Annotated in this window: 33 protein-coding genes (1 of these 33 running past the window's edge); 8 read left to right on the top strand and 25 right to left on the bottom strand. The window is 54.0% G+C overall.

Annotated elements, in window-relative coordinates:
• The 3 genes in view from H1D41_RS15705 to H1D41_RS15695 are tightly spaced (at most 13 nt apart) and all read left to right on the top strand, a layout consistent with a single transcriptional unit that may run on beyond the window.
• Positions 1-154 carry the 3' portion of a TRAP transporter permease gene (locus H1D41_RS15705; protein ID WP_107496229.1) on the top strand. It extends 2,066 nt beyond the left edge of the window, so only the last 154 of its 2,220 coding nucleotides appear in the window; its start codon lies off the left edge, out of view; its stop codon occupies positions 152-154.
• On the top strand, positions 151-1,401 hold the full coding sequence (locus H1D41_RS15700) for an NAD(P)/FAD-dependent oxidoreductase (RefSeq protein WP_228849812.1): 1,251 nt from the start codon (positions 151-153) through the stop codon (positions 1,399-1,401). Before H1D41_RS15705 ends, H1D41_RS15700 begins: the two co-directional genes overlap by 4 nt.
• Positions 1,402-1,414: 13 nt before the next feature.
• Complete coding sequence (locus tag H1D41_RS15695) at positions 1,415-2,143, top strand: aspartate/glutamate racemase family protein (protein WP_228849811.1); 729 nt, start codon at positions 1,415-1,417, stop codon at positions 2,141-2,143.
• An 11-nt stretch (positions 2,144-2,154) separates the two neighbouring features.
• Here H1D41_RS15695 and H1D41_RS15690 read toward each other — a convergent pair whose 3' ends face one another.
• The 6 genes from H1D41_RS15690 to H1D41_RS15665 all read right to left on the bottom strand — a co-directional run bounded on the left by H1D41_RS15690 (position 2,155) and on the right by H1D41_RS15665 (position 13,277).
• Entirely contained in the window at positions 2,155-3,336 is a 1,182-nt protein-coding gene (locus H1D41_RS15690; RefSeq protein WP_228849810.1) for a hypothetical protein, read from the bottom strand.
• Between the two features lie 126 nt (positions 3,337-3,462).
• The gene (locus tag H1D41_RS15685; RefSeq protein WP_228849809.1) at positions 3,463-5,166 is read right to left on the bottom strand and encodes a glycosyltransferase; all 1,704 of its coding nucleotides are present in this window, start codon (positions 5,164-5,166) and stop codon (positions 3,463-3,465) included.
• Positions 5,163-8,723, bottom strand: coding sequence for a glycoside hydrolase family 99-like domain-containing protein (locus H1D41_RS15680; RefSeq protein WP_228849808.1), 3,561 nt, complete (start codon positions 8,721-8,723; stop codon positions 5,163-5,165). The genes H1D41_RS15685 and H1D41_RS15680 overlap by 4 nt, the downstream gene beginning before the upstream one ends.
• Positions 8,716-10,539, bottom strand: a complete 1,824-nt coding sequence (locus tag H1D41_RS15675; protein ID WP_228849807.1) for a glycosyltransferase WbsX family protein — start codon at positions 10,537-10,539, stop codon at positions 8,716-8,718. The genes H1D41_RS15680 and H1D41_RS15675 overlap by 8 nt, the downstream gene beginning before the upstream one ends.
• Before the next feature lie 99 nt (positions 10,540-10,638).
• Positions 10,639-12,318 carry a hypothetical protein gene (locus H1D41_RS15670; protein WP_228849806.1) on the bottom strand — a complete coding sequence of 560 codons (1,680 nt, stop codon included), beginning with the start codon at positions 12,316-12,318 and terminating at the stop codon, positions 10,639-10,641.
• Between the two features lie 2 nt (positions 12,319-12,320).
• Positions 12,321-13,277, bottom strand: a complete 957-nt coding sequence (locus H1D41_RS15665; RefSeq protein ID WP_228849805.1) for a hypothetical protein — start codon at positions 13,275-13,277, stop codon at positions 12,321-12,323.
• 79 nt (positions 13,278-13,356) lie between these two features.
• Between H1D41_RS15665 and H1D41_RS15660 the strand changes: the two genes are divergently transcribed.
• Positions 13,357-15,681: a tetratricopeptide repeat protein gene (locus H1D41_RS15660; protein ID WP_228849804.1), complete on the top strand. Its 2,325-nt coding sequence runs from the start codon at positions 13,357-13,359 to the stop codon at positions 15,679-15,681.
• 248 nt (positions 15,682-15,929) lie between these two features.
• Positions 15,930-17,294: a hypothetical protein gene (locus H1D41_RS15655; RefSeq protein ID WP_228849803.1), complete on the top strand. Its 1,365-nt coding sequence runs from the start codon at positions 15,930-15,932 to the stop codon at positions 17,292-17,294.
• On the opposite strand, the gene H1D41_RS15650 is transcribed toward H1D41_RS15655, so the two are convergent.
• The 5 genes from H1D41_RS15650 to H1D41_RS15630 form a co-directional block, all read right to left on the bottom strand.
• Complete coding sequence (locus tag H1D41_RS15650; RefSeq protein ID WP_228849802.1) at positions 17,275-19,059, bottom strand: hypothetical protein; 1,785 nt, start codon at positions 19,057-19,059, stop codon at positions 17,275-17,277. The genes H1D41_RS15655 and H1D41_RS15650 overlap by 20 nt on opposite strands.
• Positions 19,056-20,474, bottom strand: a complete 1,419-nt coding sequence (locus H1D41_RS15645; RefSeq protein ID WP_228849801.1) for a hypothetical protein — start codon at positions 20,472-20,474, stop codon at positions 19,056-19,058. The genes H1D41_RS15650 and H1D41_RS15645 overlap by 4 nt, the downstream gene beginning before the upstream one ends.
• Positions 20,475-20,497: 23 nt before the next feature.
• Positions 20,498-21,481, bottom strand: coding sequence for a WcbI family polysaccharide biosynthesis putative acetyltransferase (locus tag H1D41_RS15640; protein ID WP_228849800.1), 984 nt, complete (start codon positions 21,479-21,481; stop codon positions 20,498-20,500).
• Positions 21,478-22,413 (bottom strand): GSCFA domain-containing protein, encoded by a 936-nt coding sequence (locus tag H1D41_RS15635; RefSeq protein ID WP_228849799.1) that lies wholly within the window; start codon positions 22,411-22,413, stop codon positions 21,478-21,480. Before H1D41_RS15635 ends, H1D41_RS15640 begins: the two co-directional genes overlap by 4 nt.
• 97 nt (positions 22,414-22,510) lie before the next feature.
• A complete protein-coding gene (locus H1D41_RS15630) occupies positions 22,511-24,772 on the bottom strand; it encodes a rhamnan synthesis F family protein (protein WP_228849798.1) in 2,262 nt (753 codons plus the stop codon).
• 934 nt (positions 24,773-25,706) lie between these two features.
• On the opposite strand from H1D41_RS15630, the gene H1D41_RS15625 reads away from it, so the two are divergent.
• The 3 genes from H1D41_RS15625 to rfbD all read left to right on the top strand — a co-directional run bounded on the left by H1D41_RS15625 (position 25,707) and on the right by rfbD (position 27,924).
• Positions 25,707-26,381: a hypothetical protein gene (locus H1D41_RS15625; RefSeq protein ID WP_228849797.1), complete on the top strand. Its 675-nt coding sequence runs from the start codon at positions 25,707-25,709 to the stop codon at positions 26,379-26,381.
• A gap of 93 nt (positions 26,382-26,474) precedes the next feature.
• Positions 26,475-27,029 (top strand): dTDP-4-dehydrorhamnose 3,5-epimerase, encoded by a 555-nt coding sequence (gene rfbC / locus H1D41_RS15620; RefSeq protein ID WP_228849796.1) that lies wholly within the window; start codon positions 26,475-26,477, stop codon positions 27,027-27,029.
• A 7-nt stretch (positions 27,030-27,036) separates the two neighbouring features.
• Complete coding sequence (gene rfbD, locus H1D41_RS15615; protein ID WP_228849795.1) at positions 27,037-27,924, top strand: dTDP-4-dehydrorhamnose reductase; 888 nt, start codon at positions 27,037-27,039, stop codon at positions 27,922-27,924.
• Between the two features lie 51 nt (positions 27,925-27,975).
• On the opposite strand, the gene H1D41_RS15610 is transcribed toward rfbD, so the two are convergent.
• The 14 genes from H1D41_RS15610 to H1D41_RS15545 form a co-directional block, all read right to left on the bottom strand.
• Positions 27,976-28,200: a hypothetical protein gene (locus H1D41_RS15610; RefSeq protein ID WP_228849794.1), complete on the bottom strand. Its 225-nt coding sequence runs from the start codon at positions 28,198-28,200 to the stop codon at positions 27,976-27,978.
• Between the two features lie 187 nt (positions 28,201-28,387).
• Positions 28,388-28,783: a hypothetical protein gene (locus H1D41_RS15605; protein WP_228849793.1), complete on the bottom strand. Its 396-nt coding sequence runs from the start codon at positions 28,781-28,783 to the stop codon at positions 28,388-28,390.
• Positions 28,784-29,260: 477 nt separating this feature from the next.
• Positions 29,261-32,689 (bottom strand): hypothetical protein, encoded by a 3,429-nt coding sequence (locus H1D41_RS15600; protein ID WP_228849792.1) that lies wholly within the window; start codon positions 32,687-32,689, stop codon positions 29,261-29,263.
• A gap of 11 nt (positions 32,690-32,700) precedes the next feature.
• A complete protein-coding gene (locus H1D41_RS15595; protein WP_228849791.1) occupies positions 32,701-44,778 on the bottom strand; it encodes a beta strand repeat-containing protein in 12,078 nt (4,025 codons plus the stop codon).
• A 257-nt stretch (positions 44,779-45,035) separates the two neighbouring features.
• Positions 45,036-46,286 carry a glycerate kinase type-2 family protein gene (locus H1D41_RS15590; RefSeq protein ID WP_228849790.1) on the bottom strand — a complete coding sequence of 417 codons (1,251 nt, stop codon included), beginning with the start codon at positions 46,284-46,286 and terminating at the stop codon, positions 45,036-45,038.
• 86 nt (positions 46,287-46,372) lie between these two features.
• A complete protein-coding gene (locus H1D41_RS15585) occupies positions 46,373-47,290 on the bottom strand; it encodes a LysR substrate-binding domain-containing protein (protein ID WP_228849789.1) in 918 nt (305 codons plus the stop codon).
• A 12-nt stretch (positions 47,291-47,302) separates the two neighbouring features.
• A complete protein-coding gene (locus H1D41_RS15580) occupies positions 47,303-48,505 on the bottom strand; it encodes an NAD(P)/FAD-dependent oxidoreductase (RefSeq protein ID WP_228849788.1) in 1,203 nt (400 codons plus the stop codon).
• The gene (locus H1D41_RS15575) at positions 48,505-49,317 is read right to left on the bottom strand and encodes an NAD-dependent epimerase/dehydratase family protein (RefSeq protein WP_228849787.1); all 813 of its coding nucleotides are present in this window, start codon (positions 49,315-49,317) and stop codon (positions 48,505-48,507) included. Before H1D41_RS15575 ends, H1D41_RS15580 begins: the two co-directional genes overlap by 1 nt.
• A 9-nt stretch (positions 49,318-49,326) precedes the next feature.
• A complete protein-coding gene (locus tag H1D41_RS15570; RefSeq protein WP_228849786.1) occupies positions 49,327-50,943 on the bottom strand; it encodes a hydantoinase B/oxoprolinase family protein in 1,617 nt (538 codons plus the stop codon).
• A gap of 3 nt (positions 50,944-50,946) precedes the next feature.
• Positions 50,947-53,034 (bottom strand): hydantoinase/oxoprolinase family protein, encoded by a 2,088-nt coding sequence (locus tag H1D41_RS15565; RefSeq protein WP_228849785.1) that lies wholly within the window; start codon positions 53,032-53,034, stop codon positions 50,947-50,949.
• Positions 53,031-54,716: a thiamine pyrophosphate-binding protein gene (locus H1D41_RS15560; RefSeq protein ID WP_228849784.1), complete on the bottom strand. Its 1,686-nt coding sequence runs from the start codon at positions 54,714-54,716 to the stop codon at positions 53,031-53,033. Before H1D41_RS15560 ends, H1D41_RS15565 begins: the two co-directional genes overlap by 4 nt.
• Positions 54,709-55,458 carry an SDR family NAD(P)-dependent oxidoreductase gene (locus H1D41_RS15555; RefSeq protein WP_228849783.1) on the bottom strand — a complete coding sequence of 250 codons (750 nt, stop codon included), beginning with the start codon at positions 55,456-55,458 and terminating at the stop codon, positions 54,709-54,711. The genes H1D41_RS15560 and H1D41_RS15555 overlap by 8 nt, the downstream gene beginning before the upstream one ends.
• 1 nt (position 55,459) lies before the next feature.
• Positions 55,460-56,197, bottom strand: a complete 738-nt coding sequence (locus tag H1D41_RS15550; protein WP_228849782.1) for an SDR family oxidoreductase — start codon at positions 56,195-56,197, stop codon at positions 55,460-55,462.
• 77 nt (positions 56,198-56,274) lie between these two features.
• The coding region (locus tag H1D41_RS15545) for an FAD-binding oxidoreductase (RefSeq protein WP_228849781.1) at positions 56,275-57,671 on the bottom strand (1,397 nt) is incomplete at its 5' end.

The raw sequence follows: 57,671 nt of genomic DNA, 5'->3' as shown, positions 1-57,671 counted from the left end.
ACCCCTGCACGGCATCTGGCGTGTGCTGATGGCACTGGGCGGGCTGATGCTTGTGGCACCTTCCGGCAGTTCTGATCTGCTGGCAGTGGCCCTGATTGCACCGGTTTTGATCCAGCAGAAAATGGGTCAGTCCAAAGCACAGGCGGCCGCATGACACAGAAGATGACCCCGGATGTGGTTGTACTTGGGGCAGGAATTGTCGGCATATGTTCGGCCCTGTCCCTTGCAGAAAAAGGCCTGCATGTCCGGTTGATTGACCGGGGTGCACCTGGGCAGGCCACGTCTTTTGGCAATGCGGGGATCATTTCCCCCTGGTCTGTTGTGCCGCAAAGCATGCCGGGCCTCTGGAAGAAAGTTCCGGGCTGGCTGCTTGATCCGCTTGGCCCGGTCACGGTGAAACCATCATATCTGCCGCGGGTGGCGCTTTGGGGGATGCGGTTTCTGTCTGAAGGACGCATGTCGCGTGTTCACGAAGTCGCCCGTGCGATGGATGTGCTGAACCGCGATAATGTGGATCTGTTCCGGCAACATCTGGCGGGTACAGGCCATGAAGACCTGTTGCAGGACAGCTGGTATGTGCATGCCTTCCGGAACGGGGATGATGCGAATGACGACAGTGTTGATTATCGCATTCGCAAGGAATTTGGCGCACCGATTGAGAAAATCGGGCAGGCTGATCTGCGTGCGCTGGAACCGGATCTGACGCCGGATTTCAAAGCTGCAATCCTGATCAAAGGACAGGCCCGCGCCACATCCCCCGGGCGTATTGGCGAAGTGCTGGCAGATAAATTCCGCGCCATGGGCGGCGAAACTCTGCAACACTCTGTGCAGGCCATTTTGCCCCGTGAAGATGGCAGCTGGGATTATACCACAGAGGCAGGGACTGAAAACGTGTCTAAACTGGTGCTTTCCGCAGGTATCTGGTCACGGGAACTTCTGAAACCGCTTGGCATTCACATCCCGATGGAATCTGAACGCGGCTATCACGTCAGCTTTGCCAGCCCCGGCGTATCGCTGACCCATTCCGTGATGGATATGGATATGAAATTTGTCGCGTCTTCCATGGAAGAAGGCCTGCGTGTCGCCGGGACAGCTGAATTTGCCGGTCTTGATAAACCCCTGAACCAGAAACGCCTGGACGGGTTGGTGACACTTGCGCGCAATTTACTGCCAGGTCTGAATGATACGGATATCAGCACCTGGTCCGGTCAGCGCCCCAGCCTGCCCGACAGCTTGCCCTGCATTGGCGAAGTTGACGGTTTCCCCGGTCTGATCGCAGCCTTCGGGCACAGTCACTATGGGTTGATGATGGCCCCGAAAACCGGGCGCATCGTGGCGGATATTGCCACAGACACCACCGTAAATATTGATCTGACGCCCTATCGCGTGCGGCGTTACTAAGAAGGATAATACCATGACAATCCATCCCGGCGGACAGAATATATGCGGCGTTTCCATTGGCGTTCTGGCCCTTGAAAGCTATTTTCCCAAACCTCCTGGTCATATCAAAAACCCATCCAGCCTGAATTTCACCACGCTTTATGAAATGCTGGACGGGATCACCGTACCGGGCCTGCTGGCCAATCCGGATGGTGAAATGAAGACCCGTCTTATTGATGCGGCAAAACGGCTTGAGGCCAAAGGGGTGCGCGCCATCACCGGTTCCTGCGGATTTCTCGCGATCTTTCAGAAGGAAATCGCAGCGGCGGTGAATGTGCCTGTCTTTGTGTCATCCCTGATCCAGGTGCCTCTGGCCCACCAGATGACCGGGCGCACCGTGGGTGTGATCACCGCATCCGCCAGCAGCCTGACAGATCGCCATATGCAGGGGGTTGGTGCGGAAAACACACCGGTTGTGGTCCAGGGCCTTGATCATACAGATGAATTTGCAACTGTGATCCTGCGCAATGAACGCACGGAAATGGATCTGGCAAAGATCGAGGCTGAACTGCTGGCTGCGTCCGAGGATATGATCGCGCGCCATCCGGAAATTGGGCCGATTGTTCTGGAATGCACCGATTTGCCGCCTTATGCCCACGCCCTTCAGGCCCGTCTGAAACGCCCGGTTTTTGATATTGTCACCCTGTCTGAAATGGTAAGCCGCGCGGTCGGCCAAACGCCATATGGTGGTTTTATTACCTGAAACGCGGAAGGCTATGGGTGTTTCTGCGGAAAGCCGGTTTCCAGAAGCTGGGCTATTTCCTTCATTTTTCTTTTCACAAGGGGGCCGGCGATACCCGCATCATCAATCAGTTCCAGAAGCCCCAGCGCTTCTTCCGGGGTTACAGGGGCCCCGGTTTCGTATTTCAGCGCGACATCCCGTATCAGAATTTTGGCTTTGCGCGTTGGTGAGGGGAATTCCTGAAGGTCAACCATCCCGGTGTTTGGCTGAAGGCCGGCAGAGAGCGACTGGACCAGGACCGACAGCTGATCTGCGGTGAATGTATAGGTTTTGTCTTCGGCTTCCGGCGCAATTTTCAGGCGTTCTTCGTCAAAGGAAATCTGTGCATCAGAAGGCAGCAAAGCGTTTGCCTTTTTGATGCGCGGACAGGCAATCAGGCGCAGATGTTCCAGCGCATCGCGCGAAATATCCGGGCTTTCTGAAGGAATATCAGGCAAGTAATTTACCAGTGGATCAGACACAAACCGGGCCGGTATCTTATCCTTGCAATATGTGTTGAACTGACGTTGAATCTCATATTCTGCGATGGTCAGGGAACGATTTACCGGCCGGTTGTGTGTTGCCGCCTGTGAAAGAAAATCTGTCGGGGTCCCGTTCAGAATAATCCCACAGAAATCAGGTATCAGATGTTCACGCTGACGGCTGTAATTTCTGAAAACAAGCTGAAGCTCCAGGCCCTGGTATTTTTCAATAAATGCGCTGACGGGTTGCGGATAATCGAAATTCTTCTGAACGAATTCACTCAGGTTTTGGGTGTTTCCCTCACGTTTGATGCTTTGGCCCCAGATCGACACCAGATAGTCCACGGCATCACGTACATAAGTAATGATGGTGACATCAAATTCGGCAGATATCTGGCGCATCTCATCCTGGGACAGATCAAGCAACAAGTGGCGAAACAAATATTCAGACGACAACAGCAAGGTCTTACTTTCCCCAGCGGCATGCTGTTTCAGGATGGTCTGAAGATTGCTTTTCGCATCAAAGTTACCAGAACTGGTCCAGCCGTTGCGGGCGATTTTAAAAGACCGGTGTTGCGGGTAACTGATACCGTAATCCAGAAGAAGCCTGGCATTCATCGCAAGAAAGGTCTGGATCGCGGATGTGCCGGTTTTTCCATGACCAATATGTAGGATTAGTTTTTTACGGTCCATGGTCCTGCGCTTACGTCTTGTGAACTCATTCTACTCTTGTACCGGCCCTGCGGTTCACATGTTATCGGGCTTTTCGTTCAAAAGTCACGGGGTTTGTTGCTGACCGGCGGCGATACCCCTGAAAGGTCAGTTCAAGCCATTAAGCTTTTCCGGGATTAGACCCTGGCTGATCTGTATCTGGTTAAGTGTGGCTTTTACTGTCTTCTGGATTTCATCCAGGATGCGCGCGGGTTGTTCTGTATCCTTGTCAGGCAATTCGGTCAGGACATGCCCATTTACCGCACTTCGCATTGTGTCCGCCTGCGCGCCATAATCGAAACTGAAAACAGGAAGATCTGTTTGCAGAGCTTCGTGGGCGGTAAAGCAAAAGGTTTCAGGCCAGATGGATGGAATAAGCCAGCAATTGATCCCGTAATGGGTTGCCAGAAGGGAAATGTCCTGCGGCATATACCGGCCATGGATCTGGCATTGCGCGGGCACTGTGTATTCCGGATCGAGATCACCTAAGACAGTCAGGGTTGCATCCGCGGGCAGCACAGATGCAAGTGCCTGCACAATTCCTGCACCCTTATGCGGTACCATATTGCCCAATATGCCAATATTCAGACGACCCGCCAGTGGGGGAAGAACGGGCAGGATATAGGGCAGGGCTTCCTGCGGATGCATGACCAGCTTTTCGGAAAAACCCGACCAGACAGATGTAAGCGTACGGGACACAGACGCGGATTCGATGACGATCTTATTGGCCCTTTCCATCAGCTTTTTCCAATTCTCACGCCACGCCGAAAGTGGCACGGCTGTCCCCCCTTTTGACATATAGGTATGGGCTGAATCACTTGTGTCTGACGCGGGTATCCCCCTGAACACCCCGTCGCTGTCCTGTAGCGTGTAAGAGGGGCTGAGAGGGAAGTAATCGTGAATACGGACTTCCAGGGGGTCATTGTCACGTGCGGCACAGCGTAAAATGAAACCGGGGGTTTCATGGGCGTTGTCATTGGCCACAGCTGAGGCATAGACAAAATAACGGTTTTGGATGTGATCAAGAAGATCAGGTAGTTCTTCCTGGGCAACGTCCGGAAGCGGAAGCGGGTTTTCATCTGCCCAAAGTTCCAATGCAACCCGTCCATTCCGAATAGAACGAATTGCCAATGATACGATATTTTGGGTGAGCCTGCGTTTCACAGAGTCCCGGAACCTTGTATCAATCCCGCCACCCCAGTCATGCAGGAACGTAATATCCACACCAATGTCGTGGCTGTTCAGGGCTTGAATACGATCCGCAATTGATCCGGCTGGCGGCACAAATGCGCGCAAAGACGGCCATATACCCGCCTTTGCAGAGAGGGGAGAGATTGCAGGGGTTGCTTTCCGGTGCTCACCGGCAGGGGCCCGCAAGAAATGCAGCAACGGATTTATCCGCGCCTGTGCCACATCAGGATAGTTGTGCAAATAGCCCCAGGTCGAAAAACTGCGGGATGGATCGTGAAAACGTTTCCAGCCATGTTGAATAAACCAGGCGGTTGGTTCGCCTGCAATGTCATCTGCATACCGTCCGGCGTACCATTGAGGATCAAACCAGGGATTGGGTGACAAACCTTCGTAGATGCCAGTTTTTGCGTAATGCTCATCCGGGGACAAAGGGGTGGTAACCTGCGTGCTGTACCAGGCGGCGTCTATAAACCCTGTTTTACGCAACAGCTTTCGAAGCGGGGCAACTTCTATTTTCCCAAGCTCCCGAATATAGTCAGCGCCCTTCGGACGGATGTAATGGTCCAGCTGCTGCTGTTCCTGCAGGCGCATGATATCAAAAGCGCTGTTTGCGGTGCTCATGATGTACTTTCCATCTGAAACTGTTGCCTGAGTTCACGGATATAGCCCGCCTGGGCTGCTTTGAAATTCTGCGGTGTGATAAGTGTATTCACATATTGATGCATCCGTTCAATAGCATCCAGATGCGATTGCGGATTCAGGCTTTGGGTCACCCCACTGTCATGGCGGCGATGCATATTCAGCGGATCAGCCACATAGCCAATATGGTGTCCGGCAGAACAGGCTGTGGCATAAAGGGCCCAATCGGTGACCAGCGGATGCGGGCGCAGGTCATCTGGCAGCGTATCCCATGCCTGAAGAAACGCCGAGCGCCGCCAGATCACAGCGCTGCCGTTCACAATCAGGTTTTTAACCGTTAAGGCCCGGCGCAAAAATTCAGGGCCAGGCATGGTGAAGCTTTGTCGCAGAAACCCCGGCTCGACGGTGTCCGCATAGCTGGCATAGCGTTGCCCCACATGCTGCCCTGTGCCATCGATGACGTTGCTGTCCGTGAATGCAAACCCAACCGACGGATCGTCGAACAATGGCAAAGTCTTTTCTAACAACCCGTCGTCTGCGCTGTCATCGGCTTCGGCGATCCAGATGAAGTCACCCCGGGCCTGAACAGCCCCCGCGTGCCATTGCAGATATCCACTGCCGGAATTTGTTGGGTTCACCCTGATATGATACGGACAGGTGGCACTGGCCTGCGCGCTGGCAAGCAAAGTGACGCTGTCATCTGATGATGCATCATCAATTGCCAGGACATCGCGGGGCAACAGCGTTTGCTGAAACAGACTGCTGAGACGTTGTTCGAGATAAGGCGCGTAATTGTAATTCGGAACAACAACGGAAACCCCGTCTTCCCGGGCGATAAGATTATGGGCGTAGTTGAAAAAATTGAACTCTTCTTCAATCAACCTGCGTGCCGTGTGCATATTTTCTGGCGGAGAGAGCACAAGCTTTGTTGCCCGTCGGGCAAATTTTCCAAATTTCCCGGCTTCGATCACTTCACCAAACTGGCGGATGAGATGCAGGTTCCCAATGCGGGTATCGAAGGCGAGAATGGGCAATTCAGCATAAAGCGCTTCGAGGACGACCGATGGAAAGGGATCCTCGCGCGATACCAGAAATAAAACATCTGCGGCATGCATATAATCGTATGAATTTTCAACCCAACCCGGTGTTCGCAGTGTCAGGCCAGGGTGGGCTTCACGGAAACGATCAAGCTGAGGAAGAACATCGCCAGAGATCCCACCGATCCAAAACAGCACAGCTTTGGGATCAGACTGTGCCAGCTTGCCCGCGATTTTGAGGAATTCCAGAAACCCTTTGCGTTTGTCCCCATAGCCAACACTGAGGAAAACATGGGCGTCTTGCGATATGCCCAGGGTTTCCCGGGCCGCATGTTTATTGCTTAAGGCGTCGGGCAGCTGATAAAGCCCCTGAGGCGCGATGTGGGTTTTCGCGCGGCATTGGTCGGGGTCATCACTGAAGGTTGCAAATTCCCCGGCCACCAGTTGGGCAGGAAAGATCAGCTGATCAGCATGTTCCACAAGTGCGTTGGTTTCAGCCTGCAGATTGTTTTGTTCCAGGATGCCAGACAGTTCATGTATAAGCACACGGATCTCGGCCCCATGCTGAGAAAGTGTTTGCACAGCGCTGCCGCAAATTGTTGTATTCAGAACAATAGTCTTCAGGGTCCGGAACATGTCCTGCCGGATCAAAGCTGCAAGGTCAGCCTGATTATGGACAACCCAGGTGGGTACACTTGCCTCATACTCTGCCAGCAAAGGTCCATCCCCAAGCAGAACGACTGCCACGGAATGACGCCCGGTCCCTGAAAGGCTGCGGGCTATGTTGAGCAACAGGCGCTGCGCACCGGATGGAAATGCATCATGGCCGACAAGCAATGTACTGAAATGGGCAGGGGGGGGGGCGTCATGCTGCAAGGCACGCTGTAACGCGTTCATATAGGCGAACCCGTGATGTTGATCCGCTTCCAGATAGGCGCAACTGTCCCAGGAATTCCAGCCATTTATTGCGATGACAGGACTGCCGTAAACCGGGTGAGCTTGCGCGCGTGCAGTTAATGTACTGATCCAATCCTGAAAGGCCGCGGGACTGGCATTCAGAATGGTGCCTGAATGTAACTGATGCTGAGAATGGCTGTCCCAATCCGGAAACGCGCCTTGAATCAAGGGGTAAGACACATCTGAAAACCGGTTCGATTTCAAAGCGAATTCGGCATAATCCCAGGTTTTTTGAATGTTCGCAGGGTCGAATACTCTGGCATCTAACGCGTGGTCAGGCATTTCACGCGTAAATTTGTCTGGGCTGAGTTCAATAGCCCCGTCAAACCCACGCGTCAGAGGATTGTCTGACTCTGACGCCTGTACAGTGAAAAACAGGGGTGAATGGCCTGTCATACGCTGAATGGTATCCCGCAGACCTGCAGGCGGTTTGCTGTGCCCCTCAAAGGTAAATAAAGGACGATTATTCAGTTGCAGATAGCGGGGATCTGTCAGGTGATCCGAAAGGTCTTCGGGGGTGACCGGATCCGTCTTCAGCAGAAGGCAAAATGACATCTCAAGCTGGCTGTCGTTGCGCAGTTGAGAGAGAGAAACATTGGCGTTGCCCGGCCTGTGATGAAAAATGAAAGCACTGACACCGCAATGTTGCGCCTGATGGACCTGATCCCGCAATACGTTTGGATCGCTTTGGGCGTATGACCCTAAAGCGCCGGGAATTCGGGGTTGTTGATGATCCCCGAAACAGGGCTGGCCAATTGTAACGCGTTCCCAGCTGGCATCTGCCTGATCATTGAAAAGCGCAAGCATGACAGCTTTGGGTTTGGAAACAGCTTTGTCCAGGGGCGCGGCTTCGAAATTGGGTCCAGGGCTGGTGTTGCGTTCAATTGCAGCCGTTATGGCATTTTTCGGAGTAATTTGCGCACAAAATTCCACATGCAGGGCTAAGGCAGGGGTATGGGGCAGGGCGGCCACAAAGTCGGTGTTTTGTGGCGGATCCTTTTCAATCTGCATGCGGAACGCAAGAGGATGAAACCACGGGTTGGGTTGCCGGTGTTCGGCTTCGCCATTGCGCAGATAGTGTCGCAGAGGCGGTATATTCGCGGCTTGCACATCAGGGTAATTGCGCAGGTAGTACCCGGGGTCAAAGCCAGGCCCGATCCGCAGCAGGAAATTGTGAATGCCATGTTTCAGGTAATGGGACAGGGTGGTGGGATGGGCAATGCTTTGGCTTGTATGCCAATCCGGTACGCTGTTGCGATATAGCGCAACGTCAAACAATGCAGATGGATTACACCCGGCCTTATCACCCTGTAAAATGTAGTGTTCTAATGGCATCATCCCCTGCAGAAGATGTCCGTAATGACGACGGTAGTAGGCCGGATCAAAAAGGAAGTTTGGCCAAAGTGTATCGGCAAACCTCAGATATGAACGAATTCCATTGATCGTGATGTCGGGGAAATATTGGGCTGCAATTGCGCGAGCGTCTTCGGGATGAAACAGTCCGGAGGCCTGAACAAGAGCCTTCCGGGGGGCGAAGTCATCCATCAGAATGCCCACCCCGCAATACGCGGCCTGTCGCGTTCAGATATGCTGCACCATAATATACATCGGGTTCCAGATGTGCGCCTTCCGCCCATTCATTCCAGGCATTGATCGCGATCAAAGGCGTGGACCCAACAGGGTTTTCCCGCGCGTAGGTTACATTGTTCTGCAGCCAGCGTGCGTAAAGCTCAGGGCTGGAACCATGGAAATCAAGGCCCGCGCCCGGACGACGGGGCTCATTGTCCCAGGCTGGTACAGCACAGCGGATTAACGGATAGGTCACAGGTGCCATGTTCTGTGCGGCATCCACGGCGGCCTCATATGAAAAGCTACGGCCCACATAACCAGGATCTGTCAGATCCAGAGCGCCTGACATATTGTCCACAAGGGATGTAAATTTGTGCGGCGGAAATTCAATAGCCCCGTCCATGCCGGCGACACGAGGATCCATAAAGCCAAAGCTTTGCACACCAATCAGCTGAATATCTTCACGGATTTCGGCACAGATCGCTTCGCGCAAACGGGTGTAATACCGGGCCGGGTGCGCTGGCGCATCTGCGCGATAGCATATGATGAGGGGCTTACCGTCGACCCGTAAATAGCGATCGTCACGAATATATTTGACCATATCCGCGGCAATCGAAGGTATTTGGTCTTCGGCATAAGATTGTTCACGCAGGGTCAGCTGTGCGCCACCATCCCAGGTGCGCGACCAGTTTTCATTTGCCCAGATCAGACAGAATTTCTGATCCAGTGTTTCATCGGCAAGGAAAGCATCCAGGGGTTTTTCCAGAATGCGCTGTTGTCCGAAATTATAGTAGTAAAAGCCAAAGCAACTTACGCCTGCCAGTTTCGCAAGATCAATTTGCTGCGCCATAACACCGGGTGTTGTCAGGTCGTAATACCCAAGATCCCGGGGAAGGTGGGGTTGATAGTGTCCGACATAACGGGGTTTGCCACGCGTGACATTGCGCCATTCTGTAAACCCCTGACCCCACCATTTGTCGTTTTCCGGAAGGCGATGATACTGGGGAAGGTAATACGCAATACATTCCACATCTGATGGTGGCAAATTCGCCAGAGAATGATCGATTTCTTCAAAGTCGGGCCCGGGCGCAGTATAGTGATCGGCCTGCTCAATCAGAACCTTCGCCGGGACAGCTTCACGGCAGGGTTCATGCCCCATGGCCCGGCCCTGACGGATATAATGATTGAATGCCGCATCATTCGCTTCAGATTTATCCATATAGGCGTAGCGATAAAAGGCAGGGTCAAATTCATACGAAGGCCGCCGTCCTTCAATATCACCATGAAAGAGATAGTGGCGCACAGGATCGCTGACCGATTGTTCGATGTCGAGATACACTCTGCGATAGAAATGCGGGTCAATATATTTGCACGGAGATGTGTAACTTTTATCTTTTACACGACTGAAGAAATGGCCCAGTGCCGTTTTGAAATCTGTATCCTGCACCTGCCAGTCAGAATATGTTTCACGATACCATTTTGAGTCAAAAAAGGGAGAAGGTGAAAGGCCCGCATCTTCCCCGATCTCAACGTAATGCTGAAGCGTGGATTTGCCGTTCAGTGTTTCACCCGCAGCGGTCAGCTGTTCACAATACCATTTGTTATCAAACAAATAGTTCATTTTTCCCTGATCCGGATGGCTTAAGGAAAAACGAATTGCATCATCCAGGCTATCACAGTTGACGCCTTGTTCTGCATCGAGGACCTTGTTGAAAAATTTCAGGCGAAACAATCCGGAACGACGGAAAAATTTTCGGGCCTGTCGGATATCTTTTTCGGAAATGTCGGGCACGGAAGTCTCTGCATAAAGGGTGGCTGTGGCAAGTATAGCAATATCGGCTGGAACAATAAGCCACAATTTCAGGGGCGATAGCGGAAAGGCAAATCCTGTTTATGACCCTCGCTCAGGTTGGCGAGACAAAACTGCGCGGATCTCTGCGACAATCTTTCTGGCCTCTTTTGGATTGCTTTCCAGAATATGGCCATTCGCGCCTTCAAGAAGGGGCTGAGACTGCGCGCCAAGATCAAATCCGAACACCGGCAGATCAGTCGCAAGCGCTTCGCGCGTGGTGTCGCAATATGGACGCGGCCAGATCGACGGATTCAACCAACAGGTAATTTCGTGGTGCTCGGCAATAGATGGGATATGGGCCGGATCGTAATAGTGATTTCCGATCATATGCGCCTCACCCCATTCAATGTTGTGATAGTCTTGGCCTACAAACACCAGTTTTCCGGAACCTATTTCATCAAGTCGCGCGGCGACGTCCATAATCACATCTGATCCGCGTTCAAATTCCAGATTGCCAAGTATTCCGATTATCATGGCTCTGGGGTTCGGGGGCGGGGTCAGGGTTTTTGAAACAATCAGAGGTGCGGTGTTGATCTTGAAGGTCTTGCCGACAATACCCGGCCAAACCTGTTGAAAGGTCTTAAGGGGCGAATGCAGGGTCTGTCCGCTCATTTCGAAAATAACGCGATCCGCGCGGTCAACCAATCTGCCCCAGGCGGCTTGCCAGTCTGAACGCGGGATAAGCTGCCCGTCAGTGGTTCGGAATTTATGGCCGGGATCGGTTGTGGTGTTAAGGTTTTCGGGGTCAAAACGCGCGAACCGCCCAAGGAGCGTATGGGAGGGCGACAACATGAAAAAGTCATGTACCCACAGAATAATCTGATCACTCTCTCTTGTGGCATAGTTTAAAATTTGATCGGGTATCTGGTGAGCATCAATGAAACCCCGGCAATCAATACATGTGAAATTGCGGGTCTCAATACCTTCAAATATGCCTTGCAGATATTGTGTGCGGATTTCAAATGTCCGTACCGGACGTGCGCGTTCCCAAAGCTCGATGGTTACCCAATCCAGGCCCAGATGACGGATGGCAAGCGTTGCTTTTCCCTGCACGATCTGATGTTTGGTGCGTTCCCGAAAACGATGTTCGATATCCGGGTTTTTGCGGCTCAGAAATGCGATGTCTACGGGAATGCTACGCGCATTCAATGCTTCGACAAAACGCGCCAGCAGCAGATGCCCAAAACGCGGCCCGGCTGGAATATCATCTGTCTTGATTTCGGGGATACGCAAGAGGGGCGGGATGGTGTCATCCAGCTGCCGAGACGGAAGGAACGTTGGATAGATAACCCGACGTCTTTCACGCCGCCCGTGTTGCAGGAAATGCAACAGGGGGTTCATTCCCGCATCGACGACATCCGGATTCTGTTCCAGGTAACCAAATGTGCTGAACAACACAGATGGGTCCAGGCCAAATTTCCAGCCATGGTCCATATAATGGCGTGCAGGGTTTCTTGCATCGTTGGCATCAAGGTTATTCGTGCCGCAATACCAATAAGGATCAAACCAACGGTTGGGCTGAACGCCCTGAAACTGCCCTTCGCAAATGTAATGCAAATGGGCATTCTCAGGGGAAACCCCGGTGCGGGACTGGTAAAAAACAGTGTCAACGAAATGGTTGCGCTTAAGGTAATCAGCCTGGCGCGCAGCATATTTTTCACCTACAGGCGGAAGAGCTGCCATCAGGGTGCGCCCGCGATCTTCGATGGATGTCGGCATTTCTAACCTGCTGAACCTGTCAGAACTTCTTCCACTGCTGGGGGCAGGAAATGTTCTGTTTCTGCAAATATCTGCAAGCGCTCTGCCGCCTTTTTATCCTGCATCAGCGCCCGCAACATTGCTTGCAGTTGCTCGCCATTATGGACTTCAAGCGCCTGGGCTTCTGATGCATTGGTGCGTTCATCCTGACCAAAATGATAAGTGGCATGCACATTTTTAAAGAGCGCGAAGCGATCGGCGTTCGCCAGGAGATTGGCAAATATAGACCAGCCGATATAGCGCACTCCGACACAACACATTGCGCGCTGTAAATTGGCCAACAGTGACCGGCGGAAGACAAAACAGTCGAACCCGGTATGCGCCCAGCCCTGATCAAATTCAGCAAGAAGATGCAGGTCATCATGCAAAAGGTCCGCGTCCATATCCCGTCGGTTAACGACAAATGCATCAAAACCGCGACTGATAATATTCCTCACAAAGCTATAAAACTGTGGTCGCAGGCAAATATCGGCGTTGGTGTATATCAGAAAGTCATCTTCGCCGGCATGTTCCGCGCCAGAATCGATGATGTCAAAAATGAATGGAAGGCGGCGTTGGGCCAGTTCCGGGTATTCTGTTGCTGTGGATCGCGTCACAGGGGCAGCACGTATAAAACCAGCAGGGGTACAGTCGGTTTCTATATCTTCCTGCACATTTACAAGAGTCAGCGGCATAGGACTGTTGGCCGCAGCGATTTCCATAGATTGCAACGTGCGGTTCAGCACCAGTGATGACGTGCCTTCTTTGAAGGTTGGCTGAAAGATATTCATCACATGTACAAGTGACAGGTTCTCTGTGCTGACATGAGGGCTGGGAAGATCGGGAATGCTATCTGACAAGCATTGATGCGCACCCTGAACCAGAACTTCCGGTGTAATCCAACCGTGTTTCCAGCTCATGCCATTGGGCTTGTACAACATACTGATCACTCCGTTTGAAAACAGGTTGATTATAGAATATTCTAATGGCTGCTAACAAGTAATTTCACAGGCGGTGCAGATGGCGCGGAAACGTATTTTTATTCACACGGGCATGCCAAAAACTGCAACAACGTCTATTCAGAATGTGTTGATGAACGGGCATGAAGATTTGCGCCGGGCAGGCTGGTGGTTTCCCTTTTCACCGGGTCACTACAGCAAGGAAAATCTGAAACTTGATTTTCTCCCTCCGGCGCATTCAGAGGTGTTGCCCTATATTTTGGAATTTCACAAAGATTACCCGTTTATGGGGGTCGATTGGGCGGACACGTTTGTATCGTTTAAAAATGACAGCGACGCCCATACTATGATCATATCGCATGAATCGATCTCTATGCGCACAGACCGCTTTCGTGCAGATGTGATGGCTGAAATTTCGGAAGATGCAGACCTGCATTTCATTGTCACCCTGCGGCAGCCTTTTGATTATATTTTGTCGCATTACAAAGAAGCCGTCTGGGGAGTCTCGGGCACGCAGGATCTTATTGAACATTGGGGGCCATCGCGACGGTATGTGCGTCGGGGCTATGCCCGGATGCTTGCCGAAATGCAGGCCTTTGGGCAGGTGCATATTATCGATTTTGACGCCGCCAGAGAAGGGGAAGGTATTGTCCCTGCGTTTCTGGAAATTACGGGCGGAAGCCATGTTTTACCGCCACAGACAAAGCCTGTGCAACGCAATGTGAAAACGCTGTGCCGGGATGGGCTGATCCTTTTGCAGCGCAGCATTGCGGTGTCAAAGGATGCGGTGCAACGTGACGCATTTGCAAGGATGTTGGGTAAGATCGCGCCGCAACCTGCGACCTTGCATGCGAAGGATATTATGCCGCCGGAACTGGTGAACGACATTCGTGCCCGATGGCAGAAAGATCGCGCCGAAGTTGCCCGTATATACGGCGTGGATCTGACTGACTCGCTACTTTCAGGTGAGGCTTACAAGCCGTTTCGACTGACAGGGACAGAGGCGCAGTTATGGAAAGGCCGGTTGCCTGAAGAACATCCGGATTTGCGCGATTTATTTGATAAATCGCTGACGCTTGCCCAGATGGAACCTCATGCCAAATTGCCTGCGCCGGCGGTTCAGGCCCTCCCGCACGACAAAAACTTAATGACCCTTCAGAACGCGCCTCAGACATTTTTTGATGAGGCGCAGCGGTGGAAGTATCCTTTTGCGTCTGGTCCTGGCCTGGATTCAATCTGTCAGGCCGACCACAATTTCAAAAAAACAATCCGCAGCCTCACGAATGATAAAGCGCAGCCTGCACCTGCGCGGCGCGCCGCCCGCTGCGTGCTTAGTCAGTATCTGTCGGCGACAGGTCAGCATGAACAAGCTTTAAAACTATCAGGCAAATTGGCACTGCGCTTTCCTGACGTGGCACAAAACCAGCAAGCCTATTTATCAAACCTTCTGAGAGCAGGCCAGTATGACAATGCCTGTCAGGTGGCCCGCGATCTTATCCGTCTCGTGCCCAATGCGCCTTACTATCAGGGGTTATGTGCGGTTGCTGCAGCACGATCCGGGGCGAAGGCGGATGCTGATATCTGGTTTGCACGGATGCCGGAAGGACCCACAGACTATCCCGGTTTTCAGGCTGAGTATGACAGATTAAAGGCGGAAACTGCCCCAGATGGCGCAAACCGCCGGATTATCGCATTTTCTTTATTCGGGGAGGGTGCTGAATACATTCAGGGCGCTTTCGACAATATTGAAGCCGCGAAAGAATTTTACCCAGAATGGCAGGTGCGCATTTACCTGTCCCACCTGAATGCAGCTGATTTACCAGATCAGCTGCGCGCTGCGGGGGCTGAAGTCGAAATCATGACGCAGACCGCTGCCTATGATGGGCTGGGCTGGCGCTTTTTGCCGGCCTCTGATCCGACCGTTGACCGGTTTCTTGTCCGCGACATTGATACGGTACTTAGCGCACGTGATAAAGCAGCAGTAGATCACTGGATGTCGGCAGGAAAAAACACCCATGTGATCCGGGATCACCCCGGGCACAACTGGCCGATGCTGGCCGGGCTTTGGGGGGGCAGAGGCGGCATCTGTCCTGAAATGCCAGAACTGATGATGCGCTATGGGCGTCTTCATGGGTTTCAGGACCGTACATGGGATCAGGATTTTCTCTGGCGTGACATTTATCCCTGCATTCAGGGTAGTCTGCATGTGAACAGTGAATTTGCCTGGTATGAAGGTGAAACACCCCATTCAATTCCACTGAAACGCGATGGCAGTCTCTATCTGGGATTTCCCGCGGACCGTGGGGAGCTGTCTGAACGGCGCCTGCAAATGTTTGAACAGAACAAACACCTGGGGTCTCGCTGTATTCCCTTCCCGAAAGTATGATGATGGCTCAGCACAGGCGCCTTATATTACATGCAGGACTGCATAAAACCGGCAGCAGCAGCATCCAGAAAGCCGCATTCGAAGCACAACGCGCCGGGCGTTTATCCGGCGTGGTATATTGGGATATTTCGCAAGAACATAACGCGCCTCTGGCACTGATGTTTCGCCGGTTTGATGCGGCTGACCCATTGTTTGCCCGCTTAGGTATACACAGCGCGTCTGAACAGGCGCATCACGGACAGCAGTGTATGGCGCATTTGCGACGTTTCCTAACCATGACGTTGGGTGATGTCATGATCTCCTGTGAGGATCTGACGGATTTCCCGGAAGAAGATCTCAGCGCAATGGCAGATTTCTTTAGCGCTTTATTCAGTCAGGTCAGTATCGTTCTCTATGTCCGCGATCCGATGGGTGGATTGTCTTCATCCGTGCAGGAGCTTGTAAAATCTGGTTTTACGTTAGAGCAGGTGGAACGACATCTTCACGGGGAAGAGGATTTACAAAGCGCAATGCTGGCACCGATCCGGGATCGCATTGAGAAAGTCCAAAGGGCTTTTGCGACGGCAGATTTACAGATGCGCCCCTTTGATCCTTCAGGGTTTGTCGACGGGAATTTGCTAAAGGATTTCTGTAACACGGCGCAGATCTCTGAGATTTCTTTTGAAGATGCCCCCCAAAACACCCGGGCCAGTGATCAGTTCATCACACAAATGTCCGCCTTAAACGCAAAAAATCCCCTGTTGAAGAACGGGTTGATGAACCCGGACCGCGATCCATGGCTGGCCGATGTTGCCGCGCATTTCACAGATCAGCCCTTTCAGGTGCCGGATAACTGGCAGCGGATCTGGGAAGACACGCGCCGCGAGGACAAGCGCTGGTTTCATGCGCAGTTCCCGGACGTTAACACATCCAGGACTGCAAAAGTCACAGTCTTAAAAACAGATAATGCGCCTGATCTGGAAACATTGCATCAGAATTTGCGTCACAAACGGGCAGGCGAGGCGGATCAGACACTGCATGACGCCATAAAAAGCGGCGATGTTGAACGCGCAGATATGACGGCTTTGCGCTTTTGTACGAATGCTGACCTTTTACAGCAGGTTGCAGAGCTTTTTCTGCGCCACCATCGTTACTATGAGGCCCGGTCTGCGTACCGTATGGCAATACTGCGCCACGTTTCGAACCCGAAACTCTGGAAGAATTATTTGTGGCTGTGCAATGTTTTGCAGTCAGACGATGAGGTCAATCTTATTGCTGCTTTGCAACCCGAACGACGGCAAGTTCGCCTGAAAAAATGGCGGGACAAATTGCTGGAAAATGCACCACAGCTTTCACCGGTAAAAACAGAAGGCGCGCTTCAGGTGACGGGTGATGGACATGTCAGCGGATGGCTGACGGATCCGGCACAAAATAACTTATCCCTGCCATTTGTCGTGACTGACGGCCAGTACCAAACAGGGCCTTACCTGGCCAACCAGCACATCGGGGCACGGAAGAGAAACCGCAATATGATTTATTGTGGTTTTTCCTTCTGGAAAGATCCTCGCATGACTGGTGAAATTGTTCTTAAATCTGTTGCGAGTGATCAGGTTTTTATGGCTGTGCCTGACTAACGAAAATATCCTGCGCAATCAGGTCAGGACCACCACCACACAGGCCAATGGTCAGCGGCAAGGCCGTAATCCGAATAAGATCTGTCAGGGGAAGATTGCACCAGGGGGCCTTCTCTGCGACCTGAAGCCCCTTACAGACTTTCTGATATTGGTCAGCAAAGCGATGGGGGTCGGGCGTAATCAGCCAATCATCGCCATATTGTGGAAACTGACGCCAATCCTGTTCGGAATACCGCTGCTGACGGATCCGGCTTTCTGACAGTTCAAAAGCCTCGCAAAGCTTGCCCCAAAAGGCGCTTAGTTCAGATGTATCCAGCCAGCGTGACATCTGGTTTTCGTGACGATGCGGGGCGCAGTTCATGTTGATGTCGATCAGTGATCCCTTCAGGCTGGGAGGCCGTATAGACAAAGACAGGCTGACGACGGGTTCATCCGGCAATTCTCTTAACATATCAGCAACAGTTGGCGTTTCAGCCCGGCTTTGTTGAATGAAAACAGCGCCTGAAGCTTCCACTTCAGTGACCCAATCTTCTTCATACACAACACCCGGGCGCATATCTGTGATGAATATCTGCCTGACGAAACCAGGATTGCAGGCCCGGAACTTTTGCAGCCATGGCGACAAGGCAGCCTCATCTGTGGCGTTCTGCACTTTCAGAAATACGTGAAATCCGGGATCTTCAGACAGGCGCATGGCCTCTCCGCGTTGCCCATGTAAACGGGTGTTTTTGTGGTCCGTGCTGACGGTGGTAAGACGGCGCTTCACCCGCATGAAGTCTTTTCTTTCCAACCCGCGCGGCGAAGGTTCTGTGGCGGCCTCGGGTGCGTAGACTTGTGTAAAACCCGTGCGTTCACACATAGCTTTGCAATGCGCAGCAGTTGCGGTCGTAATGTTCTGCTGTAGCCTGGAATTAAGGGCAAAAGGCGTTTCGTCGCGAATAAGGGATCGCAAGGTATCTGGCAGTGCCGATGCGCGATGAATGGCACGGGCCTGTGGTGTTGCGTGGACTGTACTTTGTTGCTGGGTCAGAGCGGCGGACAATTCCGCGGCAACCTGCCCGTAGCCTTCGTTTTCATTGCGGGCATATTTTCCCCAATTCCCATAAGCTGGCAGACCCAGGCTTTGATGCAAATCGGTAAATAAGCACCCCTCAGGCAAAAGATCGCGGTGTAACGGCCGTAAAATACAGGACTCCGAACCCAGCAGTTCATCAGCAGCCATAACGAATTTCTCAAGATGGTTACAATAGTGAATGATACGCTGCAAATGCGCTTCGTCATTCTGCACAAAGGGCGCCCAGACCATGCTGTGCGCCGCAAAACTACGCGCTGCAGAAACGGGATTACGCAGATACAATACGGGCCTCAATCGATAACCGTACAGATCACAAAACGCCTTAAGGGCACCCAGCATATGATGGGGATCACGGAAAAAGAGTGCTTCAGATGAAAGAATGATATCCGTGCGATCCCACAGGGGCTTTGCCAGTTCCTGCAGGCAGTGCGCACGTTCATTTGCCCATGCCTTTGCCGATCGTGCCCATGGCCAGTAAACGGCGCTCAGCGGATCAAAATGGTCGATATTATAATGCGGATGAATGGCCGTCTGAATAATCGCGTTATGCATTGTACGCCCGCGCCTGGGCACATAAAGCCCCATCTTCAGCAGTGGCAGGCGAAAGCTGTCAAGGTAGGCCTGGATTGTCGTACTGGCAGATTTAGGCGGGCCCAGATGCAAAAACAGATTAGGTTGAGATGAGGTCATAAAGTCAGATCACTGCTTTCACGCTTCAGGCGGTTAAAGATATTTTCACGGGATTTTTCACTATCATTAATCCGGGCCACCAGATCGCGCACGACCTGATCGGTCTGATCAAAAAAGCTGTTTCGATTTAGAATGATCATAGAATATACCGCAATGTCACGACGGAAGACTTCCGTGGTCATAAGCAGGGCCAGCCTTGCGTAAATTTCAGCGATATCCCCCAGGCCTTCATCCACAGCCTTATCCCGGATGCTGCGCGCCAGACGCAGGCTGTGCACAAGAGGTAAGGCCGCCAGGAAATAGTCCTGCGCTTCTGCAACAGGTGCTTTGTTCAGCTGGGCAACGACTTCCTCTTCCTCCTGTCTGACAGCGCTGTTCAGGATCTCATCACTCAATCGCATAATGTCTTCGTCAGATACATCAACTTGCGGCATTTGCAGGGCAGTCTCCAGGATCGTTTCATGGTCATATATGTCGGTAAATCCGGTCAGCTCCCGCAGAAGATCAATGTCCTCCCCGCTGCTGTTATATAAGGATCTTATAACTTCATCCGACGGGCGGTAGGGGCCGACTTCCAGTTCCGCAAGATGCTTGCGCAGCTGATGTGGCTTAAAATGCAATCCGATATGAGAGTTTTTATATTGCCGCATCAACCGGGCGTTCACCTCAAGCCCGACATGCGTACAAAGCTGACCCGCACCAATATTTCTTTTCTGATTCTCAGCCGGGCATGCGACATCTGACAAACCAATGGCAGACAGAAAATCAGAGATCAGATTTCCCTGCGGAAAGCAGGCCTGATCAAATCGACGAATATCCAGTTCGTCAGGCCCAAAGCGGGCCTGCATATCTGTCAGCCAAACCCGGGTTAACCGGATCATTGCATGGGCCGATCCCACAGAACGTTTAGACATGAAACCAACAGTGGCGCGCTGGCTGATCCAGGACAGCGTCGCCTGCAGCGGAGAACGCATATAAATAATAAAGCGAACCTTATAACCATAACTGCGGAAATAATCGGCGATACGTTCACTTACCACTGGCCCCGCACGCCAAAGCGCTTCGGAAGACAGCACAATGTTTTGCTGTTGCTCAATGCCCTGCTGGATGTGGGCACGACAAAGTGCTTTGTTCTGGGCAAACAGGCGGGGCGAAAAACAATAACTGCGTTCCCCCATGGGCAAACCGTTTTCTTCAAGGTCCATAAAGGCTGATTGCCAATATTCTGTGTCGTTCAGATTATGACCAAACAACAAACCCTTATGCGGCATCGTCCATGTATTTTTCGTCGCCAGAAAGTCGTGGTGGTCGCGCAAATACGCCTGAATCGTTGTTGTACCTGTTTTGGGCGGGCCGACATGAATGAAGACTGTTTTACCCTCAGGGGAAAAGGCTGCATTTTCAGACTCTGTCATACTTCATACTCCACAGGCATTCCCTAACAGGCTTCTTCGCCAAACCAGTGCCAGACGTCTTCTGCACCAAGGTACTTGCGAACCTTTTCCTCGCTGTCCTGAAAGCTATCCAGACTCGCAAATGTGCGTTTAATCATATCCTCTAATTCGAAATATTCACCGCCATCGCGTTTTCCCGTGCGCCAGCGCTGTTGATAAGAACTCAGACCCCAGTAATCTGCAAGTTCCGGATAAACCGGCCAGATCAAGCCATCCGCCATATAATCTGGCACGTTTTGCCTGTAGTTTGCATATTCGCCCTCTGAGATCACAGGAAAGTGCCCCGATGCGTTGGCAGCGATATGCATTATGTCCACCAGAACCTCAGCCTTCGGATGGTTGGGACTGTATTGAAAATCACCCTGACGCATCCAATCTGCATGCACCCCTGAAATATCGATCCCTGAATCTGCATATGTGTCGAACAGTTTTACCCGTTCCTGTTCATACTGTTCAAAATATCCTGTGTTTTCAAAATGTTGCGCATTGAACAGCTTTAAAGTATCGCTGGCATTTTTCTTAAGCATCCACGCTGAAACCGCAATTTTCGAATGCAGCGCACCCCGCCCCAAAGGAGAGGTAAGTTTCGGCATCCAGAAACAATCGACACGCGGCCCCAAATAGCGAAAGCGCGGTATTTCAATAACCTGCATTCCCTGATGACTGGTGATGCCATCCAACTGCAGCAGAATATCAGGGTTATGTGTGGAAACGCCTTTTTCAACAAGGGCGTCGACCGTGGCGGAGGCTTCCGGAAGATAGCCTTTCAAACGGGTGAGAGTATTCGGCAGGCAAATCAGGATATCGGTTGCGGCAACCGCGGAAATAAACGCATCCCCACGTATTTCATGCCAGTCGTTCAGCCGGGCCGTCACAATGCAACGCACCCGACACCCGGGGTGCAACGCCCGGATATAGTCTAGGAATGCGGTTGTCGCACAATCGCTGACGATCAGAACATTGATCAAAAATCCAGATCCTTCATCAGTTCCAGGTCGTCACATATGTCGTCATCTCCGGGGTTTTCTCCGGCACTGGCCAGGACGGGTTTGTTGCGGGAAGACAGGTTTTTCAGGACGGTCTTGTCAAAATGCTGCATGACCTGATCCACAATCTCTGGCCGCACCGTCCGGCGATTTCCATCTTCGAAGAAACAGTTTTGCGTAAAAGAATTCGTAATCATCTCATAGGCGGGAAAGTAGTGCACAAAACTATGGGAGGCTTCCATTTCAGCACAGCACACCCGAAGTACTGATTTGCTAAAGCTGTTGGCCACGGCAACATGTTCATCAGAGAAGGTCGCAGTCAAAGGCACGGGCGAGACCGAAAGAATAACTTTGACCGTCGGATTCATCTTTCGCAACCAGGCCAGGGCCGAATGCATTGCCGCTGTCGTTTCAGCAGCGCTATAGTTGTGAAACTCATATTGTCCAACGTCAGAATAAATCCCGGGACAGTTCGGCAATGTGCGCCCGGTGTCAGGAACGCGCCAGGCTTCGGTCATGCCAAGCGTAAAAACAAACACATCGAGATTGCTCAGAAGTTCTGAAACCCTGGCTAAGTGCCTGTCACGGGCAGCACGAACATCATCCGGCGTTTCGTAACCGTCCTTTTGAATAAAGGGCCTGTAACAGTCGACATAGCGCCCATCCCGACGTTTCAACGCACAATTGGGATCCGCAATACCCTGTTCAACTTCCTGCATCAGCTGCAACAACTGGTGGCAGGTGTAGATATTACCATAACGGCCTGAAAACGTGGGTTCCCCTTCCGCTGCAGGCTCAGAAACCAGGTAATTCTTACGATACCTGGCCATAAGATATCTGGAAATATTCTGCGCAAAACAACTGCCGGCGGCTGCGATTTTTTCCGTTGCTTTCAACGTGAACGGCCGGGTCATCGGAAGCAATTGCAAGCCTGAGTTGCCCTGCATTGTCCTGGCCCAAAAAGCTGATTCCGGTTGTTTGATATATGGATTTACCATGATTAAAATTCTCTCAGGCGTTGGCTGCCAGCAGTTCCTCGAACAAGTCTTTGTTCGTCTTTAACCGGGTCCGGAATTTGCGGTACTTATTGTCATGCGTCGCTGTGTATTTGATCACATGATAACCAGCATCAGACGCACAGACCCCAATGAGACGTTCAAGCGCATGTGCGGTTGTGCCATCAAGTTGCCCCGCTTCCTTTGGAAAATCTTCCGCTGTCAGCTGCCTGTCTAAGATTGGACGCAGGGCATCTGTGCGCGCCCAGAACATGCTGCCCATAGGGAAAACAAATTCACCATCATCGGGCAAATCTAAGTCTGGAAAAATTGCACTGGCGATGTGTTTGTTCACGGTCCAGCGATACCCGCCGGTGAGATGGCTGGGGGGGCGAGGCGCGATAATGCCCAGTTCAGGAATGCTTGCGAACAAAGATACGATACGATTGACGGCTTCTGTATTGTCCAGAAGGTCAGCCAGAATGTGATCCATCCATCCGTCCGACTTCTTAGAATGCGCGGATTTTTTCGTATGTAGATGCAGAACGATATCGTGGTTCTCATAGACATCTCTGAAAGCTACGAATTTTGGAAAGATATCCCGGCCAACGTTATCGGTAACCCGGATTTCATAATTTTCAATACCCAGCCGATCAAGCAGGCATCTGATTTCGTCGCATTTACTTTCTTCATTCGTGGAAATGTAGTAAAATTTAGACTGGATGCGCTCTGTCGCTCCGATCAGGTCCTCCAGTTCATCCACATAGAACGCATGAATGAAGACCCCAACAGGGCGTTTAAACCTGGCCGGTGCCTTTCGTCCGGGAAGGCTGTAATGCGATTTGGTGGTCTCTTCTTCGATTGGATTGCCGTGAAGGCCCGGCATCGCGGCCAGATCATGCAGGGCGAATGGAATGTTGAATTTAGCCACCTGGAACTCAAAGTCATTCTGGAATGAACTATAAGGTGCGTCCAGTGCTTTCACGCGTCGGGTATATTGCAACAGCCTATAAAGGGCCTTGCTCACGTTTTGACGCGGTACACCCTGTAAAATATCATTTCTGACCTGATCATAAAGTGCCGTCAGGTGCGTAATCGGCATCAGATGTGTCCCGTCGGGAAAATATTCTGACAAGGCCGTAGTATCAGTGTCCTGAACGATCGTTGCTACGTTTGACAGCTCAATAACGGGGATCAGCCTGATCAGATTAGACAACCGCTGTGCAACGATATGAAGTGCGTGTTCCTCCGGAATATTAGGCATCCCGGTCAATCGCCCAGCCAGAAGTACAGTCAGAGAATAGTCACCATCCGGTGCTGTACTTTGCGCGTCAACAGCAAGAAATTCAGCATTCTTCTTGTTCAGGTCATAAATTTCATCTGAGTCCGATACAATAAAGTGACGCGATGTTTCTTCCCCGGATGTTGTCCGCGCAGGTGTGACCTCAGGCAGCGTCATCTGCGCTGCAATATTGCCTTCCAGTAAAGCTTGCTCAGCCGCAGCAACAATAGGCTGCACGACAACATCAAATGCATATTTCTGACGTACAATATCCGCTGCCTGTTGCGCATTCCGGGCCGTCAAAGCAATGTCCCGTGCCTTCCAGTTTTCCCAGGCATTTTGCAGCTCTGACGTATTGGACGCGAAGGTGACAAAAGGCGTTAGCTCTTCAGGGAAATCTATAGGTCTTTTAATGACCGGATGCGCACCACACGAAAGCACATCCAGAATTCTGTTCGACATAAATCCACATGATTTCATCGAAGTGAACTGATCACAGATAACAAATCCATGTCGGTTATAATGTTCTGACAACAACTCATTCGGGATCTGATCAGTCTCAATCGCATCCGTGGACACATGCTTTTCCCAGCCACGCCCAACGTAGCTTATCGGAAGTTGCGCTGATTCTGTGATCCTAAAATAGTCGCGATCACGATATTGGGTGTTCGCAACAAAGGAAATCCGGCCACTGGTGTCAGATTGGTGACCATATGGGAAAATTCCGGGATCCGTTGCCTGAGGCAGATAGGTCCAGTCGGCATTCCAGGTTTGCGCGGAACGCTCACAAAACCATTCGGATGCAACGAAGACTTTCTGATAGCCCCGGATCAGGTTTGGTAACAACATTTCCGGATGGCTGATCACCCAGAGAATATTCGGAAATCCTGGCAGGGGATCTTCAAGGAAGCGCCCGACAATTCGCAAAACGACATCATCATGCCCCTGTCGTTCTATATCCGCACCATAGCCCCATATTTTTGTACTGTGTCCCATACACTGAAGAGATTTTTCAAGGGACCCGACAAAATATTTCTCGCCCCAATTCTCCAAAGAGGCCCGCGGACTGGATGTGCTGATATGAAAATGCAACGGAACCCCTTACGCCCAACAACATGTATTACATTGGAAGCATATATATTATAGGTTGTGTGATAAAGTAACTGAAATTTAAAAAATTATTGAAGTGATCCTGAAAATTTAAATAGTGAACCAGACGTGACGCCTGCCAAAACCAGAAGAATTTCAGGATTTCATTGACATACAACTTGTGGCACACCTATGCCAATAAAACCCGCACCCTGCAGATCTGACCTTTGTTAATGAGAAACACCCGAACATCCTAAGATGCGGAGTCCGAATGCCTACTTCTGATCAGAAAATTTTCTTCCATATAGGCCCCCCCAAGACCGGCACCACCGCTATTCAGAATCATATGCAGGATTTTAAACTGCAAAATGCGGCAGACGGGGTCTGTTACGCAACGCCCGGAACCGGGGGGCATCAACGCCTTCAGATGCATATGTTCCTCCCTTTTTCGGCCCACCAGGACAACCCCTGGCCTGCCGGGTTCTACGCAAACGAGACAATTTCTCTTTCCCAGGACAACTACAATGCCCGCCGGGAAAAAGCGCAACAGGAATTACAATCCTATCTTCGCGATGGAAAAAACATTGTGTTGTCATCAGAGGGATTTTTTGTTGACCGTCCCAACTTCACATCAAGCGTCGCCGAAATATCAGCACGAAATGCCGCTCAGTTTGCTGCTCAGAATAGCCTGAAACCATACGTTATTGCTTATCTTCGGCATCCTGTTGATCTATGGCTCAGCCTGCTGCATCAGACGTCCTCGTTCCATGCGATCGGTACATTCAGACAGATCCTGCAGATCAGTTGGCGAAGGCTTGATAAGCTACGCACGCAAATCGAAATGTTGCGAAACGTTTTTGGCGAAGATCACGTGATCTTGCGCAGTATGGATCCGAAAGATCTGAATGGCGGCACCATTATAAATGATTTTCGATACTCTGTCGGCCTGCCGCCCGTTTCTGTCGCCGACCGCCGCCTCAACACCAAGGATACCGGGAAAGCTGTCGGTTTGCGCCTCAAGCTGCACCGACACATCATTCAGAACCTTCCGGAAGGTCAGGATCCCCGCCAGCACTGGTCGCCCCTTATTCAGGCTTTTGGCAGCGCCTTTACCAACGACACTTCAATCTATCTGCCGTCCCGTGACCTTCTGCTTGTGGCGCTGGAAAAGCTCGAACCTGTCAGGCAGTATTTTTATGACCTGACCCAAAATGAGAAACTCTTCGGGCCGGATTACGCCGAACGATATCTAAACCTGGTGTCAGAGGATGAAAAACCGGATTTGTCACAAACGGACATGTTTGCCGCTTTATCCTCAGTTATGACCCGTGCAGACTATGAACTTGCTGAAGCTATGCTGGATCATGCAGATCTTAGCGCAAGTTCTGACTGGTTCGTTCAGAACATCCGGCGCTTTCGGAATGTTAAACAACTCAAGCGATTACATGACAAAGCCGTTGCTGAAAATGTAACCCAAATTATAACCCTTACGGCGAAATTGCTTACGCCGGATTAATCGTGATACTAAAGTCCGGAGAAACTTTGCGGCAGCCCCCATTGTTAATCCCAGAGAATACAACACACCCCGGAACGGAGCCCTTCAGCCACAATGGATATCGAAACGACATCGTTAAAGGGCGTGTTAATTGTCACTCCGCGCCGGTTTGTGGATGAAAGAGGCTTCTTTTCAGAAGTCTGGAACAAAAGTGATGCACAGAAAGCCGGCCTGACATACGAATTCGTCCAGGACAGCCAATCTATTTCGGCGCAGGCCGGAACCATCCGCGGGTTGCACTTTCAGGCCCCTCCGCATGCGCAAGACAAACTGGTGCGATGTGGTCAGGGCGCTTTGTTGGATGTAGCGGTGGATATACGCAAAAGCTCAGCAACTTTTGGCCAGTCGATATGCGTGGAATTAAGCGCAGAAAACGGCCAGCAACTGTTTGTGCCAAAAGGGTTTTTGCATGGTTTTGTCACTCTGAAACCCAACACCGAAATGTTATATAAATGCACAGACTTTTACGCCCCCGCAAGCGATGGTGCTGTGCATTTTGCAAGCGATGGCCTGGGGATCGACTGGGGTATTGATCCCTCCAAAGCGACCGTTTCCGATAAAGATGCCAACGCGATTGATTTCGCGCAGTTTGAATCGCCCTTCGAGTAGGCCGAACATGAGAATCGCCATATTCGGCAAGACCGGTCAGGTCGCCACAGAACTGCAGCGGATCGGATCAGGACAACATGACATTCAGGTTCTGGGCCGGGATGTTGTTGATTTCTCGAACCCCAAAGCCGTTACCAACGCTGCGGCGCAACTGGACGTTCATGCCGTGATCAACGCTGTCGCCTATACTGCAGTTGACCGGGCCGAAGAAGAAACAGAGCTGGCCAATACAATAAACGGAGCCTCGGTTGATGCCCTCGCAACGGCCTGCGCGGCGTCCAACACCCCATTGGTTCATATATCCACAGACTATGTTTTCGATGGTTCAGGTGAAAAACCATGGAAGACGACGGATCACACCGCGCCCGTGAATGCCTATGGGCAAAGTAAACTGATGGGCGAACAGGCAATCACCGCGTCGAAGGTTAAGGCGGCCATTTTACGAACCTCATGGATATTTTCTGCCCATGGGAACAATTTTGTAAAAACCATGCTGCGATTGGGTGCAGAACGTGATGTGTTAACAATTGTTGGCGACCAGATTGGTGGCCCAACGTCAGCACATTCAATCGCACGCGCATGTCTGACACTGGCCGAAAAACTGCATACCGGCGGACCACCGGGCCTGTATCATCTTTCTGGTTACCCGAATGTAAGCTGGGCTGATTTTGCCCGCGAAATCTTTGCCCGGTCGGATCTGTCCCCCCAGATCAGAGATATACCCGGTGCAGAATTTCCAACCCCGGCAAAACGGCCACAAAATTCCCGCCTCGACTGCAGTTTAATCTTTGAGGATCACAAGATCGAACGACCTTCCTGGCGCGATGACCTGCGTCATATTCTTGAAGATCTGAAAAAATCGAAATCCCACCAGAACGTACAGGGTTCCAACTGATCTGCCGGAAGCCCAACCGGGAGGCAACGTTTTCCTGCTAAGTTACAAATCTCATTTTCCGATACCCTCGCAAAGAGAGAGCGGCAAATCGAAAGATTGTGGATCTGAACTGTACCAGGCTGCAATCATATAAAAAATCAGCGCCAGCGAGAGTGAAAGCAAAGTAAGGCCGACTGTTTTCCAGGACAGGCCTTCAATGACAGCAAATAGCATCTCACCCAAAGTTGAGATTGAACATAAGACGGCAAAGGTCATCGCTGTGTAATAGATGAACATTCGGGAAACTTCCTGATTTGAACCCTGGCAGAAATCGTCTCCTCTCCCCCGGTCATTCAAAGGAATTTAAGGCGCACCCTGGGGGGAATAAGTGCGCCCCGGAGTTGCAGAGAATTTCTTTGCTTCAAATCTGGCCATCCAGGAAACCAATCCAGATTAGTCAAAGCAAGATGCTCTGCATCCCGTATCAGGTTCCAGGCGTCGTCACACAATCGTCGCCATCGCAAGTCAAAGTGAACCCTGGTCCGTCGCTTGGGATGTGAGTTGTGACAGTGCGTTGACCGCGCGTTACCGTCTCTTCGTAATATTTATTGCCGTTCGGTTCTGTTGCGGTAACCGTGACGGTATTTCTCTGCTTACGGGTAATCCGGCTCCAGTGTTTCCCTTCAGCAGTCACCCCTTTGATGTAGGTGGTATTTCCCTTCAGCTGCAATTCGTAGCTGCCACCGTCTGCCATCGTGCAGCTGTGCTTATGCCGGTCACCGGTGCAGGATGCACTTGCGGCCGTGGCGATCATTGAAAGTGACGCTGCCAGACCCAGGGCACCGAGAGAAGTCGTAATTTTGTTTACTGAATATTTCATGTTTCTGTCTCCGCTGTTGTGGTCTTCAGAAGACAGCAAATGCGAGTGAAATCAAATTCCCCCATTATGTAAATATGCGGGAAATATTGATCATAGTCACCACCTATGCGTGAGCCGCGGTAACAACAAAGCGTCAAATATGCGCATGTCTATGTAGTTTGACGCTAATCAGCGTCACCATGACCCTGAACTGCATGCTTTTGTACGACGTGTAAAACCCCTTGAGGCCTGAACACCCTGGCTTCAGCCTGATATCCTGCCGTCGCCAGATTATTGTCGCTGATCTGCTTTCCTGAAAAAAACGTGCATTTAGAATCAGAACGCTCGCCAGTTGAAGAGACTTTGTGTCAGGGTGCGCGCCCTTAATGTAGATTATGTAAAGTAAATTGAGAACCCGAACAACATCCCCGACTGACATGCACTTTTGTCTGCAGCGGCCGCCACGCGTAATTGCCCGGCGACCACTGCGATGTAGCTTCAGAATTTCGCGACCAGATTCAGAAAGACGCCTTCATCATCATGGATCAGATCGGTCAGGTCGTCTGAAAAGCTGCCAAAATTGTAACCGAGGCCCAGTTTCACATTGTTGCCAAAGTGCCGGTAGGCCGCCGCAAGCGCTGCCGTTTCGTCGGTACCGCCCTGAATCGTTCTGAAGTTCCGCACTTCCAGCAGTACATCCCAGTTGTGAACCCGGTGATAGCGCAGGTTCACGGCACTCAGCACCGCATCGTTTTGCGCGAAAGCAGCTGTTTCATTTGCTGCGGTTTCCGAACGGCGATAACCAAACTTGCCACCAAGGGTCCATTGTTCATCCAGGTCGTAACTGGCATCAATGCTGAACACATGGCTGCGCTGACGCGGGCCATCCTCATCGGCATCATCAACCCGCTGGCCATACATATCACGTACATAGCGATAGCGTGCCAGAAGGTTCAGACGATCATTGTTGACCGGACGATAGGCATAGCCAAAGGACAGTTCCGCAAATTCACCATCCAGGGCAACATTGTTATTCGTGTTCGTATCTGTTGCATTGAATGCAAACACCAGCCGTTGATCAGGGTTGATCGTGTAATTCGCATTGGCTGCGACCACAAATGTTTCTGTATCCAGAGGATTGCCGGAACGCAGGCCTTCATCAACACGGTATTCCAGACGACCAGACAAAGTCAGATCCTCTGTTTCGCGCCGCAGACCAAATGACAGGGCTTTGCGATCAAAATCATTGCCGTCATCATCGTCAACGGTTCCCAGCTCAACTGTAATCGTCGAGGACCAGATATCGCTTGGTGTATAGGTCAGGCCAAAGGCCGATGCGACAGACTGATACCGGCCGAAAGCGTCATAGGCGTTTTCAAAGAAAATGTCCGTATTGGACGATACTTCGCGTGTACCACCGACGACAAAACGCCCCTTGTCCCGACCAATCAGCGTATTGCCGTCAACTTCGCGCCCGGCATCCAGTTCATAGCCAAGATACGTGGTGTTGCCGGCGCCATCATCATATTCGCCGGTCAGGCGGCCCCCTGCCCCTTCCGTACCATCTGAGATTTCACCAGACAGCGTCCAGTTGTCACCCACACGATAAACGGTGCCAACACCATAACGATCCGCACGCTCAAGGCCATTCACCGAAACGGAACTCTGGCCAAAGGCATAAACGTCAAGATCTTCAGAAACGCTGTGTTCCAGACGGGCCGCAATATCTGTGCGTGTTCCTTTGTCTGACGCCGTATTCAGATCAACATATTCAACGCCCAGGCCCAGCTCTGTGCGATCATTCAGCGCAAACCGTGTTTCGGCCCCGAAGGTGCGATCCACTTTACCGGCGTCATTTTCATAACTGTCGGCATAAAATGCGTATTTCAGGTTCTCTCTTGGGGCAATATCGGCATAGACACCCCACAGAGTTTCATCCCCGGTAGTGGACAGCACCTGATAATCAAGGTTGGAAAAACCTTCGCGACGGTGTTCAAAATACCCTCCGACAGAGCCTTCTACATTATAACCCAGATCCGCCAGGCTGACACGACCGTCCAACTTCACAGCCTCACCAGATCCGGTAGCCAGCGTATCCGAATTCACAATCAGGCCGCCGTCATTTGAAAACGTGCTGGTGAACCCTGTACCTTCGGTGCGCGCAATTTCAGCGGACAAATAGGTGTCATCATTCAGACGCCACAGCACATCAACACCAATCGCCTTATGATCGGTTGAACCGCTTTCATCCACCATCGCATTTGCGCCAAAACGCAGCTGATCAGTCGCCCAGACTTCGCCACGCCCGCCAAAGGCAAAGCCATCAATATTCGTCAGGGTCGGCGTGTATTCATATTGCGCGACCAGAACCAGTTCCGGATCGCTGCCCTGAATGATCAGCCCGCTGTCGACAGACCCGCTTAAGGGCCGGGTCAGGGTGACGATCCCCTGTATATTGTTGATCGTGAAATCCGTGCCTGGCTGTAATTCAACGGTTTTGATAATCCGGCCAGTATCTGCGTCGCGGACCTGCGCAAACAAGCGGGCGGTGCCGCTTTGGATGTCCTGACGTTCCAGGAAATAGACAGTGCCACCGGTGCCCAGAAAGACATCGCGTTGTGCCAGCTGATCAGGTTGGGCTGCATAGGCGGTGAAACGGGCACGGGCTTCGCCTGCATCCGTGGTTTGTGGCGTCGCATAAGCAGCCTGGGCCCCGTATAGCGCACGACTGTTGCTGACCAGTGTATTGCCATCCAGATTGGCGTCAAAATCCCCGAACTGAATATAATTGCCTTCGCGTTCAATCCGCAGATACACCCGGCCTGACGTTGGCGTATTGTCAACAGAGGTACTGTCGTCACCATAGGTCGGATAAAGATCCCTTGGGTCAACACGCTGGGCCAATTGCCGTGGGTCTTTATCCTGAAGCCGGCGGAAGATATCTTTCAGGTCGCCATGCCCTGTATCAAGGCTGGCGGTAATCTGAACACCGTTTTCTGTACGGCCATCGACATAACCAGCCAGGCGACCATCCCGGTAAGTGGTTCGCGCACCAGAAAGCCCGTCCCGGTGGCCGCCAACTGTCAGGTCAGCCACGGCCACATAGAACCATTCCGAAACCGGAATATCCACGTCACGGGTCAGATCCACATTCTGGCCTGCCCCCCGGACCTGCACATTCACGGGATAATCACCGGCGGGCAGAATACGCTGCACGACAAAGCCCCCAGAGGCATCCGGACGAATACGTTCACCAAGCGCGGACACGCTGGCCCCCGCAGGCACACCACTGCCGGATACGGTGACCGCACCGCCATACACCGGAATGCGGCGCAGCGCTGTCTGATCTGAACCTTCCTCAACACCATCCGCCTCGGCGCGACGATCAGGCCGGCTTAGTGGGATCGGCGCTGTGGCGTCAAAACGTCCGCGCGCATCATACACCCGGTGGATCAGGGCAATGTTTTCACCTTCAGGAACTGTCACCCGGGCCTGACCGTTTGGCTCAACCGGGATAACCCCAATCACTTGGGCTCCCCCACGCGCTGTCAGGTCAACAACACGGATCTCGGCGCGTTCCACATAGGCCGGATAGTTCAGTTCGGATTGTACCGTAACCTCATCGCCCGCCCGATAGATACGCGGACCACCCATCAGTTGCAGATCAAGGCGTGGCGTCCCACCCAGCCCGTCATAGACAACCTGCACATCGGCCTGCGCCAGCTGCACATCTGTACGACGAATGTCGTCGCGCACCCGGTCATCCCCAGTCAGGGTTTCCCCGTTGATCGAAATAATAAAACCTTCGGGCGCCCCGGCAACCGTGGCAGGGCTGTTCCCATCGGAAAGCGCAACCTGTGCCGGAAGGAAAAATGCGGTCGCCCCAAGCAAGGCAGCAAGTGCGGGTTTCTGAACCTTCATTGTCATCGCCATTCTCCTTACTGCAACCGGTACATGTTGCGTTCGATGGGCAAACGCCCGGCCCCGGCTTTCCGCCATTCCCCGCGGATCAGATCTTCAAAAAGATCCAGACGTTCGCGGGAAAGGGTCAAGTCTTCATCTGCCCGGTAATAGCTGAGGCGCAATATCGACGGGTCTTCCTGCAGGGCATCAATCAGCTGCGATACACCTGCTTTCAGGGCGGGTGTGACCTCTGCTGAACCGGCGACAAAGGCGCTGTCCGTCAGGTCGATTTCAACAACTGTGGCGCGTGTTGCACCAAAGTTCATCCGTACTATTGTACCGGCGGTCAGACGGATCACACGGGGGTTTTCAGTCGTCAACTGATAGCCTGTCGGCAAGGTGCGCGTATCCAGCTTCAGCGTGAAATTCGCACCGGTGTCGCCCGGAAGTTCCGCACATGGCACATTGAAACGCCCGTGTTCATCCGTTGTGATCAATGTCCCGGTGACAGTCGACAGCCGGACATTTGGCAGGCCGGGTTCCCCGGCAGATCCGGTGTCATCCTGATGCCCGTTCATATTCAGATCATCAAAAACCTTGCCGATGACATCAGAACAATCGAACACAGCCTCAACCGGCAGGCGCAGGGTTGCACTGGCGATATTGGAAATCCGCCCACCTGAAATATCCAGCACATAGGCTTCATTCACAATGTCACCCAGGCCACCATCCGCCACACGGGCCTGTACGGTCAGGGTGATCGTTTCCTCGCCGTCCAGACGTACATCACGCCAGAACAGTGTACGGCCTTCCACATCCGGTTGCGGTGTGTCCTGCCCGTTAAAGGTTGCACTGTCCGGCGTGTAAACCAGCCCCTGAGGCATGGCATCCACCAGGGTCAGATTGGCCTCATCTGTGACCAGGTTGTTCGTAAACGTCAGCGTATATGTCACCGTCTGACCCACGGTCGCCCGGTCAGGCGTCACAGTTTTGACCGCCAGAATATCCGGATCTTCAACGACGGGAACAGCGATGGTTGCCGTGGCCGGTGCCGAAATCCGCGCAGATGTAGCATTGAACATGTTCGGGTTTTCAGGCTGACCCGTGGTCTGATCATACACAACGGTCAACTCGATTGTCCCAAGTGCGCCTGGTGCCAGAGATGTGTCATCTGATGTCAGCTGAATATCACTGGTTCCGTTATAACCCGCATGTGCTGTCCCTGAACTGAACCCGGAAATCACAGGGGCAGAAACCTCTGTCAGCGTCGCCGGGGCAACAAAAGCCGCCAGGTCATCTTCCAGAACCAGTTCGGTCTGCGTGACGTTCCCGGTGTTTTCCAGCGTCATGGTAAAGGTCACTTCCAGGGCTTCAGGCCCAACCCGTGTCGGGGTATTGGCAACCTTGGTTGCAACCAGCGCATCAATCTGCGTGATATCCGCAGGCGTTGGCGTACTGCCATCGCCGCCGACCGGAATGTCAGAGATATCGGAAATCGCGGCACCTGTCGGATCAACCGCCGCAGCTGTTGCCGTGTTCAGCAAACCACCACTGTCGATATCGGCCTGCGTCAGAACATAAGTCACACCCCAGGTCATGGATTGCCCGACCGGCAGTTTCGCAGGATCCCCGGACGTCACAACAACATTGACCGGGCCCAGGACCGTATCATCGTTGTTTGTCATCGTATCAACAACGGTGAGATCCGTCAGCGTTGTGTTCCCGGTGTTTGTGACGGTGATCAGATATTCCGCCTCTTCACCAGGGACATCGCCAACAGAGATCAGTTCTTTGATCGTGGTCAGTTCAGACGCAGCAACAATAACCAGCGCTGTCGCATCATCTTCAGTGTTCCCATCACCGTCGTTGCCGTTGTCTGACTGATCCGAAACCGGATCATCATTGGGGTCCGTTCCACCGGCAGTCGCTGTGTTCAGCAGGCCACCCGCATCAACATCATCCTGAGTGATCTTATAGGTAAAGGACCAGACCCAGACTTCACCCGGATCAATACCATCCGCATTGCCGGAGGTCAGCGTCGGGCCAGAAATTTCACCACTCGCAACGCCCCCATCCATACGGGTGATCGTATCTGTGATCACCGGATCGGTCAGGGTGACATTGCCAACATTTGTCGCGGCGATCTCATAAGTCACGATCTCGCCCACTTCAGGGACACCTGACACAATCGTTTTGACTGTATTGATCTCGGGAAGCTGCGCAATAGGCACCTCGGTCGGATCATCTTCGGTGTTGCCGTCTCCATCGTCTCCGTCATCCGAAACATCAGAGGCCGCAGTGCCATCCCGCGACTGCGTGGATGCAAGAACCGTGTTCGACAAACCACCCGCGTTCAGATCCGCCTGCCCCAGCGTATAGGTCGCAACATAGGTCCAGGTTTCAGACACATCGACAGCATCATCATTGTCGAGGTCACCGGACTGATACGCAAATGGCGCATCCAGACTGACGACCGTGCCATTTTTGCGGGTCATTGTGTCGACAATCACAGGCTGTGACAGCGTCACATTCCCGGTGTTTTCGATGGTCAGCGTATAGTCAATGACAGATCCCACAGCCGTCCCGTTGGCACTTGCTGTTTTCACGGCCACCAGTGCAGGCGCATGATCCGGTCCGGAAATTGTGCTGTCCCCGGTCGTGTCAATCGTGGTGCCAAACGGATCTGTTGCGGAAGCCTCACCAACATTGACAATTTCACCTGCGTCAATGTCTTCCTGTGTCACTTCGTAAGATAGGGTACAGCTGTTGTCCGTTGAGCCGACGTCCAGGCGTGCAATCACACAGCTGTAGGCCGGATCAGCAATTGCGTCCGTAATGGTCACGTTGAACAATGTCACCGTGCCGGTGTTTTCAGCGGTGAAGGTGTAAAGAACAGAGGTTCCGACCGCGCCATATGGGTTAACATCCGCTTCTTTGATCAGGGTGAAATCAGGATCTGACGCGGGCATATCCGTGGTCAGTTCTGTATCATCTTCAACCGGATCACCCTGAGGATTTGTCGCAGTTACATCTGCTGTGTTCACCAGCGTTGCACTGTCGATATTATCCTGCGTAACCGTGTAGTCATCCGAACAGATCAGCTCTGCACCCGGGGCCAGAGTGGCAACCTCACAGACAAGATCCGGCAGCAAAGGATCTGATGCGCTGATCGTGCTCAGGGTCTGGTTACCGGTGTTGGTAATCGTCAGCGTATAGGTCAGAACCTGGTCAACCTCAGTCACAGGCAGTGATGCAACCGTTTTAACCACCTCTATTTTTGGGTCTGTATCCGCAGGTGTCGTCGCAGTGCCCACAGGAGATTCCACCAGTGTTGGTCCCGCACCAAATGTCGTTTGCGCAGTCGCCTCATTGATGATTTCGCCCCTGTCCAGATCCGCCTGTGTCACCGTGTAAGTTCCCTGACAGCGGACAGATTCACCAGACGTCACATCAGGATCAGCGGGCGTCGTTGTGAAACAGGTGATCGGGCTGCTTGTCAGCAGTGGATCAACAATCACAATGTCATTTGAGAAAGACACAGTGCCCGAATTGGTCACAGTGAATTCATAGGTCAGAACATCACCCACGCTGTCAAAGCTGGTCAGGTTTTCATCCCCGTTCACTGCAAACAGCTCTTTCACGGTTGTCAGTGCTGGAACGCCACTGTTTGGCACGGTTTCGCTCACGGATGGTGATGTGACATTGCCATCGCTGGCAGTTGCATTGTTTGTCACAACAGCCAGAGAGTTATCCGCAACTGTCACCACATATCCCGCTGTGCAGACATAGGTGCCATCCGGGGCGATCCCCGCGGCCGGGAAGGCCGGGCAGGAAATATCCGCACTGTCGATTTTATTGTCCGTGATCGTGACCGGGTCGGTGATCGTGACGTTACCAGTGTTAGTGACTGTGTATGTGTAACGGGCGATTGCACCGACAAAGAAATCTTCAGCCGGCATGTTGTCGGCAACTTTGATCATTTCCAATGCCGGTTCCTGCAAAGCAGGCACCTTAACCACATCAGGGCTGGTTTCAGCCGCCTGGTCACTTTTCGCCGTGGCGGAATTGGTGACTTCACCACTATCAAGATCCGCCTGGGTCACGAAATACGACCCCTGACAGTTCAGGGTATCCCCAGGGGCAAGAGGTGTCGGATCACAGGTGATGGTTTCACCCGCATCAGTGATCAGCGCATCTGTGATGGTGATCGGGTCGGTCAGGGTGATGTTACCCTCGTTTTTCACCGCAAAGTTAAACACCAGTTCCTGATCAACCGCATTATAGGTCGGGCCACCGGATGCCAGCGTTTTGATCATCGAAACTTCAGGGCTGGCCGGAATGATCAGAGCCGTCGGATCATCTCCATCCCCAGCACCATTGTCGGTCACATCGCTTGCCTCAGTGGCATCGGGCGCGCGGCCACTGACGGTTGCGGTGTTGCTGATCCCGCCGGCATCCACGTCATCCTGCGTCAGGACATAGGTTGCACGATAGGTCGCGGTTTCACCAACTTTCAGATTGCCTTCAGATGAACTCATGCTGGCCGAAACAAAGGTCGGGGCCTGCGTCAGTGTCAAAGCCGTACCGCCAGCACGCGTCAGTGTATCACTGGCAACAGCCACCGTGTTCAGCGTGACGTTCCCTGTGTTTTCCACCGTGATGTCAAAGTTGACAGTTTCACCCACCGCAATAGTGGAAGAGGTGATGGTTTTCAGACCCAGCACCGATGGCGCGGCGACAATGTCAAAGGGCGTTGGCGTGCCACCTGTCCCGGATCCCGTATCCGACACATCGCTGACAGCTGTTCCAAAGGGGTCTGTGGTTTCTGCAAGGACGGAATTGCGCAGCCCGCCCGCATCAATGTCATCCTGTGTGATGGTGTGGCTGACCGTGTAAACCCAGGTTTCACCCACATCAAGCGTGCCCACTGTGCCAGTCGCGGCATCATCTCCGGACACCAGCGCCGGGACGGGATCTGGTGCGATCTGAACCGCATCCCCACGGCGCAGCGTATCGGTCAGTGTCGGGCTGTTCAGGCTGACATTGCCGTCATTTTCCACTGTGACCTCAAAGGTCACGACACTCACGCCCGGTATAACCGGATCCGGTGCATCGGAAACAGTTTTCAGCACTTCAAGCGACGGCGCTGCATCTTCTACCGTGACGGTCTCATCCGCATCAACTGCCGCAAGCGTGGTGCCCGCTGGCGGTGTTGGTGTGGCGGTCACTGTGTTGGTCAGATCAGCGCCCCCATCAATATCCGCCTGCGTCACAACATATGTTGCCTGCAGCGTGGCAACCGCATTTGGTGCAAGGGTGGCAATAACACCGCCATTATCAATCGTCAGCAAAGCTGTCCCGGCGGCGGATGTATGGCTGTCAGACAGGGTGACAGGTTCCAGCGTCACATTGCCGGTGTTGGTCACTATGTAAGTATACGTCAGAAGATCACCGACGCTGACCTGCGCAGTTTCAGACGCCTCTTTGGTCAGGGTCATGCCCGGTGTGCGCACAGATGGCACTGTGACCGTATCACTGTCATCGACCGTACCACCATTATAGGTATCAGCCACGGTGACAGTTGCGATATTGGTGACACCACCCGCGTCTACATCCGCCTGAAGCGCGGCATAGGTGCCGGTACAGGTAATGAATTCAGACGGTGCAAACCCAGTCGCTGAAATGGCTTCACAATTCAGATCAGCACCTGGAATTTTGTCATCCGTCAGGGTCGGATCATCTGTGATTGTTACATTGCCGGTGTTTGTGATCCGGTAGGTATAAACAATCGGATCACCCGCAGCATTAAACTCAGACACATCTGCAGTTTTCGTCAGCAAAAGCGAAGGTTCAAACGCCGGGCCTGCTACGGTCAGCTCATCCGTGCCGCTGACATCCGTCGCGCCTGGTGTCACAGGTGTCCCAACCGCCGTGGCGACATTGGTCAATGTGCCCGCATCAATGTCATCCTGCGTAATCGTATAGACAAACACACAGCTGTTATCACTTTCACCAGGGGCAAGAGGGCCCGCAATAACACAGGTGCCCGGAACACGACTGTCCGTGACACGGATGTTTTCCAGCGACACCACACGGTCGTTGGTCACAGTGATTGTGAAGGAAACCCCTTCACCAACATCACTATAAGCGGCTGATGCCACACCGGTTGTCAGTTCTTTCAGAACCGTCAGTGTCCCGCTGTCAGGCACCAGCAGATGATCATCATTGGCGGTTTCTGTGATAGTGGTGCCGTCAGGGGATGCCCCTTCAGAGGTCGCGGTATTTGTCAGGCTTTGCGCATCAATATCAGCCTGGGTCACCGTATAGGTGCCAGTACAGACTACGGAATCGCCCGCCCCGCTCAGCCCGGCTTCCAGAGTAAACGGCGACGCAACCACAGTTCCGTCAATGCTGCAGGTCAAAGCAGGGATCAGTGGATCGGTTACCGTAATATTTGAAATACGCTGATTGCCGGTGTTGGTTGTAGTGATGGTGTAGGTCAGTTCATTCCCGACCGCCGCCGGATCATTGCCCGTGGTCACATCTTTGGTCACAGTCAACCCGGGATCAGCCGCACCATTCACAGTCACGCTTTGCGCCGGAGACACAACTTCAGTGCTGGCGAATGTGGTTTCAGCAATCGCATTGTTGGTCACAAAGGCAGATGTCAGCCCGCCGGACCCATCGTTCTGAACTGCATCCAGGTCTTCCTGTGTGACCAGATAGGTCGCAACACAGGTTGTCACCTCATCCGGCAGCAAACGATTGTCTGCCGTCGGATTACAACTGATATCATTCGGGAACTTGTCATCACTGATCGTGATCGGGTTCTGAAATGCCGGGCGGATCAATACGCCGCCGGTCATGGATCCGGGTGAGGTGTTTGTCACTGTATAGGTGTAAACAATCGGATCCCCGACAGCCGTGAACGTCGTCACATCGGCCGTTTTCACCATGCTGATTGTCGGGTTCGCATCCGCCGGAATAGTTTCATCCACCGGGGCGCTTTCCACGCCATCTGCATCCGTCGCCGTTGCAATATTCGTGACAGATCCCAGACTGATATCCGTATCGGTAATCACATATTCTGCCGTACACACCAGCGGCCCATCTGTCGGTGCCAGATCCGTTGCGGGACAGGTGACAGAGGCAATCAGGTTATCATCAACCGTCAGCGGCCCTGGCAATGTGGTATTGCCGGTATTGGTGATCGTATAGCTATAGGTCGCCACATTGCCTGTGGTGAAATCTGCTGTCGGATTACCCGACCCATCCTCAAGGCCGGTCAGCGCTTTGACCATCTGCATCGCAGGTGTCTTAATCGCCGTGGCCGTTGCTGTTGCAGGCGCAAGCGGATCGGTCTGCACAGCGGCCCCGTTAAATGTTGTCGCTGCGGTGGCTTCATTCGTGAAACTGCCCGCATCAATATCCGCCTGTGCCGGCGTCCAGGATGTGGTGCAGCTGACTGTCCCTCCTGGCGCAACATTCACAGGCCCGGTTGCCGGACAGGTCAAAGTGGCCGGGATCGTCAGATCGGTGACCGTAATGGCATCCGTCAGCGTTACGTTACCGCTGTTGGTCACTGTAAACTGGAACGACACACTGTCTGTCGTGGCCGCATAGGTAGACGCAGTGCCCGGTTCGATGATTTTGGAAATTCCGATCTGTGGCTGCTGCAGGGCCGTGACTGTTTCACTTTCCTCGTCAGAACTGACCTCAGCGGTACCCGATGGGTGAGTGGCAGAAGTGACAACCGGCTGTCTGATCGACGCCGTCGCCAGATTGGTGATACTGCCGGCATCCAGATCGGCCTGGGTCACCGCATAGGTCGCGGTACAGGTGATCGCCGCCGTCGGGGCAAGTTTTCCACCAGGAAGCGCCGGGCAGGATACGGTTGTTTTGTCATCGACTACGGTGATGGGGGCCGTCAGCGAAATATTCCCGGCATTTGTGACCTGGTATTCATAACTGATCTGATCACCAACTGAATCAAAGCCAGCCCCGGCAGTTGCGGTTTTCACCATTGTCAGAGCGGGCAGCTGAACAGGGCCGGTCAGCGTGACGGCATCATCAGCTTCCAGCGTGCCATTTGTCACAACCACTGTGTTGGTCAGCGCGCCGCTGTCCACATCAGCCTGTTGCAATGTATATGTCGTGGACAGAGGCGCATTATCTGCACATGTCGTCACCGATGCCCCTGGCGCAATATCCGCCAGCGCACAGCTGAAGCCGGTCAGATCATCGGTCAGAGTAAAACCTGTCAGCGTGACGTTGCCGTCATTGGTCACTTCAAACGTAAAGGTTTCGGTCGCGGGCAGATTGTTGAAACTGTCATTCCCGTCTGTTTCCGTTTTCACCACAGTCAGTGACGCGTTCTGATCCTCGGGATCAACCGTCGCATTGCTGGTTGCCGGGACCACTGTTGTACCCGCTGGCGAGGTCGCGGTTCCGGTCACCGTGTTGGTGATGTCCGCACCCGCATCAATATCAGCCTGCGTAAGGGTGTAAGCCGTTGTCACGGTTACAGATGCGCCGGGCGCAAGGCTTGCGATGACGTTCGACGGGGTAAAGCCCAGCGACTGCGTGCCGCCTGCACTGGTGTGCATGTCGGTCAGGGTGATATTTGTCAGTGTCACATTGCCGGTGTTGGTCACGAGATGGCTGTAGGTCACCTCTGTCCCTGCTGCGACATTCGTATCATCGCTGGGGGTTTTGGCCAGGGTAAAGACCGCACTCCGGGCAGGTCCGGTGACCGTCACATCAGAGGTCACAGTCGCAGCCCCCGTGGCCGTTGCCGAAGCAAGGTTCACGAAACTGCCTGCATCCATGTCAGCCTGTGTGATGTCATAAGTACCCACACAACTGTCATCACTGGCGAATGGTGCCAATGTGCCGATGCTACAGGTCAGCCCCAGGGCCGGGTCTGTCACCACAACATTTTGCAGCGTCAGATTGCCGATGTTTGAAACTTCAATCGCGTAAGTGATGGTATCGCCCACGGCAGCAAATGTTGCAGCGCTCGCAGATTTATCGAGGGAAAGAATACGGGTCTGTGCAGCCGGATCAATTGTCAGGGTTGTTTGCCCTGTGGCGGTTTCGATCGCACCTGTCGGACTTGTCCCAAGTGCTGTGGCCGTATTTACAATGCTGCCTGCATCCAGGTCGCCTTGGGTGACAGTGTAAGTACCGGTACAACTGTTGTCGGTTGCGCCAGGCGCCAGATTGCTAATCGTACAGGACAAAGCCGGGATCAGTGGATCGGTTACAACAACAGACGTCAACGTCTGTGTGCCGTCATTGGTCACGGCAAATGTATATGTAATCCCCTCGCCCACAGTGTCATACTGCGCGCCGCCATCGACAGCCACGCCTGTTTTTTCCAGAGACAAAAGCGGCAGAACGGATGATGTCACTGTCGCGCTGGCGGATGGTGAGGTAAATGTGACCCCCCCGACAGCGAACGCCGCCGTCGCCGTATTCACGATCTGCCCGGCATCAATATCAGCCTGGGTCACCGGCCCATATGTTCTGCTACAGCTAAAGCTTCCTGCGGGAGACAGGACAGCGGGTTGTTCCGTACAGGTAAAGGGCGAACCCAAAAGCGGATCTGTAATGGTGATCGGCGTAATATCCACAATCGTGGTATCGCCGCTGTTGGTCACCATGAAAGTATAAGTGACGGTATCGGTCAGGTCATCGTAATCGGTTGTGTCAGCTGTTTTGGTCAGGGTGACACCGGGCGCACCGGCCTGCGGAATCGCAACGCTGTCGCTGTTCGATGTGACATTGCCATCACTGACGGTCGCCACATTCACAACCGTACCTGCGGCCACATCTGCCGCCGTGATTGTATAGGTCGCGCGGCATTCCACTGATCCCGTCGGGGCAATCGGGCCAGCCGGGCAGGCTATGGGCGAGGTGAACTTATCATCTGTCACGGTCACCGCATCGGTGATTGTGGTATTGCCGGTATTTGTAACCGTATAAACATAATCAACAGTCGATCCCGGCGTGAACAATGAAACCGGCACAGGTGACGGATCAGACGCTTTGCTCATGCTCAGGGCGGGCTGCTGCGTGGCCGGAACCAGAAGGTCGACCTCTGCGGAGGTAACATCAACATCCAGAATCGTCTGCGCCGTCGCTGTCGCCGTATTGGTCACACCGCCACTGTCAATATCAGCTTGCAGAACATCATAGGTTGCTGAGGTACATGTCACCGTCTGACCGGGGTCCAGCACAACAACCGGGCAGGTCACTGAAACCTTGTCATCCGTGACCGCAAATGTATCCAGGCGCAGGTTGCTGGTATTGGTCAGAAGATAGGAATAAACCAGTTCATCCGTCGCTGACGTGATCGGGTTGGAACCAGATGCCAGCGTCTTTTCGATCCCCAGGCTGGTTGTGACATCGGCTGTCACCGTGGCCGTTGCCTGACCGGTTTCCGTGACGCCGCCCACCGTGATAGACGCATCCACAGTGTTCGGTACGGAACCACTGTCCATATCATCAAGCGTGATCTCATAACTGGCTGTACAGGTGACCGTACCACCAGGTGCAACCGGCCCGGCAGGGCAGGCTTCATCATCGGTCAGCGCATCAACAAGCGTCGGCGGTGCAGGCCAGGTGACATTCCCGGTGTTCGTCACAAGAAAGCTGTAAGAAATGGTTTCACCAGCCGCAGCATAGGTTGCCGATGATGGTGTCTTTGTGATCGTGAAGGTCGGATCTGCTGCAGGTCCGGTCAGAGAGGCCGTATCAGTGACAGGCGTTAAGGACGTTCCATCCGGACCATCCGCAGCTACAGTCGCCGTATTGTCCAGCGTCTGTCCGGAATTGATGAAGTTATCAACGTCCGCCTGTGTGACCGTATAGGTGCCGGAACAGGACAGCACATTTGTACCCGCCACAGCAGGCGGCAGGGAGGCGGCAGAACAGGACAGTGACGGAATGCGCGGATCCGTGACTGTGACATCAGACAGGGTGACATTGCCGGTGTTTGTGACTGTGAAATCATATGAAATGACCTCACCGGCTGCGGCAAAGCTTCCCGATGATGCCACTTTATCCAGGGTCATTGCCGGGTTTTGCACCGGCCCCGTCATTGTCACACTATCTGTCAGCGGCCCAAGCGCGCCGAATTCAGGCGTGCCGGACGCCTGGGCAATATTGGTCAGCGTTCCGGCATCTACATCAGCCTGGGTAACAGTATAGGTGCCGGTACAGGACGCCTGGTTCGGTGTGGCACTCCCGTCAGGGGTCCGGGGCAGCGTTGTCGGGGAACAGGACACAGTCCCGATTTTGTCATCAATGACCGAAATATTTTCAATCGCGACAGATCCGATATTCGACACGATATAATTATAGGTGATGACTTCGCCGACCTGGGTAAAGCTTGTCGCCCCACCATCAACCGTCTTTTCAAGTTCATACCCTGGTGCAACCGTTTCAATCGATCCATTGGGCAGCGGATCACCCCGGCGAAAATCCCAGAAGTTATCATTCGGATCGTCATCAAACACTTGCGAAACGGTTTGACCCGTCGACAAAATATTGTTGAGCAACGCGGTGTTTGTGGATGCAAACCATGCTGTATTAAACGTGTTGTTCCCAAAGCCTGTTGCAAACCCAAGATTGGTATTCCCGTCCTCGCTGGTCACCTGTGTCTGGATTCCGCTCCAGGACCCTACATCAAACCCGTTGATGAAAAGGTTAATGTCATTGTTATCAAAACCACCGGGCTGGGTATCACCATCCAGTGCGGAAAAACGGATATCAATGCGCGCAACAGATCCGCCAAAGTAATCTGTGCAAGACGCAAAACCACAATCCAGCGCAATCGGATTATTTACAGTAAAAGGGTTGCCCTGAAACTGCGCCGGGGTTCCGTTGTTATTAAACCCGCGAAACGCCCCAGTCGGATTGCTGAACTGGTAGTAAATGTTGCCATTGGCCCCGGTCAGAACGATAACAACCCCGCCTGCGGCAGGGTATTCCGCAGGAAGCGGCAGCGACGTCGGCGCCGGTACGTTTTCTGTATATGGTGTCGCCCAGGCAGCGCTTGCAATGCACCCTGCCAGAAAAGGCACAAGGCCTTTAACCAGATTACTCATCAACCGTATCACTCACACTTATTCAACTGCGCACTTATAGCGTGAGTAACTTGTTTCAAATTTGCCGTACAGGATTTTATGACGTCAATTTCTTCTTACGTAACAATCATGTCACACTAATATCTTGAAATATCCGGATAAACCGGAATTCATAATCCGACCTTCTTCGAAGAGATCTTGGGGCGAAAAAGCAGGTGACAAAGCAAAAGCGACACTGCTCTGCTGTGAACCGACGTCAGAAAAACCAGCAGGGGGCCTCAAAGCGGCTGTACAATAACTGCGCGAAAGTCATTCACATTCGTAAGCGTCGGCCCCGTGATCACCTGCTGACCGGTTTTTTCGAAAAAACTGTGGGCGTCATTGTCACGCAAAGCATCCCGGGCAGACAGATTCGCTGCAACGGCCCGTTTCAATGTGTCCGGCCCGCTCACCGCACCCGCAACCTCCGCAGCGCCATCAACCCCATCGGTATCACAGGCCAGGGCATAAATGCCCGCCCGCCCGTCAAGTTCAAGCGTCAACGCCAGAAGATACTCTGCGTTCGGCCCGCCACAGCCATCGCCCCGCCGGGTCACTGTTAATTCCCCCCCGGACAGAAACAAATGTGGCGCATCGCCCGGTTTCATGCGGGTTTGTTGCGCACAGATCAGCGCCGCATGATCGCGGGCAACGTCGCGGGCCTCCCCTTCCAGCGCATCCCCCAGAACAGTCACCGTAAAGCCCAGATCCTGCGCCATATCTTTTGCCGCCTGCAACGATTGCGATGGGGCCGCACAGATCTGATTGCGGGTTTTTGACAAACGTGGGTCATCTGGCGTCAGCACAGTTGATGTCGTCAGCTCTGTTCCAGTTGGCAAAACGATCCCAAGGCGCGCCAGAATATGCGCGGCCTCGGCAGGATTGCTGTGGTCCCCCACGGTTGGTCCGGATCCGATCATCGCAGGATCATCCCCCGGCACATCGGAAATCATCAGAACATCCATACGCGCCGGATATGCCTGCGCCGCCAGTTGCCCGCCTTTCACCCCAGACAGATGTTTACGCACAGTGTTCATCTCGGAAATCGGCGCACCAGAGGCCAGAAGAGCACTGTTAACCTCTTGCTTCTGGGCAAGGTTCAACCCCAGCGCAGGCAAAGTCAAAAGCGCCGACGCCCCCCCCGAAATCAGGGCAAGCACATAATCATCTTCTTCCAACCCGCCCAAAAGGGACATCATACGTTGGGCTGCATCAAGCCCTGCGCCGTCCGGCACGGGATGCGCAGCCTCAACAATCTCAATCCCCTGACAGGGGCGCGCATAGCCATAACGGGTAATCACCAGCCCTTCGCAAGGCCCCCAGACGGCCTCAACCGCTTCGGCCATCCGCGCACTGGCCTTCCCGGCCCCGACAACCACAACACGCCCGTCCGGTTTTGCCGGCAGATATGCGGACAGCGAACGCATCGGGTCCGCAACTTCTACAGCACGATCAAACAGTTTGCGCAGAAAGGCCAGAGGATCTGTCATCAGTTTTTCCCGGTTCAGAAACGTCAGCGGGATACTGACCTTCCCTTTCAGCAGGGTCAATCAACACATCAGCAATATCGCGAAAATCAGTCGGGCCTCTGGCTCCAGTCACGGGCACACACCCAGGCACAGAACTGACGTATCCCTTCCGCCCGGCGATGGGCCCGGGGCAGAACCAGATAAAACCCCGGGATCTGGTCTTTTGGCATCAGCGACAGCAGGTCTTCCCCCAACGGCGCCACCAGATTGCCCGCCTGAATATCCTGCACGGCATCCACGCGCGAAATCAGGCCCACCCCCATGGCAGACATCGTCGCGCGCCGCATGGTGGCCGCATCGTGAAAGGCCAGCTCAGATGAAATGTCAGCGGCCTCAACGCCAAGAAACACAAGAATATCCTGCCACAACGTATTCGTCAGCACCGGATGCAAAAGGCGCTGCGCACAAAGATCCGCAGGCGTCTTAATCTGATCTGCCATGTCCGGCGCGCAGCAGATCATCTTGTGATCATGAAGCAGCAGGCTGCTGTCGAGATCACCAAAATCGCCATATCCCCATTGCACCGCCACATCGATATCATCGCGCTTAAAATCCGGGGTTTCCACCATCGTCGTCAGGCGCAGATCGGACCCGGGCAGGTTTTCACGAAAATCCTCAAGCTGTGGCAACAGATAGCGCGTGGCAAAATAGGGCGACACATTCAGGGTGATCCGGTTCTGATATTTCACCTGCGTAACCCGACGCACGCCTTCTGCCAGCTCTTCGAACCCGGCCTCGACATAGCGCGCCAGCACAAGCCCGGCTTCAGTTGACTCAACCGACCGGCCCCGCCGTTCAAACAACGCAACCTGCAATGTATCCTCCAGCAGTTTAATCTGCTGACTGACCGCCTGAGGCGTCACAAGCAATTCATCCGCCGCCGCCCGGATCGACCCATGGCGCGAAATCGCATGAAAGGCTTTGATCGCATTCAGGGGCGGCAGGCGAAGGCGGTTTTTTGTCATTGGGTGCGCGCGTCAGATGACGGCCTTTTCCAGGAAAGGTTCATTGCGCACAACCCTATCATAGCCGATCGGCGTCAGGTCAAGGCTGCGGAATGCCCCGTAAGTGATCCATTCCGCAACACCGCGCCCCACCGCCGGAGATTGCTGCAACCCGTGGCCGGAAAACCCGTTGGCAAAGATGAAATTCGCAACCTCATCATGCGGCCCGGCAATGACGTTGTGATCCAGCGTGTTAAAGGCGTAATGCCCGGCCCAGAAATTCACGAGCTTAATCGCCTCAAACGCCTCAGATCGTTCTGCAAGATCCATCCAGAGCCGTTCAAATTCCTCATGGCGCACCTCAAAATCATCCCAATCCACCGCCGGATCAGCTTCGGGCACAGTGCCCGCCAGGAAAAACTTGCCTTCCGGGCGACAAAAGCTGCCCGACGGATCAATCATCAGGGGCAGATGCCCGTTGTTTACAGTGGCCGTGCCTTCTGGCGTTTTGGCACAATCAAAGACAAACAGCGATCTTTTGCGCGGCTCCACAGGCACGTTCAAACCGGCCATCGCCGCCGTTTTCGCCGCACGCGGACCGGAGGCATTCACAAGCGCCCCACAGGAAATCACCTGACCAGAAGCCAGCACAACACCGGTGACCCTATCCTCAACGCGGGCGATTTCAACCACCTCATCCACCAGGTAATCCGCCCCCTGCGCCCGGGCTTTTTTGCGAAACCCGTTCATAAGGCCGGTGTTTGAAAACCATCCCTCACCCGATTGCCCGTAACTGGCCAGTTGCAGATCATCGACGCTCAGATGCGGGAAGGCCGCTTTGATCTGATCCGGCCCCCACAGAACCACATCCGCGCCCAGTGATTTCTGCACCTCATGGTTTTCACGCAGGATCTGCGCCTGTTCATCACCTGACGCCAGAAACAGATAGCCGCCCTCATGAAAGCCAAGATCCGGCTTTTCGCCATCGACTTCCATGACATCGGCAAAGTCACGGATAAACTGCGTGCCAAACTGCCCGATCTGCACGTTGATCGGGTTGGAAAACTGATTGCGGATGCTTGATGACGACAGAGAGGTCGAGGCCTGGGCAAATGTCGGATCGCGTTCAATGATCAGAACCGATCCATCAAAATCCGCATTGGCCGTCAGAAAATAGGCGACGGCGGAACCAATCACCGCCCCGCCAATGATCACCACATCATAGCTGTCGCGCATCACTTTGCCTCATCATCCGGATGGCCCAGCTCACAGAACCAGCCCCCGATGAATTTCACGCCAGGTGCATTGGGGTCCGGCACATCCGTTTTTGTTTCCATCGCCGCGCGGAAAGCTTCGGTGTTGTCCTGCGGATGAAACCCGATATGTCCTGCCTTGCTGTCATCCACCACTTTCAGGCGGTTGTCAGAAATCCCGTGCCCGATGGTATGACCCAGGCGCGGACAGGTCAGCGCACGTTCCACATATTGCACGCAATCGCTGAAGCTTAACCAGCTCCACAGCATCCGACGATCGGCAGGTTCTGGGAAGGAAGAAAAGATCCGAAGACACAGGCTTTCGATCCCGAATTTATCCCAATAGAGCCGCGACAGGCTTTCGACGAAATTCTTCGACACCCCATACAGACTGTCCGGGCGCACCGGACTGTCGGCGTCAATGTGATCTTCCATCCCGTGATAGCCAATCGCATGCACGGAGGACGCATAAATCACCCGTTTCACCCCGTTTTTCCGTGCCCCTTCGTAAATGTGGTACGACCCACGGATATTGCTGTCGAGCATGGTTTCAAAGTCAACTTCCAGCGGCGCGCCACCGAAATGCACGATCGCATCCACGTCGCGTGTCAGCTCCATCACAGCCTCATAATCGCCCAGCTCACAGACGATCGCTTCCTCATGGGGTTGCACGTCCTCCATCGCAACCCGGTCAGAAATACGGATGTGGTTTGCCAAATGTTTAAGCCCCTGACGCAGCTCTGTGCCAAGACGTCCCGCCGCACCGGTGATCAGAATACGTTCAAACTGTGCCATATGAATTCCTCATGTCTTATCTGTTACATAGCCCTTCAGGCGGTCATCCGCGCGGGCTTCATCATCACGTTCCTCAGCCGGGCCAAAACCACCCCCACCGGGCGCTTTCAGGATCAGGCGTTTGCCCCCCGGCACATGCTGCCAGCCCTTGGGGCGCAGCTTTGTACCGTCGTCCAGTTCAACAACACCCGCAGCCCCGTCATCGCCACCATCCCGACCCCGGGCCGGATGGTTCACGCGATCAAACATCGCCGAGAAATCAAATTCATGCCCCTCTGCAGGCGCAATCTCAATCACCTGGCCAAGCCCCCCGCGCAGCCGCCCTGCCCCGCCACTGTCCGGACGCAATTCTTTGCGCCAGACCACAATCGGGCCGGTGTGTTCTGTCGCCTCAATCGGCATCGTATGCACGCCGGATGGAAACGCCGTTGCCGCCAGCCCATCCAGCCCCGGGCGCGCACCGGTCCCACCGGAGTTAAACATCAGAACTTCCGATCTGCGCCCTTCTTTGCCCACCTCAGGACGTACCGAGATATGGATATTCCACAGGGCCGCCGCCCCTTCTGCCATGATCTCACCAGGTTTGGCCTTCGCCAATGCACCCAGCACCAGATCCGGCACCATATGCCCCATGACATGACGCAGGCTGACAGGCGCAGGCCGTTCGGCGTTCAAGATGTTCACTGGCGACGACACAGTGAACGGTTCCAGGGAGGCCGAGTTATTTGGAATATCCGGTGCCACCACGCATTTCACCGCATAGCAGGCATAGGCTTTGGAATAGATCAGCGGGCAGTTGATCCCCCATTTGCTGGGCGCATCTGTGCCAGTGAAATCAACGTTCACCTCACCATCTTTCACAGAAAGAACCGTCGCCAGTTTCACCGGTTCATCATAACCATCCACGACCATTTCATTGTCCCAGCTGCCCTTCGGCAGCGCCGCAATCCGTTCAAGCGTAGCTGTGCGGGAACGTGAGAAAATGAACTCCCCCAGATCATCCAGATCCGCCATCCCAACCTCAGCCATCATATCAATCAGACGACGATGCCCGACCTCATTACAGGCAGACAGGGAATAGAAATCCCCCACCACCTGATTGGGTTCACGCACATTGGCGCGCAGCAAACGGATCAGATCCATATTCACCTTGCCGCGTTCGGCAAACTTCATAATCGGGATCTGAATGCCTTCCTCATAGACAGATTTCCCATCCGCCCCGAAGCCACGCCCGCCCACATCCACCACATGGGCTGTGCAGGCAAAAAACGCCACAAGCTGCCCGTCCTTAAAAGACGGTGCAACCATGGTGATGTCATGCAAATGCCCGGTGCCTTTCCAGGGATCATTGGTCACGTAACAATCGCCTTCAAACATTTCATCACGCGGAATTTCATTGAGGAAATGCAACACAGCCTCAGCCATCGTGTTCACATGCCCCGGCGTGCCGGTCACCGCCTGGGCCAGCATCAGGCCCTGCGGGTTAAACACGCCTGCCGACAGATCGCCCGCCTCACGCACAGACGTGGAAAACGCCGTGCGCAGCAGGGTCAGCGCCTGTTCTTCCACCACGGAAATCAGACGGTTCCACATCACCTGCATTCGAATTTCAGAAAGTCCTGCCATGGCTTATGCCCCCTTCCGGATCATCAGAATTGTCCCGTCGCCCTGCAGGATCGCATCAAAAGGCGCGGTCACAACGGTTGAGGTTTCCCGTTCCACAATCACCGCCGGGCCAATCACACGTTGGCCTGGTTTCAGGTCTTCCCGCGCGACAATCGCACTGTCACGCAGCCCGTCAGACCCCGGATCAAACACCTGCCGCATGACAGCGGGCACAATCGCCACCCCTTCCGTGATCAGCGCGGATTGCGCCGGGGCTTCGCGAATGTCGCTGGCTTTCACCGACCAGGTGACAATCTCGATCTCAAGCCCGTCCAGCCCGTCAATCGCACGGCCAAAGAAACGGGCGTAATTTTCGCGAAACCGGTCGCGGATCAGATCAACATCATCTTCCGTCAACGCCCGATCCGGGATCACAACCGGGATTTCCCAGCCCTGCCCCTGATAGCGCATAAACCCAGTGATTTCGCGTCTGATCTCACCCGCACTGCCCGCACGGACAAAGCCTTCCGCAGTCTCGCAAAGCTCATTCAGCATGGTATTCACTGCGACCGCATCAAATTCCGACAGACGCACCAGACGCGAGGCCAGGGCCTCATAGCCAAAGGGCGCTTTCAGAAATCCAATGGCGGACCCAACGCCAGCCCCTGGCGGGATCAGACAGGCATCCACGCCCAGTTTTTCACACAGCCGCGCCGCATGCAAAGGCGCAGCCCCGCCAAAGGCAATCATCGTGTTTTCAGACACGTTTTTGCCATTCTCAACCGCATGCACCCGCGCGGCATTGGCCATATTTTCATCAACCACTTCGACAATGCCAAAGGCCGCTTCCATCGGATCCAGAGACAGCTTGTCACCAACATCTTTCGCAATCGCGGCCTGGGCTGCATCCTTGCTCAGCGCAATCGCACCACCGGCAAAATTATCCGGGTCAATCTTGCCCAGCATTACATCCGCATCGGTGATCGCCGGGCGATCGCCCCCGCGCCCGTAGCAGGCAGGCCCGGGTTCAGAACCCGCAGACTCCGGCCCGGTCTGAATACGTCCCATGGCATCGACCCAGGCAATGGATCCGCCCCCTGCCCCGATCTCGATCATCTCAATCACGGGGATGGAAATCGGCATGCCGGAGCCTTTGCAAAACCGGTACGTCCGCGCAACTTCAAAGCTGCGCGCGGTTTGCGGCGTGAAATCTTCAATCAGACAGATCTTGGCCGTTGTGCCGCCCATGTCATAGCTGACGACTTTGTTCAGGCCAAACCGCGCCGCCACATCGGCGGCAAAGATCGCGCCGCCCGCCGGACCGCTTTCAATCAGCCGCACAGGGAATTCAATCGCGGTGTCCACAGAAATCAGCCCGCCCCCGGAATGGATCATAAAGACCGGGCAGGTGGCACCCTGTTCTTTCACACGTGATTGCAGCCGCGTCAGGTAATCTTCCATCTGCGGGCGCACATAGGCATTGGCGCAGACCGTGTTGAACCGTTCAAACTCCCGCATCTGCGGCGACACTTCCGCAGAGATCGAGATCGGCACACCGCGCAGTTTTGCCGCCAGAATATCCCGCGCCCGTTCCTCATGCACCGGATTCTGATAGGAATGGATAAACCCGACTGCCACCGCTTCAAAGCCGCCCTCCCGGATCTCATCCGCAAGTGCATCCAGCCGGGCTTCATCCAGCGGCTGCAATTCACGCCCCTGCGCATCCAGACGCCCGGCCACCGGGAAACGATCCTGGCGGGGGATAAGCGGTTCGGGCAGCTTCAGGTTCAGATCATATTGCTCAAACCGGTTTTCCGTACGCATTTCGATCACATCGCGAAAGCCTTCCGTCGTCACCAGCGCTGTCTTCGCGCCCCGTCGTTCAATCAACGCATTGGTCGCAAGCGTCGTGCCGTGAATGATGATATCAAGATCGCCAAACCCAATCCCGGCCTGTTCTGTCACAATCGTAATCCCATCCAGGATCGCCTGTTCAGGGGCCGTGTAATTGGTCAGCACTTTGGTTGAGAAAATCTTGCCCCGCACATCCAGCGCCACATCGGTAAAGGTGCCGCCAATATCAGCGCCCAGACGAATATCCTGCGTGTTCATGCCCCTGCCCCTTTCGCAATATCGCGCATTTCAGTCAGGGTCTGACGCGGTGTCAGCGCCTCGGGTGAGATATTCAGCTCCAGCACCGCGCCTGTGCCTGACGCCATCGCCCGTTCAAACGCCGCCGCAAAATCCGCGGTCTCTTCCACCCGTTCTGCGTGATAACCGTAAGATTTCGCCAGCATGACAAAATCCGGGTTCTCCAGCGTGGTGCCGGACACGCGTTCCGGGTAATTGCGTTCCTGATGCATGCGGATCGTGCCATAAGTGCCGTTGTTCAGGATCAGCACAATCGGCTGCGCCCCCGCCTGCATAGCGGTGCCAAGTTCCTGACAATTCATCTGAAAATCACCGTCCCCGGCAAAACACACCACCGTGCGTTCAGGATTAGCAACCTTCGCGGCAATAGCAGCAGGCAGACCATAGCCCATCGCGCCCGATTGCGGGGCAAGCAGGCGTTGGTCCGCACCGAATTTAAAGAACTTATTCGGCCAGATGGTGAAGTTCCCCGCACCATTGGTCAGCACCGCATCATCTGGCAGGTGATCGCGCAGGAAGGCCATCACCTGCCCCATATCCACAGGGCTTGGCAGATCCGGTAAATCAAACGCAGCCTCAAACCCGGCCCGCGCCTCTGCCCGCCATTCTGCCCAGGCCCCGGAAATCTTATGATCTGCCAGAACCCATGCAAAAGCATTCGGCCCCGCATGTACCGCCAGATCCGGCTGGTAAACTTTGCCCAGTTCCAGATCCGAAATATGCACATGGATCAGCCTCTGATCCGGCACCGGCACCTTCAACAGCGTATAGCCATCTGTCGTGTTTTCCCCGAACCGCGTGTTGATCGCCAGGATCACATCTGCGTCCCGGATCAATTTGCGCGTGGCGGGCGTCATCCCCACACCGGCATCGCCAACATAGCTGGGCGAATGATTGTCAAACCAGTCCTGATAGCGGAAACTCGCAATTACCGGCAGGTCAGACCCTTCGGCAAAAGCCTGCAAGGCTTCGCTGCTTTCCCCGGTCCAGCCGCCGCCGCCCATCATAATCAGTGGGCGTTTCGCCTGGGCCAATTCTCCAAGAACCTGCGTCACTGTTGCCTCTGCCGGCGCAGCTTCCTGCACCGCCACCGGACCAGCCAGCGCAGGCACCGATGTCACATCCGTCAGCATATCTTCCGGCAAGGCCACAACCACAGGGCCGGGGCGTCCTGACACCGCCATCGTCCAGGCCCGCCCCAGAACTTCCGGGATGCGATCCACATCATCAATCTCGGTCGCCCATTTCGCCAAGGTTCCGAAAACCGCGCGGTAATCGACTTCCTGAAAGGCTTCGCGCCCCTTCATGCCGACACCCACCTGACCAACAAACAAGATCATCGGTGCGCTGTCCTGCATCGCGGTATGCACCCCGATCGAAGCATTGGTCGCCCCCGGCCCACGGGTGACAAAACAGATCCCAGGCGTGCCGGTCAGCTTGCCATAGGCCGCCGCCATAAACCCGGCCCCGCCTTCATTGCGGCACAGGGTAAAATCAAGCGCGCCTTTCGTGTCATAAAGCGCATCCAGCACCGCCAAATAGCTTTCCCCGGGCACACCAAAACTGTGTTTCGCACCCAGATTTTGCAGGCATTCCACCAACAGCTTGCCGCCATTTCGCATTTCAGAAACCTGATCAGGCATAGATGTAACCTCCTGAAACAATTATATTTTCACCAGTCATATAGGTGTTTTTCGGGCCACCGGCCATCATCACCCATTCCGCCATTTCACGGGGCTTCCCGCCCCGGCCCAATGGGCTGGCTGCGGCCAGTTCACCCAGGAAACCAGCTTCGCGCGCTTTCTCTGTCGCCATGCCCGCAGGTGCTACGGAATTGACCAGGATGTTGTCTGGCGCAACCTCATGGGCAAAGCTTTTCGTCAGGCTGACAACAGCGGCTTTGGTCGCGGCATAATGGGCGTTTTGCGGATGGGCCTTAAACGCATCCACGGATGTGATATTCACAATCCGCCCCTTCACGATCGCATCACTTTCCTGCGCCCGGAACTGCTTAATCGCCGCCACGCAGATGTGAAACGTGCCCTTGATGTTCACGGCATTTGAGGCATCCCAATCCGCATCGGTGATTTCCAGCATCGGTTTGCGCGGATAAATCGCGGCAGAGTTAATCACCGTATCCACACGCCCCAACTGCCCGGCTATATCATTAAACGCCGCATGGGCGCTGTCCGCCGTGCGAATGTCCCCTACCGCAAACGCCGCTTTCACGCCAGCTTTGCGCGCCGGGGCCAGGGCCGCTTCGGCTGCTTCTGCATTCACGTCAATGATGCCAAGGCCCGTCGCCCCGGCCTCTACCGCCATTTCCGCCAGCAAGAGGCCCAGACCGGCCCCGCCGCCTATGATCACCACAGACAATCCGTCCATCTCAGTCATCCTTTTTCGCAAAGCCCCCGCCGCCAACAAACTGGGCGGTGGGCAGAATATCAAAACGTGTCACGTCTACATGTACAGGCATCGTCAGAACGGACATCAGCATTGTCGCGACGTCTTCCGGCTGCACCGCATCAAAGGCGGAATACATCTGCGCGCGGGTCGTTTCATTCAGCACATCTTTGTACAGGCTGGTTTCAACCCGCCCCGCAACGATTTCGGTCACGCGCACATCAGACCCGGCCAGATCACAACGCAGGGCGGCGGCAAAGCTGGAAATCGCGGCCTTAGACGCCCCATACACCGCCATATTCGGGAAAGGCCCCTGCCCCGCAGTCGATCCGGTGAAAAACACATGGCCCGACCGACGCGCGATCATCCCCGGCAGGATCATGCGTGTCAGAGCAATCGGGGCATTCAGGTTGATTTCAAAACAGGCATCAATATCCGCCTGATCCATCTGATCAAATCCCGTCACCGGCGGCATGATCCCGGCATTGTTGATCAGAACGTCGATCTCTTCGCCCTTTAGGGCGGTTTCAAGTTCGGCCCGGCTGGTCAGGTCAACCGCCAGAGGCTGCACACCCGTCACCTTCTGCAATTTCTCAAGCGCGGCGGCGTTCCGCCCAAGGGCGATCACCGCATACCCTGCCGCTGCCAGCGCAAGCGTAATTGCCTCACCAATCCCGCTTGTCGCCCCGGTCACCAGCGCTGTCTTTCTGTTCTGCACCATATTTTCGTCCTTCCCCTGCCGCACCCTAACCTGGGAAAGCGCAGGTGAAACCTCAGAAATTCAGCGCAAAGCGAAAGTTATTCTTGTGTTTTGCGCTCCGGAACGATCACGTCAGGGTTCATCACCCCACTGGGATCAACAGTTGCTTTGATCCGGGCCATCAGATCCAATTCTACTGGGCTGCGCAACCAATCCGCATAGGTACATTTATTGCGGCCAAGCCCATGTTCCGCCGCAAAACTGCCCCCGGACGCTTCGGCAGCCTCATAGATGAACCGCGTAAGTGTTTCTTTACAGTCGCCGAAACCTTCCATGCCCTCGGGCGGCGTCAGGTTAAAGTGAATATTGCCATCCCCCAGATGCCCGAAAGGGTTCAGCCGGACGCCGGGCAGAATGCGCTGCAATTCTTTTGCGGTGGTGTCGATAAATCTGCCAAGTTCAGCCACCGGCACGGAAACATCATGTTTGATCTGCGGCCCTTCCAGCCGCTGACCTTCGGGCATTTCTTCGCGCAGTTTCCACATGGCGGCGCGCTGTGCTTCATTCGCGGCCACGGCCCCATCTGTCACAAGGCCGGCTTCGAAGGCTTCCCCTAGTGCGGCTTCCAGAAGCCCGTCCAGATCCACGGCCCCTGCCGATGTTGACAGCTCCACCAACACATATTGTGCACTGCGGGAAGACAACGGATAGTCCAGCCCACTGACATGTTGCAGGGCCATTGTCAGCCCGTCATCACAGAAGAATTCCAGCGCCGAGATAAATTCCCCCAGCCCCTGCCGCAGATGCCCGCCAAGCCGCACAAGACCAGGCGCGTCGTCAACACACAGCAAAGCCGTGGCCCGGCTGACAGGTGCGGGGAACAGACGCAAAGCTGCACGGGTCACAACGCCAAGCGTGCCTTCCGATCCGCAAAACAGCCGCCGCAACTGATACCCCGCGTTGTCTTTGATCAGGAGGCGCAGCCCGTTCCAGATCCGCCCGTCTGGCAAAACCACCTCAAGCCCCAGCACCAGATCCTGCATCATTCCGTAACGCAACGCATGAGATCCCCCGGCATTTGTTGCGATCAATCCACCGATCTGCGCGCTGCCTTCCGCCCCCAGGTGCATGGGAAACATCAGATCACGTGCGGCCACAGCATCATGCAATTGCGCCAGAACAACCCCTGCCCCGGCAATCGCCGTGAAGCCGTTCGGGTCAATCCGTTCAATCTCATTCATCCGCGAAAGGGATAGGATGATGTGCCCCTCAGCGCCCGGCACAGCCCCCGCGCACAGGCTGGTGTTCCCACCCTGCGGCGTCACCGGAACACCTGCCCGATGCGCCAGCCGCATGACATCGGCAACCTCAGCCGTATTCGCCGGGCGCGCCACACCCAATGGCGCGTGAGATTGCAGTTTCAGCCAGTCCGTCTGGAAGGCTTCCACATCCTCTGTCATCCAGCCCTTCGGCCCCAGCAGCGCTGCAAGTTCCT

The organism is Halocynthiibacter styelae (assembly GCF_016123485.1).
Taxonomy (GTDB): Bacteria; Pseudomonadota; Alphaproteobacteria; order Rhodobacterales; family Rhodobacteraceae; genus Halocynthiibacter; species Halocynthiibacter styelae.
The sequence above is the reverse complement of the archived record's forward strand: the minus strand, read 5'-3'. Positions and strand labels throughout refer to the sequence as shown.

Coding starts and splice junctions, on each gene's coding strand:
- H1D41_RS15555 (WP_228849783.1), bottom strand. CDS start 55,458: ATGGACGGATTGTCTGTGGTGATCATAGGCGGCGGGGCCGGTCTGGGC.
- H1D41_RS15685 (WP_228849809.1), bottom strand. CDS start 5,166: ATGAGCACCGCAAACAGCGCTTTTGATATCATGCGCCTGCAGGAACAG.
- H1D41_RS15610 (WP_228849794.1), bottom strand. CDS start 28,200: ATGTTCATCTATTACACAGCGATGACCTTTGCCGTCTTATGTTCAATC.
- H1D41_RS15700 (WP_228849812.1), top strand. CDS start 151: ATGACACAGAAGATGACCCCGGATGTGGTTGTACTTGGGGCAGGAATT.
- H1D41_RS15575 (WP_228849787.1), bottom strand. CDS start 49,317: ATGGCACAGTTTGAACGTATTCTGATCACCGGTGCGGCGGGACGTCTT.
- H1D41_RS15585 (WP_228849789.1), bottom strand. CDS start 47,290: ATGACAAAAAACCGCCTTCGCCTGCCGCCCCTGAATGCGATCAAAGCC.
- H1D41_RS15625 (WP_228849797.1), top strand. CDS start 25,707: ATGTTGCGAAACGTTTTTGGCGAAGATCACGTGATCTTGCGCAGTATG.
- H1D41_RS15565 (WP_228849785.1), bottom strand. CDS start 53,034: ATGAACACGCAGGATATTCGTCTGGGCGCTGATATTGGCGGCACCTTT.
- H1D41_RS15590 (WP_228849790.1), bottom strand. CDS start 46,286: ATGACAGATCCTCTGGCCTTTCTGCGCAAACTGTTTGATCGTGCTGTA.
- H1D41_RS15665 (WP_228849805.1), bottom strand. CDS start 13,277: ATGTTGTACAAGCCCAATGGCATGAGCTGGAAACACGGTTGGATTACA.
- H1D41_RS15670 (WP_228849806.1), bottom strand. CDS start 12,318: ATGCCGACATCCATCGAAGATCGCGGGCGCACCCTGATGGCAGCTCTT.
- H1D41_RS15650 (WP_228849802.1), bottom strand. CDS start 19,059: ATGACCTCATCTCAACCTAATCTGTTTTTGCATCTGGGCCCGCCTAAA.
- H1D41_RS15560 (WP_228849784.1), bottom strand. CDS start 54,716: ATGCCTGATCAGGTTTCTGAAATGCGAAATGGCGGCAAGCTGTTGGTG.
- rfbD (WP_228849795.1), top strand. CDS start 27,037: ATGAGAATCGCCATATTCGGCAAGACCGGTCAGGTCGCCACAGAACTG.
- H1D41_RS15600 (WP_228849792.1), bottom strand. CDS start 32,689: ATGACAATGAAGGTTCAGAAACCCGCACTTGCTGCCTTGCTTGGGGCG.
- H1D41_RS15645 (WP_228849801.1), bottom strand. CDS start 20,474: ATGACAGAGTCTGAAAATGCAGCCTTTTCCCCTGAGGGTAAAACAGTC.
- H1D41_RS15595 (WP_228849791.1), bottom strand. CDS start 44,778: ATGAGTAATCTGGTTAAAGGCCTTGTGCCTTTTCTGGCAGGGTGCATT.
- rfbC (WP_228849796.1), top strand. CDS start 26,475: ATGGATATCGAAACGACATCGTTAAAGGGCGTGTTAATTGTCACTCCG.
- H1D41_RS15655 (WP_228849803.1), top strand. CDS start 15,930: ATGGCGCATTTGCGACGTTTCCTAACCATGACGTTGGGTGATGTCATG.
- H1D41_RS15660 (WP_228849804.1), top strand. CDS start 13,357: ATGGCGCGGAAACGTATTTTTATTCACACGGGCATGCCAAAAACTGCA.
- H1D41_RS15570 (WP_228849786.1), bottom strand. CDS start 50,943: ATGGCAGGACTTTCTGAAATTCGAATGCAGGTGATGTGGAACCGTCTG.
- H1D41_RS15630 (WP_228849798.1), bottom strand. CDS start 24,772: ATGGGACACAGTACAAAAATATGGGGCTATGGTGCGGATATAGAACGA.
- H1D41_RS15695 (WP_228849811.1), top strand. CDS start 1,415: ATGACAATCCATCCCGGCGGACAGAATATATGCGGCGTTTCCATTGGC.
- H1D41_RS15580 (WP_228849788.1), bottom strand. CDS start 48,505: ATGCGCGACAGCTATGATGTGGTGATCATTGGCGGGGCGGTGATTGGT.
- H1D41_RS15550 (WP_228849782.1), bottom strand. CDS start 56,197: ATGGTGCAGAACAGAAAGACAGCGCTGGTGACCGGGGCGACAAGCGGG.
- H1D41_RS15680 (WP_228849808.1), bottom strand. CDS start 8,723: ATGGATGACTTCGCCCCCCGGAAGGCTCTTGTTCAGGCCTCCGGACTG.
- H1D41_RS15635 (WP_228849799.1), bottom strand. CDS start 22,413: ATGACCCGGCCGTTCACGTTGAAAGCAACGGAAAAAATCGCAGCCGCC.
- H1D41_RS15605 (WP_228849793.1), bottom strand. CDS start 28,783: ATGAAATATTCAGTAAACAAAATTACGACTTCTCTCGGTGCCCTGGGT.
- H1D41_RS15690 (WP_228849810.1), bottom strand. CDS start 3,336: ATGGACCGTAAAAAACTAATCCTACATATTGGTCATGGAAAAACCGGC.